We start from the raw sequence: 56608 nt of genomic DNA, 5'->3' as shown, positions 1-56608 counted from the left end.
TTCGAAGAGTTCTGCGTACTCCTCAAGCATCTCGCGAGTGATCGGGACCGTCCCCCGCTCACCACTCCCGTTGCGGGCATCGAGGCGGCGGCACAACTCGTCGATCGGCGCCGCAAGGTGGTGCAGTTCGACAGGAACGCCGAGTGCGCGCGCCCCGAGCCGCTTCTCGTCCCGCTCGGAACGTGCCCAGAAGCCGAACTCCAGGATGACGCTCTGTCCGAGCGTCAACAGCTCCCGCGCATGCTGGGAGAACCGCTTCTCAAGACGGTCGCGTGCCTGGGCGTCGAACAAGTCGATGCCGAGGTCCGCCATCCATTCGTCCGGGCACAGACGTACAGCCGGAATCTCATCCGCCAGGCGCTTGGCCAGCGTTGTCTTCCCGGAACCCGGGAGTCCGCACAGCAGAATCAGGCTCGGCTCGTGTCCCGCGTCCACCAGGTTCCTCCACAGAGCCTCAGGATCATCAACGCCGCACATGCTGACGCAGCCGAGCCGAACCATGGAACTGGATTTCAGTGACGCGGGCCCGGAAGCGGAGCCGAACCGGCCGACGACGGGTCGACAGACCGACCGGCGGACCTACTGACCGCCCACCCGTCATCCCTCACCTCCGCCCTCAGCCCTCAGCCCACACCAGGTGCAACACAGCTCAGACCAGTTCAGGTTGCCGCTCCGGCTGTCGCGCCGCGGCAGCCCTCGGCTCCCACAGTGCGACGGTCCTCGCGTACCCGTAGATCACGGACGTCATCGCCAGCACGAGAAGGGGGCCGTACAGCCACGGATGCCTGGCCATCTCCAGCGGCAGGTAGCGGTACGACACCAGGAGAGCGGTGAAGACGGTCGTGCCGTAGGCGACGAGCTGGAGCCCTGGTCGGTCCCAGCCGCGGTCGAGCGAGCGCAGAGCCGCCTCGATCGTGAGCGTGAACACCACGCCTGCGATGAGATCCACGCCGTAGTGGTAGCCGAATCCCAGCGTTGCGCCGAGCGTGGCCACCAGCCAGAACGTGCCCGCGAATCGCAGAATCCGCGGAGCCCTCCGCGAGTGGATGAAGATCGCGGTGGCCCACGCCGTGTGCAGGCTGGGCATGCAGTTCCGTGGGGTGACCTCGTCGAACGGCATGGGGTACGGGGTGCTGATCCGCGGCAGCGTCTGCGGCCACAGGTTGGCCACCGCCCACTGCCCGCTGGGCGGCGCTTCCGGCCACAGGCCGACGGACGACCAGTGCTCGACACCGGTGCCGTAGGCGAAGACCGGTCCGACCACCGGGAAGATCAGGTAGGTGGCGGGCCCGAGAAGGCCGATCACCAGAAACGTACGCACCAGATGATGGCGCGGGAAGCGGCGCTCGACCGCCACGTGGCGCAGTTGGTACAGCGCGACGACGACCGCGGCCACCGCGAGCTGGCCGTAGACGATGTTGAGAAGATTCGAGCCGATCGGGCCGGTGGCCGCGACGATCCGGCCCACCAGCCACGACGGGTTGCCCAGCGCGTGATCGGCGGTTGCCACGTACTGGTCGAGCACCCCCGGGCGGGTCCTGGAGGTGATGAGCAGCCAGGTGTCGCCGGTCTTGCGGCCGGCCACCAGGAGCAGGGCCAGCCCGACGCCCTTCAGCAGCAGGACCCGTTCCGGGCCGGTACGGCGAGTCATCGCGATGACCGCGCAGCCCAGGATCACCCACAGCGCGCCGTTGCCGAAGGGGTGGCCGTCGGTCACCCTGGCGTCCGCCGCCCACCGGACCGCCGAGAATGCGATGTCGATACCGATCGCGGCGCCGGCGGCGATGAACCGTTGCCGCCAGGTGAGAACCACCATCATCAATGCCATACCGGCGTACAACAGGAAGCCGGACTTCGGAGCGAACATCACCTCTCGCGCCTGGTTGGTGATCGGCCCCGGCTGGCCGTAGTGACGTGCGGCCATCTCCAGCGCCACGAGGAATCCGAGGCCCACGACACCCGCCGCGCCCCAGAGTCCCGCCCGCGGCCCACGCCGCCCGGAGAGCGTGATTCTGCTTCTTGTCCGCGCAGAATCACGCCAGGTTATGTATCTCAATTTTCAGCCGATTTAATAGATTCCGGTCAACGGACAGAGTGGGTTCCGTCCACCGCCTTCCCGCCGTGGCCGCGTTCTCCCCCATGAAGAACAACCCGCCCGACGAGGGAAGACGGAAAGATCACGGTCCGGGTTCCGCGGAACCGCGCTGAAGATCGAGCCTCAGCGGCTCACCACGTCGTGCCCAGCCACGCGGCCACCCCGGCGAGCGCGACGAGGGTGACGTTGAGGCCGGTCTCCTTCACCTCTCCGCGGGACAGGTGCAGGGCGGTCGCCAGGATCTGGAGTACGAGGAAGCCGAGTGCCGCGAGTATCGCGAGGACGGGGGCCGTCCCGGTGAGCGGCGGCAGTACGAGGCCGGCGGCGCCGAGGAGCTCGATGGTCCCGATGGCCCGGACGGCCCCCATCGGAACCGTGTCCACCCAGCCCATCATGGGCGCCAGTTGCTCCTTGCTCTGCACGACCTTCTTGCCACCCGCGTACAGGTAGAAGGCGGCGAGGAGCCCGGCGACGATCCAGTAGGCGATCTCCATGTTCTTCGTCCTCCGTCATGGTCACCACTTGTCAGTGGGCACATGGTCGGTGACTATCGAGACCCTTACAAAAGGCACACCGGTGTGCGTTGCGAACAGGGGACGCCGATGTCGAAGTACCGCAGGACCTGCCTCATCCGCGGCGACGGCGGCCGTGCGGTCCGGGGCATCCTGGACCGCATCGGCGACAAGTGGACGCTGCTGGTGGTGGCCACCCTCGACGGCGAGCGCATGCGCTTCACCGAGCTGCAGCAGCGCGTCCCCGGTATCTCGCAGCGCATGCTCACCCGCACGGTCCGGCAGCTGGAGCGCGACGGCCTCGTGACCCGCACGGCGTACGCCGAGGTCCCGCCCCGCGTCGAGTACGAACTCACCGCGATGGGGCGGACCTTGATCGAGCCCGCCGTGGCCCTGGCCGAATGGGCCGTCGACAACAACCCCGACATCGAGCGGAACCAGACGGCGTACGACACGGAGCGGCCCTGAGGCCCCGGTCGCGGTGGGTCGGACTCACTCGGGCGACTGAAAGGCGTTCACCGGGCGGTCACTGGCCCAACGGCGCCGGTGGTGTCGCGTCCGGGACGGCGGCGGTCGGAGCCGGCGGGTGGGCGGTCCTCGTCCGTTCACTCGTGAGGGCGTCGGTGAGGGTGCGGGCCTGGAGGGGATCGGCCGGCAGGACGTGGGAGGCGAACCAGCGGGCGGACGACGGGTCGGGGGACGGTTCGACGAACTCCGCGCCCGCGTAGTCGTCGAGCGGGGGATCGTAGATGTAGCCCGCGACCACTCCGTGTTTCACCAGGCGCTCCACGAGGGCGTCGCGGTCGTGGACCAGGAGCGGGACCCGGAAGAGGGGCAGCGGGCCGCCCCGTGCCGCGCGGTCGCGGAGTGCCGGTGAGGCCCAGGCCGTGCCGGAGAGGACGCTGACACCTGCGCGGCGGCGGGTGAGGTTCTCGTCGAGCAGCGCCATGCGGAGCTTCAACTGGCCGCGCACCAGGGTTCCGTGGCGGGTCCGGAAGTCGTGGAGGTCGACGCGTATCCATGGCTCGTACGCGGTCAGGCTCGGCGCCCGGAGCGCGCTGGCGGAGAGCCGGGGCGCGTGCAGGGGCATGCGGAAGTCGTCGCGTTCGAGGAGGCCGAGGCGTTGCATCGTCCGCCAGGCCGGGCGCACCAGGTGCAGGGTGCGGACGGCCGAACGCGCCAGTGGGCGCAGGGCGGTTGCCACGTCGCCGGCCAGGCGGCCCGGGACCAGGAGGTCGTCCCGCAGCAGCTCCAGCTCCCGGCGGGTGCGCGCGTCCTCCACGGCAAGGAAGCCGCCCGCCATCGCCGCCACGTGCTTGGAGAGGCTGAAGGCCGCCGCCGTTCCGAACGTCCCGATCGGCTGCCCGTCCAGGTGCGTGCCGATCGCATGCGCGGCGTCCTCGATCAGGGGGATCCCCAACTCCTCGCAGCGCAGGCGCAGTTCCACGACCCGGTCCGGCATGCCGTACAGGTTCGTGGTGAGGACGGCGTCCACGCCGCGCCAGGTGGACTCCGGTACGGCGGCCGGGTCGATGTTGCCGTCCCAGACCGACACGGGGGCCAGCACCGGGCGCAGTCCGGCCGCGAGGACGACGAAGAGGATCACGTCGTCGTTCACCGGTGACATCAGCACCCGCCCGCCCGGCCGGCACCAGCGCCGCAGTGCCAGGTACAGGGCGAGGCGTGCCGAGGGCGTGTAGACGCACTCCCGTCCGAGCCGGCGTGCCATCGTCGCGGCGAGCCGCGATCCGTACGGCATCGTCACCTCTCCCGCCGCGGGGCCGCGGGGCCCTGCGCGTTCGCGTTCCGCTGTGGGTCGGCGTTGCCCCGCGCGTTCGCGTTCCCCACCGGCTTCGCGGGGCCCTGCGCGTTCGTGGTGCCCCGCCGGTCCACGTTCCGTCGCGGCGCGGTGCCGGAGCCCGTGCCCATGCGGCCCGTCGTACGCAGCGTGCCGACCGTCTTCAGCAGCCGGTCGGCCGGTTCCCGCAGCCGCGGATGGGCCAGGACCGTGTTCCGCAGCCCGCGCACCGGCCTGCGCCACAGCCGGTGTGCCGTGGCCACCGGGTGGGGGCGGACCGCGAAGCCTTCACCGACGCGCAGCTCGCGGGTCTTGAGCCAGTCCTTCCACTCCTTGTCGCCGCGCCCCAGGTCCATGAGCCGCACGCCGTCCCGGCCGGCGGCCTCGGCCATGCGGAGGTGCATGATCAGGCCGGGCGAGTAGTACTGGAGGTCGGGGTCGTACGCGGTGAACCACGGCGCGAACACCGTGCGCGATCTGGGCCCGAAGTGCGCGGCCACCGGCCGTTCCCCCGCGTACACCACGGACAGCACACCGGTGAAGTGCTCCTCGCGGACCTGGAACAGCTGGTCCACGAGCTCCACGATCCACGGCCGTGCGAACCGGTCCATCCGTCCCGTCCGGCGGTACTGGGCGGACTTCCACCGCATGAGCGTGCGCAGCGCCCCAGGATCGCGCTCGTCGAAGACGAACCGCATCTCGCCCAGGTCGCGCGCCAGCCGGCGTTCCTTCTTCAGCGTCGTCTTGGCCAGCCCCGGGTACGCGCCGCGCAGCCACTCCGCGTAGCCCGCGTCGTCGCCGTCCTTCAGATCGACGGCCGGTGAGGCGAACGTCCCCGTGACGTAGGGCCCGAAGGGCTTCTGCTCCTCGACGAGGTGGTCGAACTCGAAGACCGAGAGACCGCAGGCCCGCAGCAGTTCCCGGGTGTCCCAGGTGACGCCGGGCCGGTGCACGAGGGCCTGGGCGTCGGAGAGACCGAGTCCGATGGCCCGGCCCACCCCCAGGGCGTTGCGCTCGTACGGGAGGAAGCCGACGGCCTCGCCGCCCTCGTGCAGGACCGCCACCCGCGCCCCACCGCGGTGCCGGCCGATCCCCGCCGCGAACTCCGGTGCCAGGAAGGGGTTCGCGTAGTCCGGTGACTCGTCCATCGCGCGGTGCCAGGCCCGGCGCAGTGGGATGCTCAGTTCCTCGGGTCTGTGGATCGTGATGGTGCTCATGGACCGCACGGGCGCCCCCATTCCCCCATGACGCGCTCTCCGCGTCCTGCCCCCGCCTCGAACTGTTCGGCGGGGCTCAAACGTCGCGAAACAGTACGCACGCTGTCAAGGGTGGTGTGGGTAATGGAAGAGTACAGATCGGGCGGCCCGGTACTCCCGGGCCGCCCGGTCTCGACTCCCGGCAACTCCCCGCCGCCCGCGCGGGGTTGCGGTCGCCGTCCGGCTCCTGTCGCCGCCGGCCGTCCGGCTCCTGTCGCCGCTCGCCGTCCGTACGGGGATGAGCGCCACGGAATGAGCGCCACCGGGTGGGCTCTACGGCGCTGCGACGCCCTGGACCCCGCTCCAGTCGGCCTCCCAGGTCAGGGTCAGACCGGCGTAGAGGTAGCGGCTCGCCTCGATGGCCAGCAGCAGCACGGTGTCCCCGGGCTTCACGCGGCCCGTGCGCCAGCCCTCGTCCAGCGCGAGCGGTACGGCGGCCGAGCCGGTCGCGCCCACGGCGTCGAGGTTCTCGACGATGTTCTTCTGGAGGCTCGCGTACTCGTCCGCGCCGAGCCCCGCCTCCTCGAACTCCTTGCTGAAGTACTCCGCGTTGCCCTCGGGAAGGACACACGCGTCGATCTCGCTCATGGCGAACCCGGAGCGGTCCAGCATGTCCCGCAGCCCGGCCACGAAGACCTTCGGCCCGAAGGACGCCGTGCCCGGGATGTCCAGCCGGATGTCCATCAGCCGCTTGCGCCGCTGCTGTTCGGCCAGCGGGGCGTCCGTGCCGCCGCCGACGACCAGCATGCCGGGCTTGCGCTTCCCGCCGAGGCACTGCGTCGCGAAGACGGGCCGCGGTGCCCCGCGTTCGACGGCCGAGCCCTCCTCCCCCGCGCGGAGCACGGCCGCGCCCGCCCCGTCGCCGAAGGTGTGGACGGTCAGCCGGTCGCGCATCCGCACCTTCTCGGGGTCCGCGCCCAGGTAGAAGGGCACGAGGAGGGGCGAGATCGACTCGGCGCCGATGACCAGCGCGGTGCGGTACGTGCCGTCGGCCAGCAGCCGGCGCGCGGTGTCCAGGGCCTGTACGGCGCCGACGCATCCCGCGCGGAACTCCATCACCGCGCAGCGCTCCAGGCCCAGCCGTTCCTGGACGAGTGTTCCGGCGGCGGGCAGCGGGTTGTCCGGGCTGGCCGTGGACATCACCAGCAGGTCCACCTCGTCGGCGGTCAGACCTGCCCGGTCCAGGGCCTGCCGGGCCGCCTTGGTCGCCATCTCGGCCGTACCGCTGTGGTGCCGGCCGGTGAACGGGTCCGCCACCCAGTGACGGTGCTGGACCTCGATGCCCTGGAGCACGTCCTCGGGGAGCGGGCCGCACACCTGCTCCAGGGTGGCGTTGTCGATCGGGTCGCCGGGCAGGTCGGCACCGGTGCTCAGCACCGAGACATGGCGCGCGGTCGGGTCCGTGTGCGGTGCGGGACGTGCCGTCGTGGGAGTCGCAAGGGATGCCATGAGGTTCAGTGCTGCCTTCCGGGAGTCAGGACCAGGCTGATGTGGGTGCCGCCGAGCGAGGAGCTGTTGATCAGGGCGGGCCCCTGGGGCAGTCCCTGCTGCCAGCCGCTGATGGCCAGCGCGGAGCTCATCTGGGCGCCCGCGCCGACGGGTTCGCCGAGGGTCCGCTTGGGCGTGTACGTCGGGGCCGTGGCGCCGAGCCTGCGCAGCGCGCGGATCTCGGGGCGGTCGACGGCGGCGATTCCGGTCGCGTTGGCCCAGACGGCCGTCAGCCCGTCCGGGTCGAGGCCGGCGTCGGCCAGCGCCAGCCGCATGGCGCGGTGCATGCCGTGGCCCTGGGTGTCCCAGCGTCCGGCGCCCGCCGCGTCGTGGGTGATGCCCTGCCCGGTGAACTCCGCGAGGACCCGCGCGCCGCGTGCCCGGGCCGCCGACTCGCGTTCCAGCAGCAGGGTGATGCCGCCCTCGGACAGGGCGTAGCGGTGTCCGGCCGGGCCGCCGGTCAGCGGCAGCGCGCGGTAGCCGCTGATCACCGTCTCGGTGAGGTCGTCGACGGCGGGGCAGAGCACGGCGTCGGCCGTACGGGTGCGCAGCATGTCGCGGGCGATGCAGAGCGCGGAGGCTCCGGCGGCATGGGAGGCCGTCGCCGTGGAGGTGGGCCCCTTGGCGCCCAGCAGCATGGCGACCTGTCCCGCCGCCGCGTTGAAGACGGTGCTGGGGAACAGGGCGGGGTTGGCCGCGGCCGCGCCCTCCTCCATCACGGGGCGGAAGAAGTCCTCGGTGCTGCGCATCGGGCCGAGGCCGCTGCCGAGCACCACTCCGACGCGTTCGTCGGCCGTGAGCCCCGCGTGCTCCAGCGCCAGCCGGCAGGAGGCGACGGCCAGTTGGCCCATGCGGTCGACGCGGCGGCGCTCCCGGGCGGTGAGGTGCCGCTCGGGCGCGAAGGCGTAGCGGGCCAGCCGGAGGCCGTCCTCGTCGGCACCGACGGCCGTCCTGCCGCGGTACGTCTCCCACAGTTCCTCGGGCGAGTCGCCGCCGGAGCTGAGCACGCCGACCCCGGTGATGACGACCCGCTCGTCCCAGGGCGCGGGCTGCCGGGACGCGTGGGCGCCGGGGCGGCCCAGCGCGACGGTGGCGTTGGCCCCGGCGAAGGCGAAGTTGTTGGACAGGGCCACGTCCATGGCCATCGGGCGGGAGGTCCGCGGCACGGCGTCGAGGCCGCACTTGGGGTCGGGCTCCGTGAAGTTGGCGGTCGGCGGGGCGGTCTGTTCGGTCAGCGCCGAGACGGTGACGATCGCCTCGACCGCGCCGGCCCCGCCCAACAGGTGGCCGATCATGGACTTGGTGCTGCTGAGGGCCGCCTTCTCGGCGGCGGCACCGAGTGCGGCGCGTACGGCGTTGCTCTCGGCGGAGTCGTTCTTCGGGGTGCCGGTGCCGTGGCCGTTGATGTAGGGCACGTCCTCCGCGCGAAGACCGGAGGAGTCCAGTGCGGCGCGTATCGCGCGGGCGGCTCCCTCGCCCTGCGGGTGCGGGGCCGTGGCGTGGTGCCCGTCGGCGGACAGCCCGTAGCCGAGCACCTCGGCCAGGACGGTCGCTCCGGCCGCCCGGGCCAGGGACTCCTCGACCAGGACGAGCATGCCGCTGCCCTCGCCGAGGGAGAGTCCGTCGCGGTCCCTGGAGTAGGGCGCGGCGGGCTTCTCGGACAGGGACTCCAGGCTGGTGAAGCCCGCGAAGGCGGTGTCGGTGAAGGCGTCGGTGCCGCCCACGAGCATGGCGTCGGCGCGGCCGGCCCTGATGGTCTCCAGGGCGTGGGCCAGCGCGTGGGCACCGGAGGCGCACGCGGTGTTGACGGAGAGGACCGGGCCCTTGAGTCCGAAGGCGCTGGCGAGGATCTCCGCGATGGTGTGCGGGGAGATCAGCATGAGCTGCTGTGCGTCCGAGGGGACGCTCTCGCCCCGGTGTTCGCGGCGCAGGACGCGCTCGCCGCTGGCGGTGCCGCCGTTGCAGCTGCCGATCACCACGCCCCAGCGCTCGGCGGGGATGCCAGTGAGGCCGTGGGGGGCCATGGCCTCGTACGCGGCCGTCAGGGCCAGGTCGACGGCGGGCTCCCGCTCCGTGGCACCGAGGTCCCGGAGGTAGTCGTAGCCGGGGGCCGGGAGGGGCTGCACCTGACCGCCGATGCGGGTTCCGTGGCCCTCCATCGGCCGGCACCGCACCTCGCCGATGGCCACGTGGCCGGCGCTGACTCCCTTCCACAGGGCGTCCGTTCCCACTCCCTGGGCGGTGATCGCCCCCGTTGCCGTGATCACCACGCGCCGGGCCCCGGGCGCGTGATCCCCGCTCGCTGTGTCCCCGGTGGTCCGGGCGTTCCGCGCGTTCTGCATGTTCCATCCCCCGTTTGTCTTCGAGTGCCGGTGCTCGACCGGCCGCGTTCAGTGGACCGCCCGCATGGAGAGGGCGGCGGCTTGCCCCTCCAGCCCCCGCGCCAGCGCGAGCGCGGTGCCGGGACGGGACTCGCGAGGGCTGCCCGGCACCCAGTCCAGATCGCACTCGGCGGCCGGTTCGTCGAGGTTGCTGGTCGCCGGGACCGTGCCGTGGTGCAGGGCCAGGGCGGCGACAGCGGCGTTCAACGCGCCCGCCCCGCCGACGAGATGACCCGTCTGCGGCTTGACGCTGCTGATCTGCGCCGCCTTCGCGGCGTGGCCGAGCGCGTCGTGCAGGGCGTGGGTCTCGCTCACGTCCCCCTGCGGTGTGGCGCAGCCGTGCGCCGCGATGTAGTCGGTGGTGGTGTCCCGTCGTGCGTCGTGCAGCGCGCGTGTGATGGCGCGGGTGAGCCCGCGGGCGCGGGGGTCGGTGGCGGGCGGGCGTACGCAGTCGGTGCCGCTGCCGAACCCGTCGATCTCCGCGTAGACGCGGGCGCCCCGCGCCAGTGCGCGGCCCCGCTCCTCCAGGACGAGCAGCGCCGCGCCCTCGCCGAAGACAGAGCCGCTGTGCTCCTTGTCGAACGGCCGGCAGGCGTCGGCGCCCAGGTCGTTGCGGGTGGTCAGCACGCCGAGGCCGTCCATCTTGGACATGGTCCACCAGGAGGTCGGCTCGTCGTAGCCGCCCGCGAGGGCCAGGTCGCACTCGCCGCGCCGTACGGCGCGGAAGGCACGCCCCAGGGCCATCGTCGAGGCGTCGGCGGTGCCCGCGAAGAAGTCGTTGGCACCCCGGATGCCGAACTTCTCGGAGATGTGGAACAGGGCGGCGGGCTGGAGCCCTTCGACGTAGAAGAGCGGTGCCAGGATCGACGAGGCCTCGCGGCCGAGCACCCCCAGGTCGGGGCTGCCGTCCTCGCGGCGGATGCGTCCGACGCCGCCGATGAGGCCGTCCATGCCCGGCATGTCCTTGTTGCCGCCGAGGAACAGGCCGGTGTCGTAGCCGAGTTCGGCGCCACCCGTCAGGCCCGCGTCGTCGAGGGCGAGCGCCGCTCCGGCGACTCCCAGCTGGTCGCCGCGGCACACCATCCGCAGGGAGCGGCGGCTGAGGTGGCGGGAGGCGTCGAAGCCGTGGATCTGCGCGCCGATGCGGGTACGCAGCGGGGCCGGATCGTAGCCGCTCAGCGGGCCGACGCCGGAGCGTCCGGCGAGCAGCCCCTCCCAGGTGGCCTCGGTGCCCTCGCCGAGCGCGGTGACCAGCCCGATGCCGGTGACCACCACCCGACGGGGTGTGCCGGTGCCTGTCTGCGGGCGCGGTTGCGTGTGTGTCTGCGTACCGGTGTCGTTCACGTCGCTTCCCCAAGGGTCATGGTGAGGGTGCGGGCGGTGGCGACGGTGCGGTCGCCCACACGGGCGGAGGCGCTGAGGTCCACGGACCGCTCGTGGCGGCCGGTGACGCGGACGTGGATCTCCACCTGGTCGCCGGGGCCGACGAAGTGGCGGAAGCGCACGCCGCGCACCCCGCTGAGCCGCCATCCCGTGGAGGCGGGGCCCTCGCAGACGGTCGCGGCGAGCGCGCCCATGCTCTCCAGCAGGAGGACGCCGGGCAGGACCGGCTTGCGCGGGAAGTGCGTGGCGAAGACGGCGAGGGTGTTCGGGATGTTGCGTACGGCCGTCGCCTCCTCGCCCGGCCGCACGCGCACGGCCCCGTCGAATTCCGGGTGGTGCCGGATCTCGTGCCGGTCGTGGTGCTGTTCCGTCGTCGTCGGCACGGCGGCGGGGGCGATCATGTGTCCTCCCGGTGTGCTCCGACGACGAGGCTGGTGTTGCTCCCGCCGAACGCGAAGGCGTTCACCAGCGCCGCGGAGACGGGCATCTCCCGGGCCACGTGGGGCACGTAGTCGAGGTCGAGCCTGCGGTCGGGGGTGTCGAGGTTGAGCGTCGGCGGCACGACCGACTCGCGCATCGCCCCGATGGCGGCCAGTACGTTGAGGCCCGCGCCGGCCGCGGTCAGGTGTCCGGCCATGGACTTGGGGGAGCTGATCACCAGCCGCTTCGCGTCCTCGCCGAACACCTTCTTCAGCGCGACGGTCTCGGAGAGGTCGTTGCCCGGTGTGCCCGTGCCGTGGGCCACCACGTAGTCGATGCCGTCCGTGCCGAGGCCGGACTCCGCGACGGCTCCTTCCATGGCCCGGTCGGCGCCGGACCCGTCGGGCGGCGAGTCGGTGATCCGCCAGGCGTTGAGTGTGCTGGCGTAACCGAGCAGTTCGGCCAGCACGGTCGCCCCGCGGGCGAGCGCGGCCTCGCGCTCCTCCAGTACGAAGACGACACCGCCCTCGCCCACGACGAAGCCCGAGCGGTCGTCGTCGAAGGGCCTCGACGCGTGCTCCGGATCGTCGTTGTACCGGTCCGTCATGGCGCCCAGCAGGCTGAAGCCGAGCATGTCGCACCAGCTGGTGAGCGAGTCCTGGCCGCCTGCCAGCATCAGGGTGGCGTCGCCCTCCTGGATGCACCGGAACGCCTCTCCCAGCGCGTGCGCGCTGCCGGCACAGGCCGTGCTGACGCCGATCGCGGGCCCGCGTGCGTCGAGCGCGCGGGCGAGGGCGCTCAGCGGAAGGTTCTGGTTGTCCATGAGGACCTGGAGCGGGCTCTGTGTGAGGAACGCGTCCGGCCTGCCGGTCTCCTGGCGCAACCGGTCGATGTCCACGAGGAGTTGCAGGTCGGGCCGGCCCACGCTGGCGCCCAGCGAGACACCGCACGCGTCGGGTTCGTAGGTGCCGGGGCCCACCCCGGCGTGCCGCATCGCCTCCAGACCGGCCGCGACGCCGAACCGGCCGGCGCGGGTGAACCGCCCGGGCCTGTGGTCGGCCGGGATCGCCGTGTCCGCGTCGAAGTCCCGCACCTGGCCTGCGATGCGCACCGGGAACTCGGACGCGTCGAACAGCGTCAGCGGTCCGATGCCGGAGCGGCCCTCGCGCAGGCCCCGCCAGGTGGAGTCCGCGTCGTTGCCGAGCGGGGTGATCGCGCCCATGCCCGTGATGACGACCCTGCGCCCTGTCATGCCGCCGCCTTCGTGCTGCCGAGGAGCTGGGCCGCCATCCGGGCCGTGTCGGCGGGGTCGTCCAGCTGTTCGGCGTCGATCAGCGCGCACATGATGCCGCTCGCCTCCAGCACGGTCCTGCCCTCGCAGGTGACCCTGCCGTCGATCACCGCGGCCTCCTCGCTGTGGGAGACCACCTCGGCCTCCATCCGCAGGATGTCGCCGGGCCGCACGGGCACGCCGGAGACCGCCTCGCGCACGGTGAGGAGCGCCGCACGTTTGCGGTGGTCGGTGCTCAGCATGATCAGCCAGGTGCCTGCCTGGCACAGCGCCTCCAGCATCAGCCCGAGGGGCAGTTGCGGGCCCTCGGGAGTCTGCCGCCAGTGGCCCTCGTGGACCGAGGTCACCTTGCGTGCGGTGACGCGCCGGTGGGGCTGCCAGGAATCGATGCGGTCGATCAGATGGAACCGCATGCAGTTCGCTCCTTTCTCGTCCGGGACGGCACTCGTCCGGACAGCTCTCGTCCGGGGACAGTTCTCGTCCGGGGACAGTTCTCGTCTAGGGATGGCCGATGCCGAGTTGTGCGGTGATCCCGCCGTCGACCTGCACGAGTTCACCGGTGACGTACGAGGCGTCGGGGCCCGCGAGGAACGTGACGACCGACGCGACCTGCCGCGGGTCCGCGAAGGAGCGCATGGGGACCTGTTTCCTCATGCCCCGGCCGCCGTCCTTGGCCAGCACGTCCCCGACCAGGTCGGTGGGCACGATGCCCGCCAGGACGCCGTTGACCCGTACGCCGAAGCGGGCGAGTTCGATCGCCGTGCTGCGGGTGAAGGCGTTGAGCGCGCCCTTGGAGGCCGAGTAGTTGGACTGCCCGGCCCAACCGCGCTCCCCCATCACGGAGGAGATGTTCACGATCGCGCCCTGCCGCTGGCTCATCAGCCCCTCGGCCGCCGCGTTCGTGCAGTGGTAGGCGCCGCCGAAGTTGACCCGCATCACCTCCCACCAGCCGTCGGGCTCCATGTCCCAGATCAGGCCGTTGTCCGTGATGCCGGCGTTGTTGACGAGGATGTGCAGGCCGCCGAGCGCCTCCTTGGCGCCCTCGACGAGTTCCCGCGCGGCCGCCGGGTCGGCGACGTCGGCCTGCAGGGCGACGGCCCGTCCGCCGGACTCCTCGATCTCCTTGACCACACCCAGCGCGTCCTCGCGGCTGGAGCGGTAGTTCACGGCGATCGCGGCGCCCTCGGCGGCGAGCGCCAGGGCGATGGCTCTGCCGATGCCCCGGGATGCGCCGGTCACCAGGGCGGCCTGGTCGTGGAGCTTCATGTCGTTGCCCGTCCGGTTGTGTCCTGTTGGTCCTGCGCGGCGCACACCAGGACGGCGTACGCGGTGGCGAGTCCCGCCCCGTGCGAGAGGGAGATGTCGGTCTGCCGCACCCGCCTGCGGTGCGCCAGTGCGGCCGCCCGGCCGTGCAACCGCAGTACCGGGCGTCCGCTGACCTGGTTCACGACCTCGACCTCGGTCCAGTCGGCGCCCGCCGCCCCGGTGCCGAGCGCCTTGAGCACGGCCTCCTTGGCGGCGAAGCGGGCGGCCAGGTGCTCCCCGCTCCGGTTCGGGCGGCCGGCGCAGTACGCCCGCTCCCGTCCCGTGAACACCTGGTCCGCCAGCTCGGGGTTGTCCGCGAGCAGCCGCTCGACGCGCGCGACCTCGACGAGGTCGGTGCCGACCCGTATCTCAGGCAGCACTGGCGGCGGTACGCGAAGCCAGCAGGTCGAGGAGGTTCTGGACGGTGAAGAGGCCCAGCACCCCGTCGGCCGTGAGCGGCTCGGTGAGCTGCGAGCGGTCGAACTGCGGGAGCACCCGCTCCAGGTGGCTCAGGCCGGTGTCGTTGACGACCTCGTTCTCGTCGCCGAACTCCTCGTCCGGGATGCCGCCCTGGAGCAGGTCGCCGATGTCGGCGACGGTGACCTTGACGCCGCTGACCCGCTCGATGCGGAACAGGATGTCGAGGAGGTCGATGGACTCGGCGCCCAGTTCGCCGAGCAGGGTGGCGCCCGGAAGCACCTCCGCCTCGTCGATACCGAGCGCGTCGGCGATGGCCTCCTGCACGGCGGGCAGCAGAGTGGTGGTGGTCATGGAGATTCCTTTCGGCTTTTCCGGCACACAATGTGCCTGTGTGATGGCGCCCCATGGGGCGCGGTGAACTGCGCGCTCGGCCACGGACGGCCCGTTGCGTTCCGAACCGGCCCTTGCCGCGGAGCGTCCGACGGGGCTCAGCCCGTCAGGACGCTCAGCAGGGCGCTGACGTACCGAGGGTCGTTGGTGCTGCGTACGGTCGCCCCGGGAACGGTGCGCCGGGCGAACCCGCTGAGCACCCGCCCGGGACCGGTCTCGACGTACGGGCCGAGCCCGGCGTCGCGTGCGGCGTGCAGCACGTCCAGCCAGCGCACGGGACCGGCGAGTTGGCGGCGCAGCAGCCGGCGGGCCTCATCGCCGCTGCGCACCCAGGTGCCGGTCACGGAGCTGAGCACCGGAAGGCGCGGGTCGCGGAAGGAGACGCGGTCGAGCTCGGCGGCGAACTCCGGCTCGATCTCCCGCATCAGCGAGCAGTGGAAGGGCGCGCTGACGGACAGCGGCACCACGCGCTCGGCCCCGGCCTCCGTGGCCCTGCGGCCGACCTCGGTCACCGCGGCGAGCTCGCCGGAGACCACGGTCTGCCGCTCCTCGTTGTAGTTGGCGACCTCCGCGACGCCGGGGGTGTCGCGGAGGTCGCACAGCGCCGCGACCTCGGCGGAACTCAGCCCGACCACGGCGGTCATGCCACCGGAGACCCGCCTGCCGACCGCGGCCATCAGCGTGCTGCGGCGCAGTACCAGGCGCACGGCGTCCTCGGGGGTGAGCACTCCCGCGGCGACCAGCGCCGTGTACTCACCGAGGCTGTGGCCCGCGACGGCGGCGGGCGTGAACCCGTGTTCCCGGCGCAGGGCTTCGTAGGTGGCCAGGCTGACCGCCAGGACGGCGGGCTGGGTGATCTCGGTGCGCGCCAGTTCCTCGGCGGTGCCGGAGACACAGATCTCGGCGAGCGGTGCGCCGAGGGTGCGGCCCGCGTCCTGAAGGACCCGGCCTGCGCTGTCCGGGTACCGGGCCAGAAGATGCTGTGCCATACCGGGCCGCTGTGAGCCCTGGCCCGGGAACATGGCGAACGCGGTGCCGGCACCCGCAGGTTGTGCGACCCGGGTGTGCCGGGCCGTCTCCTCCTCCCGTACGTCGGGCGGCGGAATCGTGAATGACATCTGTCCTGCCCTTCTGGATTTCCAAGACCGGGGGCCGTACACCTGCTCTCGACCCGCTCCCCCACTCTCTGCCGCGCAGCTGGGAGGAATCTTGATTGCACCTTGAAGGGATCCGGATGATCTGGAATGCGGCACGAAGTGCGGCAGGCGGTCCGGGCAGGAAGAAACCCCGGTCCGCGGGCCGTCCGCGGACCGGGGTTCAGGAGCCGGGAATTCCGTTTTCCGGGAAGAAATAGTTCCGTTTATTCCGCGGGTTTCAGCGCCCCGCCGAGGCGCAGACCTCTTCCAGCTCGGCCATTTTCCTGGCGAATATCCGGCGGAGACCGCGGATGCGGTAGTGAACGGTGCCGTGCGAATCCACTTCCGTGACATCCAGGAGATGGGCGTCCACGAGTTGTTCCAGTACCTCCTCGGCCTCTTCCACGGAGAGTCCGGACATGACCTGCTCGGCGGACACGGAGTCCGAGGCCGGCCTGCAGCCGAGCCGGCGCAGGAACTGCGACGCCAAGGGCGTCAACTGCCGGTAGACGCTGGTGAGGCGCTCCCCGTAGTCCAGCGATCCGTAGGAGAGCGTGTCCAGCCTGCGCTCCTCGTCCAGCGCGCGCTCCACCGTGATCCGCAGCGACCAGTGCGGGCGCGCCAGCAGGCGGTTGGAGATCGCGCGCAGCGGCAGCGGCAGCCCCTCGCACAGCGCCACGAGTTCCCGGGCCGCCGCGGGCTCGGCCCTTACCCGCTGCTCGCCCAGCAGGTCACGGAGCAGCTGAAGGCCGTCGTCGGGAGAGAGCGGCGTCACCGGAAGGACATGGGCACCGACGGGACGCAGCGAGGGGTGACGGCTGGTCACCAGCACTCCGCAGCCCGGTTCGTTGGACAGCAGCGGCAGGATCTGGCCCTCGTCCGCGGCGTCGTCCAGGACCAGCAGCACCCGCTTGCCGCGCAGCCGGCTCTGGTACAGCGAGGCCAGTTCGTCCAGGTCCCGGCCGTCGTCCGCGTCGGCCCCCAGGGCCCTCAGCAGCCGTACGACCGCCGCGGCGGCGTGCAGCGGCCGGTCGCTGCCGCCGCGCAGGTCCAGGAAGAGCGTCCCGTCCGGATAGTGCGTTCCCAGGCCGCGGGCCACGTTCATGGCCAGTGCGGACTTGCCGACCCCCGCTCCTCCGACGAGGACGAGAGCCGCCGGCCGCGACCGCTTCCCGGTGAGCACCCGGTGGATCAGGTCGACGTAGTTCGCGCGACCCGAGATGTCGGCGACGTTCCCCGGCAGCAGGTTCGGCCGGTCCGCCGCCGCCTCCCGCGGACGCGGCAGGCGCTGCTCGGCCGGCGCGGTGTGCCGGCCGGCGGCCACGGCAGCCACCCGCTTGCGGACCGAGTCCGGGGCGGGCGCGGCCCCGGCGAGCACCTGCCGGTGCAGCTCCCGTAGTCCGGGGCCGGGGTCGGAGCCCAGCTCGTCCGCGATGACGCGGCGCGCCCGCTCGTACTGGCTGAGGGCCTCGGCCTGCTGCCCGGAGTGCAGGAGGGCGCGGATCAGCTGCTCGTGCAGGAGCTCGGCGAGCGGCTCCTGCAGCAGGGCGTACCGCAGTTCGGAGATGACGGTCGCGCTGCGCCCTGCGTGCAGCTCCGCCTCCGCCCATTCGGCCAGGGCGTCGTTCTTGAGCTGCTGGAGGCTGTGCCTGAGCCGGGCCGCCCACTCGTTCTCCAGGCCGGCCAGCGCCTCGCCCTTCCACAGTTCGAGCGCCTGCCCGAGGACCCGGCAACGCTGGGGATCGCCGGGATCCATGGCGCGGGCGCGGGCCAGCTGGTCGCGGAACCGGTGCAGGTCTATGTGACCGGGCGTGACGTCCAGCCGGTAGCCGGAGGAGTCGCGCACCAGCCGAATGGGATTTCCCCCGTCCGGGTTCGCCGACTCCAGGACGCGGCGCAGTCGTGCAATGTAGGTGTACACGACATTGCGTACGCCTTCGGGCGGTGATCCCGCCCACACGCGATCTATGAGTGTGTTGATGGAAACGGGCTGCTGGGGCTCTATGAGGAGAGCCGCGAGAAAACTACGCTGACGTGCTGGGCCCAGGTCGATCTGCCGACTATTTATTCGAAGCTCGACAGGACCGAGCACTTGGAATGCGATATTCATCCGTGATCCCCCGTGTGGTGAATTATTCGCAATTTCGCAAGCAGGAACTCTACCTTCTGCATTGACGTGTTGCGTCGATTATCTCACAGGGGCGCTTGTGGCATAGATCAAGCAAGCCCTTGCTGTGTAAATCACCCATAAAATGTGAGTGCCTTGGGCAAGTAAGGACGGCCCCCCGGGGAGTCCGGGGGGCCGCCTGTCACCACATGCCTCACCGACTCAGCCGGGACTCTTCGTTCCTACGGCCGTCGTTTCCCCCTCCGCTCCGTCTCTCGGCGCGGGCGTGCCGGACGTCATACCGCCCGAGGAGGCGACGCCCGGTTCCTCTCTGTGGCCGTACCGCTGCCAGAAGCGGGCGAGCGGGTCCGGCGCCCACCAGTTGGCCGCGCCCAGCAGCCGCATCGCCGCCGGTACCAGCAGCGACCGGACCACGAGGGCGTCCACGGCGATGGCGATGGTCAGCCCCACCCCGATCATCTTGATGAAGGTGATGCCCGAGGTGGCGAACGCCCCCACGACCACGATGAGCAGCAGCGCGGCGCTGGTGATGATGGCGCCGGTACGCTGCAGCCCGACGGCCACCGCCTCGGTGTTGTCGCCCGTCCTGTCCCACTCCTCGCGGACGCGGCTGAGCAGGAACACCTCGTAGTCCATGGACAGGCCGAAGGCGATGGCGAACATCAGCACCGGCTGGTTCGCGTCGATGGTGCCGGTGGGGGTGAAGCCGAGCCATTCGGACAGATGGCCGTACTGGAAGATCCACACGATCGCGCCGAACGAGGCCGTGAGCGACAGAGCGTTGACCAGGACCGCCTTCAGCGGCAGCAGGACCGAGCCGAACGCCAGGAAGAGCACCACGAGGGTGACCAGCGCGATGAATCCCAGCATCCACGGCAACGTGCCGGACACGTCGTCGAGTTGGTCCGTCAGCTGCGCGGAAGGACCGCCGACCAGTACCTCGGCGCCGTCGGGGGGTTCGACCTCGCGGACCTCCCGCACCAGAGCGCGCCCCTCCGCGGAGAACTGGTCGAGATCGTGGCGGACGAGGAACAGGGTGGTGTCGCCCTTCCGCGCCCCCACGCCGACGTCGGCCACGTCCGGCAGGCCGGCGACCCGGTTCCGGTAGCCGGCCTGCTCGCCCTGCCCGCCGCCGACCACGACCGTGATGGCCTCCGCCTCGCCGGCGGTGAAGTCCCGCTCCAGGTCCTCGCTCACCTGGCGGCTCACGGCACTGGAGGGCAGGGCCCGCTCGTCCACCGAGCCGAACATGACGTTGCGGAACGGCAGTCCGAGCGCGATCAGGCCCACGACCGTCGCCACCAGATAGACGACGGGCCGCCGCATCACACTGCGCGCGAGCCGGTACCACGGTCCCGTGGCGGCCTCGCGGGCGTCCGGGGTGCGTCGGCGCCAAGGCAGCCTGACCCGGCCGGAGTCGACCCGGTGCCCGAGCAGACTCAGCGCGGCGGGCAGCACGGTGAGGGAGCCCAGCATGGCGACGAGCACGGCCGCGAGGCCTCCCATGCCCATGGACCTCAGGAACACCTGGTCGAACCACATCAGGCCGGTCAGTGAGATGCCCACCACCAGGCTGGAGAAGGCGACGGTACGGCCCGCGGTCGCCACCGTGCGTTCGATCGCGTCGGGGACCTCGCGCCCCTGCCGCAACTCCTCGCGGAAGCGGTTCACGATGAACAGCGAGTAGTCGATGGCCAGACCGAGGCCCAGCATGGTGACGATGTTGACGGAGAAGACCGAGACGTCGGTGGCCATGCTGAAGCCGCGGAGCACGGTGAACGAGCCCAGCACCGCCAGCACCCCGATGAGCAGGGGCATGCTCGCGGCCACCGCGCTGCCGAACACCATGAGGAGCAGCAACATCAGCAGCGGCAGCGAGATCGCCTCCGCGCGGCCGATGTCGCTGCCGACCTGTTCGCCCAGCTCGTGGCTGACGGGCACCTGGCCGCCGAAGCGCGCGGTCAGGCCCGCGGACTCGGCACGGGGCTCGATCCTGTCCCGGATCTCGGGGAACAGCTCGCTCCTGGCGTCCTCGTCCTTCTCGGAGAGGGTGATCACCGCGTAGGTAGAACTCCGGTCGCCGGAGACCAGCGAGGGCGACTTCGTGTCCCAGTACGTGACCTTCCTGGCCACGTCCCCGGGGGCGACGGAGTCGATGGACTCCGTCACGGCCCGGCGGTAGGCGGGGTCGTCCACCTTCATGGTCGTGCTGGAGTAGAGCACGATGATGTCGGCGCTCTGCCTGCCGAAGGTGTCCTCGACCCGCTCGGCCGCGCGGGCCGACTCACTGCCGGAGTTCTGGAAACCGCCCGCCGTGAGGGACCCGAACACTCCGGTGCCCCAGACGACGCCGAGGGCGGCGAACAGCCCGGCGCTCAGCAGGACGGTCTTCGCCCGTCGATGGACAAACTTCCCGAGGGCTGCGAACAAGAGACGTACCTTTCCAGTGGTGGGCACGCGTCCGGTGCCGGGCGCGTGCGGCTGTCAGGTCCGGCCGGCGGAGGACGCCCAGCGGGTGCCGTAGCGGGCGTCGGCCTCGATGCTCTTGAACGCGCCCCGCTCCCACCCGGCCCGCATGATCAGGTGGCGGGCGCCGACCGCGACCGGATTGGACCAGGAACCGAGCTTTCCGAGGATGTTGGCGGCCTTCTGCATGGAGGCGGTACGCGGCTTGCGCTCCGCCTCGTACGCGGCGAGCGCGGTCGGCACGCTGTCGTCCGAGCGCAGTCGTTCGGCCAGGATCACGGCGTCCTCGATGGCCTGGCAGGCGCCCTGTCCGACGTTGAAGGACATGGGGTGCGCGGCGTCGCCGAGGAGCGTCACGCGCCCCTGCCCCCACTGGGTGTCGGGGGCCCGGTCGACGATGTCGGTGCGGATCACCGTGGACTCGTCCGTCGCGGCGATGATCCGCTGGACCGGGTCGGCCCAGCCCTGGTGCCGCCGGGCGGTGGTCTCCAGTACGCCGGGGCCGTCGGTCCCGCCGGCCGGGCCGTTCTCCACGCTCATCCAGTGCACCCGGCCCGGCGCGATGTCGTAGTAGACGAACCTGGTGCCGCGCCCGAAGATCGAGCGGAAGCTCCCGGCCGGGATCACGTCCGGGCCGAGGGAGGCGATGCCGCGCCAGGCGACGCACCCCGCGTACCGCGGCGGCGTGCTGCCCATCAGCTGCGTACGGACGGCCGATCCGATGCCGTCGGCGCCGATCAGCAGGTCCGCGCGGTCGGTGCTGCCGTCGGAGAGGCGGGCGGTGACCCCGTCGCCGTCCTGCTCGAAGCCGGTGAGCGCGGTGCCCGTGCGGATCTGTGTGTCGGTCAGACCGGTCTGCAGTACCTCGTGGAGCGCGGAACGGGCGATGGCCACGGTCGGCTGGCCGAACCGGTCCTCGAACTCGCCCACCGGCCAGGAGCCGAGCAGGTCGCCGCGCCAGGTGCGGAACTCGCAGAACTGCTGCACCGGGGCCGTCTTACGGACCGCGTCGGTGAGGCCGAGGCTCTCCAGGGCCAGCATGGCGTTGGTCCACAGGTGGAGTCCCGCTCCGCCGACGCGCAGTTCCTCGCCGCGTTCGTAGACGGTGGTCCGGATACCGGCCTGGTTCAAGGCGACAGCGGCGGCGAGGCCGCCGATGCCTCCTCCGGCGATGATCGCGTGCTGGGCAGTGGTCATGGTCGTCATTCCTTTCCGTGGGAGACGGGCTGCGGTGATGCGTCGAGTGGGGCGTCCTCGCAGTTCAGCGGGTCGGGACACGGCACGGGCCGCTCGGCCCGGCGCTCGACGATCAGCCCGTCGGTGAGGCGGAAGGTGAGGTTCTGGACGGTGTGTACGGCGCCCTTGGTGCCGCGCTGGCCGAGCAGCCGCCGGGTCGGCCGGCCCTGGAAGTGGACCCGGACGCGGACGCTGTCGCCCTCGCCGTGGATGTCCTCGACGCGGTACGCGGTGTCGGTGTAGGCGTTCAGCACCTCGGTGATGCTGTGGTGGACCCCCGCGACACCGGCGGGCGCTCCGGGGTAGGGGGCGTGGTCGACGACGTCGGGGTGGTAGATCTCGTCGATCACCGGCAGGTCCCGGCCGGACAGCGCCTCGTCGAACAGCCGCCGTACGACACGGAGGTTGGCGTCGGCCACCGCGGGCATCGGGGCTGCCGGGGCTGCCACGGGGGCGGGCCCGCGCGGGATGGCGAGTGTGAGTACGCAGGCCACGGCCAGCACGGCGGCGCCGATCCAGAGCGCGGGCACCAGACCGTCGGTGAAGTCCCGCGGCGAGCCGTAGCCGCCTCTCGCGGCGAAGACCGCGCCCATCAGGGCCACGCCCAGCACACCGCCGAGCTGGCGCAGTGCGTTGTTCACGCCCGAGGCGATGCCCACCTCGGCCGGGGCGGCCCGGCTCATGACCAGGTTGGCCACGGGCGAGAAGAACAGGGCCATGCCGACGCCGATGAAGACCAGCGGTGTGATCAGGCCCGGGTATCCGCTGTCCGGCCCGACGACCGCCGCCAGCCAGGCGAGGCCCGCCGTCTGGAAGGCCATGCCGAGGGCGACGACGGGGCGGCTGCCGATCCGGTCGGAGAGCGCGCCCGCGACCGGTGCCACGACGATGGGCATCGCCGACAGCGGCAGGGTGCGCAGCCCGGCCTCCAGCGCGGAGTAGCCCATCACCAGCTGCAGGAGCTGGGTCAGCAGGAACAGTGAGCCGTACAGGCCGACGAACATCAGCAGGCTGGCCGAGTTGACCAGGCTGAAGGCCCGGTCACGGAAGATCCGCAGCGGCAGCATGGGTTCCGGGGTACGCGCCTCCCAGGCCAGGAAGAGCACCAACAGCACAGCTCCCAGGCCGAATTCGGTGAGCGTCGCCACCGAGCCCCAGCCCTGCGAGTTGCCCTCGATCATCGCCAGGACCAGGGCGAACAGTCCCAGGCTGACCAGCAGGGTGCCGACCGTGTCGAGCCGGCCGGCCGGGCCGTGGCTCTCGCGCAGCCGCCGGTGGGCGAGCGGGACGAGGAGCAGCCCGAGCGGGACGTTCACCCAGAAGATCCACTTCCAGGACATGCCCTCGACCACGACACCGCCCACCAGCGGGCCGAGGGCCAGAGCCAGTCCGTTGGCCGCGCCCCAGACGCCGAAGGCGAGTCCGCGCCGCTCCTTGGGCACGGCGGTGGTGAGCAGGGTGAGGGTGAGCGGGGCCATCATCGCGGCGCCCGCGCCCTGCACCGCGCGGGCCGCGATCAGCGCCCCGGCCGAGGTGCTCAGCGCCGCGGCGACGGAGGCCGCGGTGAACAGGGCGACGGAGAGGACGAAGATCTTCCGCCGCCCGTAGCGGTCGCCCAGGGCCGAGCCGAGGAGCAGCAGCACGGCGAAGGCGAGTGTGTAGGAGTTGACCGTCCACTCCAGCTCCTCGATGCCGCCGCCGAGATCCTCCCGGATCGCCGGCAGGGCCGTGACCACGATGAGGATGTCGAGGGAGGCCATGAAGCCGGCCAGAGACGTGATGATCATGGCCCAGACAGTGCGGCTGCGGTCCACCGCAGCCACGGCGGTCGAACGCTCGGACACCATTCCTCCAGAAGCGGGATCGTCCGTGTCGGACGGCGGCGTTCAGAGGCATGGCTCGGCCCGCAGACCAACACCACCCCCGTGGATTCCTAGCGACACTAGCAATCCTGTCAATGGCATCGCAATGGTGATTTTCGTGGCCCCCGGGTGGCTAATGTGTGGGCATGTCGATCCATGCACGGCGTGAGCGCGAGTACCGACGCCGCAACCAGCTCATCGTGGACACCGCGCGTCGGCTCGCCGAGGCGGAGGGCTGGCATGCCGTCACCACCCGGCGGCTGGCCGAGGAGATCGAGTACAGCCAGCCCGTGCTCTACAGCCATTTCCAGGGCAAGGAGGCCATCGTCGGGGCGGTCGCCCTGGAGGGATTCGAGGAGCTGGCGGGCACCCTGCGGGCGGCCCGGGAGTCCGCGGACGGCGCCACGGCCGGGCTGCGCGCCGTCATAGCGACCTATCTGGACTTCGCCCGGGACAACCCGGCGCTCTACAGCGCGATGTTCGAGCTCTCCTCACCGCTGGCCTTCGCGACGGCCGAGACTCCCCTGCCGCTCATCGAGACCTTCGGCGAGCTGATCTCGGCGGTCGCCGCGGTGACGCCGGAGCACGACGCCGAACTGGCCGCCGAGGTCATCTGGGGTGCCCTGCACGGCATGATCGTCCTGTCCCGCAGCGGCCGGCTGCGCCCCGGGCTCGAAGGGAACCGGGTGGACCTGCTGCTCGCCCGGTTCACGCCGACGGGCTGAGCCGCGCCCCCCTGCCTTCAGGGCCTTGTCCAAGCCCTTCGCGCGGCCGCTCCAGTTCCCGTCAAGATTCGCGACCACCTCCTGCGTGCAGGCTGCTGCCGCGGACACCTACGGTCCGCCGGCGACGAGCGGTACGGACGAGCGGTAGACGGGGGCACCCATGAAGGCGGTTCATTTCCGGCGCTTCGGCGGCACCGAGGTCCTGGAGTACGACGACCTCCCCGAACCCGTGCTCGGCCCCGACCACGTCCTCGTCCGGATGCGGGCCGCCGCGCTGAACCCCATCGACTGGAAGGCCCGCGAAGGACTGCTCGCGCCCATGATGGAGACGGTGTTCCCCGTCGTCACGGGCTTCGACCTGGCCGGAGTGGTGGAGCGGACCGGCCTCGCGGTCACCGAGTACGCGCCCGGCGACGAGGTGATGGGGTTCGTCTGGCCCGACCTCCTCGGCCGCGGCACCTTCGCCGAAGTGGTCTCGGCCCCGGTCCGCACCGTCGTGCCCAAACCGCCGGGGCTGAGCTGGGCCGAGGCCGCCGCGCTTCCGCTGTCCGGTCTCGCCGCGTACCAGAGCCTGGTGCACCGGCTGCGCGTCGGCCGCGGCGACACCGTGCTCGTGCATGCCGCCGCGGGCGGGGTCGGCGTCTTCGCCGTACAGATCGCCGTGGCGCTGGGCGCCCGTGTCATCGGCACCGCGAGCGAGGGCAACCACGACTTCCTGCGCTCACTGGGCGCCGAACCGGTCGCCTACCGCGGAGCGTCGGCCGAACGGATCCGGGCGCTCGCGCCCGAGGGGGTGGACGCCGTCCTCGACGCGGCGGGCAAACGCGCCCTGCGGGCGTCGCCGGACCTGCTCGCGCCCGGCGGACGTCTCGTGTCGGTGGCCGACCCCCAGGTCACCGCGCTCGGCGGGCAGTACGTATTCGCCCGCCCCTGCGCCGACGACCTCACGGAGCTGGGGCGGATGACCGGCGACGGCCGGGTCCGGGTGGAGATCGCGCGCACCTTCCCGCTGGAGAAGGCGGCCGACGCCCACGAGCTCATCCGCATGGGCCACACCCGGGGCAAGCTGGTGGTGACCGCCGACCACCTCACCTGAAACGGTGCCCCGATTGCCCTACAGTGTGAGGATCTTGTGACATCACGATCCGGTCCGCATCCGGTTCCACACATCCAACGGGGGCACATCATGGCGCTGTTCGGGAACGCGCACACCATCGATCCGGCGAAGGCCCAGCACGACTACGCGCGACTGCTCGGGCAGGACGAGCAGGTGTACGCGGCGTACCTGCTGATACGCGACACCATCCTCTTCACCGACCGCCGTCTCATCCTGGTCGACAAGCAGGGCATCACCGGCAAGAAGACGGAGTACCACTCCGTCCCCTACCGCAGCATCACCCACTTCTCCGTCGAGACCGCGGGCCACTTCGACCTCGACGCCGAGCTGAAGATCTGGATCTCCGGCACCCCGGCCCCGATCGAGAAGACCTTCACCAAGGGCGTGGACATCTACGAGGTCCAGGCGATCCTCACGCAGTTCGTGGCGCGCTAGTCACGCGACGACGCTCCCTGCCGGCCGTACCCGGAACACCCTGTCCCGCGCAGCCCGAACGACTGCGCGGGACTACATCGTTCCCTGTCAGTGACGGTCGCCGCGGAGGATCCTCGCGGCCCGGGCGTCCAGCTCGGTGCGCAGGCGCAGGGAGCGCTCGGCCTGCGTAAGACGGTGGTCGTGTTCAAGGCTCTGCATCCGGTCGGTCGTCTCCTGCTGGATGCGGTGGCGCTGCACCTCGTGCTCCATCTCGGCACAGGCGTACTGCACTTGGAGGTCGTCGGCATGAATCCGGCGGCTCGTCTCGAAGCGCGCAGCGAGCAGTCGGTCGTACGTCGTGGAGCCACTCATCAGCTTGGCCAGGACAGGCATGGCGTCGACGGTCAGCAGCAACAAGTGCAGCACGATGAACAAGAAGGCCGCGAACCAGTCGTTCCAGGCGACGGATTCGAGCGCATGGGCGCGGGTGAGGAGGCCGTCATCGGCGAGTTCGGACTGCCGCTTCTGCACCGCGGTCTCGATACTCCGCTGCAGGGCCGGCGCGTAGGAGTCGGCGACCTTGTCCCGCTGAGCGGTCAGAGTGAGGCCCTCCTCCGTCAGGTCCGCCAGCCGCGTCTCGTACTCCTTGATCCGTCCGGCCTTGCGGTACGAGGAGGAGTCCGCACGGGCGCGCTCGCAGGTCTCCGTGACGTCGGCGAGGCCGGGGCCGTACCAGATCCACTTGTCCCGGCCGCACTCGCGCCGTTCAGTGGCCATCTTGCCGTTCAGCGTCTTGTTGATCCGGTCGACCTTGGTCTGCATGCCCGCGGTCCGAGCGGCGTTGTCCTTGATCCGCCTGCTGAGCTCGGCCGGCGAGTCCGCCACACCGAGCTGGAAGTCACGGCATCCGGCGCTCCTGTCCTCATCGCCGTTCTTCGGGTTGCAGTGCGTCAGCATGCCCTCGTAGTGGTCCATCTCCTTGTCGTTGCTCACGGCGATCTCCGCCCGGATCTCCTTGTCGAAGATCTGGAACAGCAGCGGCTCGGCGATGGAGATGCTGAGGAGCAGGGAGATGACCAGGCGGGGCAGCAGCGTCCGCAGCAGGCGCCCGGCCGGTACGCCATGGGTGGTGGACACCAGCCAGCTGTCCAGGGCGAGGATCACCCAGAACCAGACCACGGCGACCGCGATCACGACCGGAAGCGGGAGGCCCCCGCGGTAGATGGAGAACGCCACGGCCATGGAGACACCGGCGAGCAGCGCGGTGTTGAGGACGACGACGCCGTACCGCGTGAAGCGGGGGCGTTCCTCCGGCACATGGTCCAGAACATCCTCGCGGATGCCGATCATCCGGCGTAGCAGGACCGCCGCCCGGTTCCGGTCGGGGTACGCCGGGCGGAAGGGCACGGGTGGCTCGGAGACCGCGTCGGCCGGCCGGACCGGTGCGTCAGTCGCCAAGGTTCTCCTCCAGTCCGGCCGAACCGATGTCGCCGTCGGCAGCGCCGTCGTCCTTGCCGGCGTCGTTGACCGCGGCGGCTTCGTCGTCGGTGCCGCCGGCCATGGGCTGATCGAGGCGCTCCGCCTGCGCCGTCTGCACACCCTGTTCCAGTGCCTGGGGCCCGTACTGTGCGCTGTTGACCTTGATCAGGGAGTCCATCTCGACATGCGAGGAATCGCCGTGGCCCCGGTTGATGGCCCGCGTCTTGAGGTCGTGCTCCACCTTGAGCACGTCCTCACGCCACGCGCGCTGTTCCTCGCGCAGATGCTTCTCGTCCTCCCGCGCCTCCATTCGCGCCCGGAGGCCGTCCTCACGCGTGCTCTGCTGGTGCGACTCGCGGATCCGGTCGCCCCGTTCGAGCCGGTATCGGGTGTCCTCCCGCTCGACGGCCTCCCGACGCTCCAGGTACTCCCGTTCGAGCCGAGCCAGCTCGTCCTCCTTCTCGTGGCGTCGCGCCTCGTCCTGGCGCCGCTGCTCCGAGAGCTCCTTGGCCGAGATGCCCCCCTTGTGGAAAGCGTAGAAGTCGGTGGCGGTCGGGTCGTTGCCGATTACGTGGAGGTCGTCCGCCACCTGGTCCCGGTCGAACCGGTTCCGTTGCGCCTTCATCGTGAGGTCGTGCTGCTGCCCCTCGGCGCTGGAGCCCCGCTCGTACTGCAGGCGGAACTTCTCCAGCTCCTGACGGTGCCGCTCCTCCAAGAGGGCCTTCTCGGCCTCGGCGCGCGCCCGCTCCAGCGCGAGCTCCTCCTCGAAGCGTTCCCGGTCCCTCCTGCGCCGGGCCTCCTCGACCCCGCGCACATGGGCGGCGAGCTCCTCGGGCGTGAGGACGTCCACCGCGCCGGACTGGGCCCGCAGGCCCGAGACGGCGGGCGGCTGCATCTCCTGGTACGCGGCCAGCCGGGCGTCGACCCGGCGGCGTACGGTGGCCGAATCGACGATCGGCAGGTCACCGCCCTCCTCGGCCAGGCCGGGGATGCCGCGCAGATAGCCGAGGAGCAGCGCCTCCACATCCGTGACACCGTCCCGTACGACGGCCCGCGCGTCGGTGACGGTGCAGTGGAAGGTCGTCCGCACCGTGAAGTCTCCCGCCTCGGCGGACGGGATCCGCATCTCCACCACGACGGGCACGCCGACGCTGCGGTCGACGACGGTGACGGAGGTAGCCGCGACCAACACGCGGTCGTCGGACTGTAGTTGGCCACTGTCCTCGACGTAGTCCTCACCGACCCGGAACACCCGCACCTCGTGTGCGGCGAGCTTCGGCAGCTCATCGTCCCCCCTGACTGCACGCTTGCGCAGCAGGCCGACGCGCTTCTCCGCCCGCCCGAACTCCCGCTGCTCGACCAGGGGATACTTCTCAGCCATGTCTGTCAGTCCTCCGTGATCAGTACAGCGGTAAGGAAGATGTTGACGAGCCGTGCGGCAACGGCGTCGTCGGAGCGGGCAGCGACCGGACGCAACTGCGCTTCCAGGAAGCCGCGTTCGGGATGCTGCAGTTCGGCACCCACGGCCCTGCCCACGCGCCGCGCGACGGACTCGGGATCCTCGCTCGCGGCCGACAGTGCGCGCAGCATGTCGTACAGGGCACGCAGCGCCGCGGCCCGCCGGGGCCGGTTGCACACTGCTCCGGCCCACAACTCTCCGAGTCTGGCTGTCAGTTGTGGCTGCTGGTCGGCCAGCTCGGCGCACACGGGACGTCCTGTCCGCAGGTCACGCACCGTCAGGACAGCCATGACGGTGTCGAAGGTGGCCTCCTTCAGATGAGTGGCAACCGCGGTGCCGCGCTGCAGGCTCAGCCGGTGCGCGAGGGCCCGGAAGACCACGCTCGCGTCCTGCCGTCCCTCGGCCAGGACAGCGACGAGGTCGGCGAGGGCGTACATCGCCGCCCTGGACCCGGGTCCGCTCCGGCTGATCAGACGCCACAGCCACTGCACGGCGTCCGTGGGGAAACGGACGCCCAGTTCCCCGCTGAACGCCCACGCGGCGGTCGACCGCAGCCGCGGGTGCGACGACTGGGCCCAGCCGCGGGCGATGGTGAGCGCGGTGGCGCCGAGAGTCTCGTCCAAGCACATCCACCACAGCACCATCGTCGCCGTGGACTGTCCGTTGGCCCCTGCCTCGCCCCGCGCCCAGGGGTTCAGGTAGGAGTCGGCGACCTCGTCGAAGGCGGGCCGGGCAAGCAGCGCCAGGCCGGAGGCGACGGACAGGTGCAGGCCACCGTCCGGCTCGATGCGGACGAGGTGTGTCAACCAGTCCCGTACACCGTTCCAGTACGACGTCGAGTGGTTCTTCCACAGCTCCTGAAGTACCCACAGGCGGTACTGCGGGCTGGGGAACACCACGACGGTCCGGCTGAGGGAGCCGTGCTTCTGCTCCTCTGCGGCGGCGAGCGCGTTCCGGCTCAGGGAGCGCCGCCGGTCGACGTACGGCCGGGGCGCGGCCGCCTCCTGGTCGCCGTCCGCGGCGGCCTTCTGCCCGGCGGGGTGTACGTCCGGGAAAGCCGGGGCCAGATACGGCTCCAGCAGGGTCTGGGCCGACTCGAAGTCACGGCGCCCGGCGCCGGTGACGAAGGCCAGCGTCGTCACCTCGGCTATCTCCTGCAGCGAGCGGTCCGCGACGAACCACTCGCGGACGGGCTGCGCCGCGCTGCTGCCGTACTCCGGCCAGACCCGTTCGGGGTCGCCGCCCCGCGCGATCCGCTCGGCCGCCGCCGCGGCCTCCGCGATCCGGCACCCTGCGGGCAGCTGATCGACGGCCTCCTTGACCACCTTGTCGTCGCAGCCTGCCTGCCGCAGCCGAACGCGGACCACGTCGGCCAGGTCGGGGACCTCCCAGTCCACATGGCGCACCGACTCGGGCGGTTGCCCCTCGACCGGATGCACGGTGGTCACGACCAGGTGCGCCCCCTGTTCACGCACCTTGTCCCGCACCCGCCGCCAGTCGAAGTCGACCGTCCCGGACGCTCCCTCATCCATGCGGTCGAGCAGCACGTAGCCGATGCCCGGCGCGAAGGTGAGACGGCCCGCCAGCTCTTCCAGGCTCCGGTCGGGCGACAGCACGACGTACTCCACTCCCCCGGTGACTTCCTTCAGGAGCTTGACCGCACCCGATCGCTTGCCCCAGCCGGGCGGACCGGCCAGCACCACCACACCGTCCCGCTGCAGGGCACGGAATGCCGTCTCGAAGCAGGGCGGCTCGACGTACGGCGCGAGCAGTGCGTGCGCCTCACCGGCGTCGATGCGGCCGATGGCTCGCCGACGGGCGTTCCCGGGCTCCGCGCCCCCGATACCGAAGCGGGCCTGCCGGGCGTCCAGGGAGCCGTTGAAGAACTGGTACACGTTGTTGTGGTGGACCTGAGCGGGCTCGGGATCGGGGGCGGCCGTGTCCTTCGCGGAAGCCTCTGTCTCTGCCTCGGGGGGATCCACGGGGTCAGCGGTGTCGTCGCCCTCCCCCGCGTCGCCCTCCGTCGAGCCCTTCACGGAGTCCGCGCCACCGTCGTCCGCAGGTCCGGGTCCTGATTCGGGTTCGGGTTCGGGTTCGGGTTCGGGCGTCGTCTGTTCCTGATCCTGCCCGGCAGGGCGCCGGGAGTGTTCACCCTGCTGTTCGCGCTGTTCCTCGTTCATCCTCGGCCGTCACTCGGTGTCACTTGGAGATTCCGAAGACGGCGTCCTCGGCATTGACGGTTCCGTGGAAATGCTGAACCACCATGTTTTCAGGGGCAGTTGGTGCACCCTGGGGGCGCGCGGCAACCGCTTCACCACCCCCGCCTCGCGGGCCTGCCGGGGCACTCGGACCCACGCCGTCCAGATCCAGCCCCCGGGCGTCGTATCCGGGCACCCAGATCCACGCCGCCCCGGTGTACTCCTTCTCCTCGATTCCCACCTCGCGGAACTCCTGTGCCCGGATGGTCGTGTACGCCTCACGGACGACGTCGTTGAAGACGGTGGACGAGACCGCGACAGCCAGACAGGCGTCCGGTGCCGCAGCCAGGACGGATCGCAACACCGCGCTGTCGAGGATCCGGCCGATCTCGACCGGGGCCCTGCCGGCGAACCCGTTGGCCGCCGGCGACACCGTGCCGAAGTGCACGGCCGCCCTGAGCCTCAGCCACACCTCCGGCAGGCGCCCATGGTTGAAGGCCCGAAGGCCCGCGTCCAGGCTGCGCATGAACGTATCGACGAGGTGAGGTTCGGAGGCTCCCTCGGGCAGGACCGCGAACACAGAGTCCCCGGCCACCTGCGTCACCCACCGCTCCCGCTCCAGCCCGGCCGCGGCGGCCGCCTGCCCGAGCAGTCGCTGAATGGCCTCCTGCAACTGCGTCTGCGTCAGTACGTCGACGCCGCCGTACCCCTTCGCGTCGACCGCCAGCAGCAGTCTGCGCCCGAACGCCCCCATGCCGCCCGGTCCACCTACGCCGTTCACCGTCATGACACCCCTCGTGTCCGTGCCGTCGGGAGGGAAAGGATGCCGCACGCCCCAACTCCCCGCCTGATCAATGGAGTTACTACCTGGCAGTAGAAAAATCCGAGGCCATCCTCGTGGACATCTCGGACAGACCGGCGTCCGCTCCCCCCACATGCGGACGCCGGTACCGCCAGTCGTACAGGGACCGCAGGACTCGGATCCCGTGGAAATACGGGATCAGCCACATCGGCCACGATGCGGAAATCCATAGAAGTGACTGGTTCCTACAACGGAGTCGGCGCCTACTGGGCTGGAGCGTGGCCTGCCGGACGGGTCGGCGCCCACCGACCCGAGGAGAACAGCCATGCCGCACACGGGTGCCGGTTCCGACGGCCGTCCCGCGCAGTACATGTTCAGCGCCCTGCAGACCACGCATCAGCACGCGGACACCAAGGCCGGGATCCTTGCCGCCGCCCAGGTGGCACTGGTCGGCACGGCGGACTCATGGAGCCGACAGGCCGCACACGCCGTGGAACGGGGCGGAGCGGCGGGGGTGCTCGCCGGGACGCTGCTCGCCCTGTTCCTCTGCGGGCTGTTCGGCGGCGCGGGCTGCCTGGCGGCGACCTTGCGGCCTCGGATACTCCGCCCCACCGGCACCAACCGATACAGCTTCGTCCATCTCTCGTCCGGCCCGGACATCCTTCCCGCCGAGGGCTCGGACGCCGGCGAGGGCGGAGACCGGAAGGAGCTGTCGCACACGGTCCGGTTCCTCGCCCGTGTCGCTCTGCGCAAGTACCGGTACCTCACCGCAGCGGTGGTCTGCACAGCCGTGATGGGCACCAGCGCCGGGCTGTTCGTGGTGCTGCGCCCGATACTGACCTGACGCGACCTCACCTGTGCCTGCCCCGCCCCGCCTCCGTGCCCGGCGGCGCCGGGCCTCAGTCCTCGTGCGCCAACTGCGCCAGCTCCCTGAGCCGGGGCAGGTCACAGATGGTGGTCGAGCCGTATCCGCTCTCCAGCAAACCGTCCTCGCGCAGTTCGCGGAGTCCCTTGTGGATGGTGGTCTCGGCGGCGCCGGTCAGCGCAGCCATCTCCGGCTGGGTCAGCCGGCAGCCGAGGACCATGCCACCCTCCTCCGGGCGCCCGTAGGCGGTGGCGAGCTCCACCAGGAGCCGGGCCAGCCGCACTTTGGCCGAATAGCCGCGGAAGTCCAGACGCCGCCGGTTCGCCCAGCGCAACCGGTCCGCGACGATCCCGGTCAGGGCCACGCCCACCTCAGGGCGCCGCATCAGCAGGCCGTGCAGAACACCGGGTTGCAGCACTCGTGCCACCATCGGCCCGCAGGCTGTCACCGTGGCAGAGCGCGGCGCTCCGTCGATGGCCGCCATCTCCCCGACCGTGTCGCCTCCGACCCGAACCGCGAGAAGGGACGTCTCGCCGTTCTCCACGGTTGCGGTCACCTTGGCGAAACCGGAGAGCAGCAACAGGACGTGTCTGTCGCGCGCGCCCTCACTCAGCAGCACCGTCCCCGCCTCGAACCTCACCTCGACGCCCAGACCGAGCAGTTCCTGACGCACAGGCGGCGAAAGCACCCCCAGCAGACTGCGCGACGGCCACTCCTCGGAGCTGTACGGCGTGACCACGGTTCCCCCCGACGTGTCGAATACCGCTCAATCCTGCCGCTGATCAGACTCCCGGGCGATGGATTCGCATCACACGATCCCGCCGGGATCACGTTCCACCACAGCCGGTCGACAAGTGTCTCGCGCGTGCACTCCCTTGCTGCCAGGACCGATTGCGGTTCCCCCTACGAACGCCCGCCCGCCCATGACCGTCAACACCAGGGTCACGGTGACGGACGCGAGCGCCACCACCGTCATCGCCGTGCCCGGTGACGTCAGTTGGGCCGTCGCGCCCGCCAGGGCCGCTCCCACCCCCTGCATGGTCAGCATTCCGGACGAGTGCAACCCCAGTGCGTGGCCGGACAGTTCGGGCGGGGTCGCGGCCATGAGGCGTTCCTGTTGCAGGAGGCTCGCTGCGAAGCCGGCCGAGGCCAGGGTGGCGAGGGCGGCCGCCAGAGCGGGACCCGGGTGCAGGACGAAAAACACGTAGGGGGCCGCCAGCAGCAGGAGCAGCGGCACGCCCAGTCGCGGGCGCAGGCGGGGCGGCACGAAGCGGGCCACCGTGACATCCCCCGCCAGCATGCCCAGGGCCGCGCAGGCGAAGAGCAGGCCCGCGTGGTCGGGGGCGTACGAGACGTAGAGGGACTCGCAGCCGACGATCAGGCCGTTGGGGATCCAGAGGGCCAGGAACAGGTGGCGGCGGGGGCCGGCGGCGAGCAGGGTCGCGTTCGTGCGCCGGGTCTCGCGCACCGACGGGCGGCCCTTGGATCTCTGCGGGCGGGCGGTCAGGGCGAAGCGGGACACCGCGGCGGCCGTCGCGTACAGGGCCGCCGCCGTGAGCAGCGTGCCGCGCGGGGACAGGAACGCGATGAGGACGCCTCCCGTCGCGAACCCCGCGACCTGGGTGATCCCGTTCGCCATGTTGAAGACCGAGCGGCCGAGGATGTAGCCGTCCTCGCGCAGGATCTCGTTCAGCAGGCCCCAGCGGACCCCGCCGCCCAGGGACGCCACCAGGCCCAGTACAAGGATCAGGGCGAAGATCCCCCACAGGGGCAGCGGGGCCGCCAGTGCCGCCGTACCCGCCGCGAACGCCAGCGCGGTGCCCGTCAGCGTGGCCCGGGGCGGCAGTCGGTCGGCCGCCGACAGGAGCGTGGTCGCGCCCAGCACCTGGGCCAGGGACGGGCCGAACATACTCAGGGCCGACAGCAGGGGCGAGTCCGTGGCCCGGTAGACCAGCGTGCCGAGCGCGAGACCGCTCATCGTCTGGGCGGCCACCTGCGCCGAGGAGGCCAGGAAGAGCGGGGTGAACCCGGGGGTGCGAAAGAGGGACCGGTACGACGTCATGGGCATGCCCGGAGTCTCGGACCGGGGCCGAAGCGGCCGGTAGAGTTTCGCGCCGGCGCGAAACAGACAGCCGGGGCCAGAGGGAAAAAGCAACGGCGAACCGACACAGAGGAGGCCGTTGACGTGGGCTGGTGGCAGGTCAACGCCGACACCCTCGCGGGCAGCCGGTTCGTGCTCTCGCCGCTCGCCGAGACCTTCGCCTGTCTGAAGGCGCTGCGGGCGGGGACGGCCGCGCACCCGGGCGAGCGGGCCTGGCTGGGGGCCCATCTGCCGGACCACGAACGACGGCTGGCCGCCGATCCAGTCACCGCCGCCCTCGTCCGGGCCGGGCTCGGGCCCGAGTGGATCGCCGACTTCCTCACGCCCACCCCGCGCGGCGAGGAGGACTTCGACACCGAGGTCGCCCGGGTGCGGGAGACCTCCCCGGAGGCGGCCCGCGCCCACCTCGCCGTCGCCCTGCGCGGCCCGCTCCCCCGCATCCTCCAGGACCGCGACGACCTCCCCGACCGCGCCGCCGACCTGCTCACCCACGTCTGGACCGAGGCCGTACGCCCCTACTGGCCCCGTCGCCGTCGCGTGCTCGAAGCCGATGTCGTCGCCCGCACCGCCCAGTTGAGCCAGGGCGGCTGGGCGGCGGCCCTCGACGCGATGCGGCCGGGCATGCGCTGGCTCGGCGAGAACCGGCTGCAGATCAACCTCCACGAGTACCCGCCCCGCGAGATCTCCGGCGCCGAGCTCATCTTCGTACCCGTGACACCGCAGCGGCAGGGCTGGGTGTCGTGGGAGGAGCCCGACCGGTACGCGGTCGTGTACCCGTGCTCGGGTGCGCTCGCGGACACCGGGCCGACGGCCGCGGGCGCCCCCGAGAGCCTCAGCCGGCTGCTCGGGGCGGCACGGGCGGGTGTCCTCGTCCTGCTCGACTCCCCCATGAGCACGAGCCAGGTGGTGGCCGTCACCGGCCAGGGGCTCGGCTCGGTCGGCCGTCACCTCAAGGTCCTGCTCGACGCCCGGCTCGTCGAGCGGCGGCGCTCCGGGCGGTCGGTCCTCTACTACCGCACCCCCGCGGGCGAGGTTCTCGTCGGGGCCCAGGGTGACCGGGGCGCCGCCCGTGCCTCTTCGGAGCGGAGTTAGCATCCGTTTATGACTACTGACTCAGTTCTCGACGTCGACATCGATGCCCTGCAGGGCGGTTCCGCGGACCTCGGGCAGTACAAGGGCAAGGCCGTGCTCATCGTCAACGTGGCCTCCAAGTGCGGCCTCACCCCTCAGTACGGGGGCCTGGAGCGGCTGCAGGAGCGGTACGCCGCGCAGGGTTTCACCGTGCTCGGGGTGCCCTGCAACCAGTTCATGGGCCAGGAGCCCGGCACGTCCGAGGAGATCGCGGAGTTCTGCTCGGCGACGTACGGCGTGACCTTCCCGATGACCGAGAAGGTCGACGTGAACGGGGACGCGCGGCACGCGCTGTACGAGCGGCTCACCGGTTTCGCGGACGGCGAGGGGCACAGCGGTGACATCCGCTGGAACTTCGAGAAGTTCCTGATCGGCCGGGACGGCACGGTGGTCGCCCGCTTCTCGCCGCAGACCGAGCCGGAGTCGGCCGAGGTCGTGGCGGCCGTGGAGGCACTGGTCGCCTGACGCGGCAACTCCCGTCGGTCGACCTCGCCTGACGCGGCGGCTCCCGTCGGTTGCCGGCGCCCGACACAGCGGCTCCCGTCGGTTGACCTTGCCCCTGGGGCAAGGAGCACCGTCCTCCCCGCCGGGCGGCAGTCGCCCGGTGACGGAGGATGGGCCCGTGGAACCCGTGACCAACACGACCAACGCGTTGCCCCCGGCCGAGGGCCTGCTCACGATCGGCGCGTTCGCCGCCCGTGCGCGGCTCTCGCCGAAGGCGCTGCGGCTGTACGACCGGCTGGGCCTGCTGCGCCCCGCGCACGTCGACGACACGACCGGCTACCGCTACTACCGCGCCGCCCAGGTCGAACGGGCCCGCCTGGTCTTCCTGCTGCGCGGACTCGACATGCCGCTCGCCCGGATCGCCGAGGTCGTGGAACGGCAGGAGACCGACGGGCAGGCGGCCGCGGACCTCGTGACCGCCTACTGGGCGGACGTCGAGGAACGCCTCGCCGGGCAGCGGACACTCGCGCACTACCTCCGTGGACGGCTTTCCGGAAGGAGTTCCGAGTTGTACGCGACATTCGAGGTCCACACCGTGGACGTACCGGAGCAGTGGGTCATCACCGAGAAGAGGCACACCCTCGTGGAGGAGCTGCCCGTCTGGATCCCGGCGTCACTGGCACGGCTGGAGGCCGCCGCCGAGGAGTGCGGCGGCACGACGGGCTCCCCGTTCGTCGTCTATTACTCCGAGGTCTCGCAGGAGAGCGACGGCCCCGTCGAGTCCTGCGTCCCCGTCGCCGACCCGGCCGCCGCCCGCACCTGGGCCGCGGAGCACGCCCGCGCCTGGAACACAACGGCCCGCCTCGAACCCGCCCACCGCATCGCCTACACCCGCATCACCAAGGCCCAGGTCGCCAACCCGCAGATCCACGCCGCCTACGAGGCGGTGGAGTCCTGGCTGACCGAAGAAGGCCACACCTCCGCGGGCCCCTGCCGAGAGATCTACTTCACGGACTGGGACGACGCGGGCCCGGAGGACGAGGTGTGCGACATCGCCTTCCCCATAGCCTCGTAGGGGTTTTACCCACTACTCCCGCGGACGGCGTCCCTCATCTCCTCAGGACATCCCGTACCCCGAGGCAGTTGATAAGGCGCAGCCAACCGATACGTGCCGGCCCGCGGAGCGAGCAGCTCCGTCCACTTGTCCCCGTTGACGTCCTCCTCCGTCTCCATCAGACACCCGTTGACGTTCTCGTACGCCTTCGGCCTCTCGTCGTCGTCCTTCCGCAGCCGCTTCGACTCCTCGGTCTCCTGCGGTGGCTTGACGCTCTTGCCCTCCGCGTCGACGAGCCCGAGCCACGGCGAGTACGGGATGCGGATGAGCACCTGCCCCGCCCGCTTCACCTCGATCGTCAGCTCACCCTGCTCGGCCCGGTCGACGACGGCGGGCGGGTCGGCCATCGGGGTGGGGTCGGTGACCTGGAAGAGCTGCCAGTTGGCATCGCCCCAGACCTGCTTGAGATACGGCATCCCGCGCTGCACGAGCTCCCGCTCGCGCTCACCGCCGTCGCCGTCGGGCTCGCCCTTGGGGACGACGACGAAGTGGACGGCCCAGCGCCGCAGCCACTCGTGATAGTTCGCGGAGTTGAGGGTGTCGTCGTAGAAGAGGGGGTTGCGCTCCATGTCCGCCTGGCGGTTCCAGCCGCGGGCGAGGTTGACGTACGGGGCGAGGGCGGACGCCTCCCGGTGCGAGCGGGCCGGTACGACCTCGACGCGGCCCTTCTCGGCGCCGGCCACCTGGAGCTGGTTGACCAGCGGGGCCAGTTCGCGGGCCCAGGAGGCCGCGGGCGTCGTGTGCACTATGTCGTCCACGGCCTTGAAGCCGATCCAGGCGTTCATGCCCACGAAGGTCACGGCGATCGCGTACCACTTGCGCGAGCGCGGCACCGTGAAGGGCAGCGCGGCGATCAGTACGACCCCCGCCAGGAGCATGGGCAGGCGGCTGATGTTGGAGCCGATCTGCGAGCTGATCAGCCAGACCAGGAGGACGGAGAGGCCGTACACCGCCGCCGTTATCCGGACCGTCTTCCACTCCTTGGGGACGAGGAGGAAGACGAACACCGAGTACGAGAAGGGCAGCAGGACCGAGGCGAACAGCATCGGCTGCGTACCGGAGAAGGGGAACAGCCACGCGGAGACGCCCACGACGGCGGCGGGCGCGAGGCCCAGCGCGTACGCGCCCGGGCGGCGCTTCTGCAGGAAGAGCGCCACCGCGACGAAGCCCACGAAGAGCCCGGCCACCGGTGACGCGGCGGTCGCGAGCGCGGCGAGCGGGGCGGCGCACAGGGCCTTGGCCCAGCGTTTGTAGCGCCAGCGGTACGGCCAGCAGAAGACGACGGCGGTCGCGCCGAGCGCGAAGACCATGCCGAGGCCGAAGGTCACCCGTCCCGAGGCCGCGTTGCACAGCAGCGCGAACACTCCGGCGAGCGACGGCCACACCGGGTTCCGTACGGCCCTGGTGCGCATCAGGATCAGCGTGAGCAGCCCGGCGGAGATCGTCCCCGCGATCATCAGCGTCGTACGCACGCCGAGCACGGCCATCAGATACGGCGACACCACGCTGTACGACACCGGGTGCATCCCGCCGTACCAGGCCAGGTTGTACGCCGAACCCGGGTTCCGGCCGACGAACTCGGCCCACGCGTCCTGCGCCGCGAGGTCGCCCCCGCTGTTCGCGAACGTGAAGAACCAGATGACGTGGAGGATGCCCGAGAGTGCGGTGGCGAGGGTCGCGGGGTGCCGGAGGAAGCGGTGGAGACGAGTGGCCTCGTGAACGCCGTCGCCGTCGGCGTCCGCGCGGTGCTCACCGCCCTCGGAGCCGGACGAGTCCGAGGGCCCGGTGGATCCGGACGAGTCCGAGGAACCGCTGGAGCCGGACAAGTCCGAGGAGCCGGACGAACCCGGGGAGTCGGCGGAACCGGAGGAACCCGAGGAGTCGGTCGATCCCGGGCGTTCAACGTGCCGCGTACGCAGCCGTATTCGCTGGCCGGCTTCTTGGCCCGGCTCGGCGTCGTCGGCGTGCGTCGGCTCCGCTGTCGCCACGTGAAGGCACTCCCGTGTCCCGTTGTTTCGCTGCTCGGCCGGGCCCCGCGGCGGGCGACCTTGCCCTTCTCGCGACGCTAGCACGCACCCCGGCCCAGAGCGCCGGGGCGGTACTCCGTCGGTGGCGTACGACCGATTCGGCACGGCTTGGGAGCGTTACGCCCCCAAGCCACCGCGGCCCTGTACGTCCGTCAGCTCACCCGGGTGAGCTTGGACCCGTAGCCCGGTTCGACGAGGTCCGACTTGAGCGCCACCGGCACCTCGACCGCGTTGCCGCTCGTGCCGTCACCGACGCTCAGGGAGCCGACCTTGGTTCCCGCCTTCGCCGCGTGCGGGATGGCCGTGCCGTCCTCGCCCAGCTTCAGCTTGACGGTCTGTCCGGCCCAGCCCACCGCGGAGACGTCCTTCGTGGCGACGACCGGCGTCCGACCGCCGAGCCCGTCGTCCACGTACCCCACGACGTCACCCTTCTTCAGGATCTTCCGCGAGGTCAGCGCCTCCTGGGCGGCGATCATCGCCTCCTTGCTGACCGCGTTGACCGTGTCGATGATCGGCGGCTTGTGCTGGCCGAGGACCGCGCCGACGACGATGACGTTCTCGCCTCCGACCTCCTGGGTGGCGGCGAAGAGCAGGTTGCCGCCGGCCTTGGTGGTGGAGCCGGTCTTGATGCCGATGGCGTTGTTGTACGGCACGAGGCGGTTGTAGTTGTCCCACTTCTTGCCCGACGGGTCCACCCAGGTCGGCAGCTTGGTGATGTCCACCAGCGCCTGGATCCGCACCAGCTGGTTGCCGAGCTTCACCTGGTCCTCGGCGGTGGAGACGGTGGTCTCCTTCAGCCCCGAGGGGTCGGTGTACGTCGTGTTGGTCATCCCGAGGTCCTTGGCGGCGGCGTTCATCTTGTCGACGAACTCCTCCTCGGAACCGCCCGTGTCCCAACGGGCAAGCAGCCGCGCGATGTTGTTGGCGGAGGGGATCATGATGGCCGCGAGGGCGTCCTTCTCGGTGAGGACGTCGCCCTCCTTGACGGTGTTGAGCGTCGACTCGTTCTGCGCGTCGTAGCCGCCCTCCGTCTCCGCCTTCGCGTCGACGGGGATCTTCGCGCCGTCCTCGCCGGGCTTCAGCGGGTGCTCCTTGAGGATCACGTACGCCGTCATGGCCTTGGCGACCGAGCCGATGGCGACCGGCTTCTGCTCACCGAACCTGTCGACCGTGCCGATGCCGTTCACGTCCATCCAGCCCTGACCCTCGCCGGGCCACGGGAGGGAGACCTTGTTCCCCTCGAAGGCGTACGACTCGTCGGCCGTCAGCGCGAGCGTGGGGGTGGGCAGCGGGCGTACGGCCTGTACGACTGCAAACACCACGGCCAGCAGCAGCACCAGCGGGGTCCAGATCTTGACCCGCCGCACGACGGTCCGCACCGGGGTCTGCCGGGGCGGCGGCGTGTTCGTCAGCTCCGCCAGCAGGTCCAACGGGGGCTTCGGCGGCAGGGGTTGCTGGGTCGTCCGCTCGGGGCCGACCTGCGGGATGGCAGCCGTCTCGGCGGCCGGCGGAACCGGCGGCGGCGCGAGGGGCCGCGCCTTCGGCGGCGCGGGCTCGTCGAGCGGCTTGAGGGCTACGAATTTGCTGGTGCGCTCTGCCTCCGGCTCGGCGGGGGGAGCGGAGGGCGCGGAGGACTTGGCGGCCCAGGCCGGAGCCGGCTTGCCCTCGGCGGCACGGTCGGCACCCTTGCCGGGCTCGGCACCCTTGTTGGGCTCGGCACCCTTCCCGGGGTCGGCACCCTTCCCGGGGTCGGCTGCCGTGCCCTTGTCCGCTCCGGCATCCGGCTCGGTCTTGGGCTTCTCACCGGTCTCGGCGCCCGGCTTGGCGCCGTCCCACTTGAGCATGGTGGTGGGCTGATCCACGGCACGCGCCGGCATCTTGAAGATGGCGGTGGGCTGGTCGACGGGGGGCTCGGGGTCGTCGCCGGAGTCCGCGTCCACGTCGGCGCCCGCCCCGGCGCCACCGTCACGGTCGGCTACCGCGTCGGACTCGACATCGGCGTTGCCCTCACCGTGGGCTTCACCCGCGGCCTCGTCCGCATCGGCGACAGCGTCGGCCTTCACGGCGTCAGCCATGGCCCCACCGGGGACTTCGTCCGCGGATTCACCCGTGGCGTCGGCCTTCACGGCGTCAGCCTTGGCCTCGGCGGAGACCTCGTCAGCCGGTTCGCCCGCGCTGGGCGCAGCACCGGTCCCAGGTACGGCTTCGGCCTTCACGGCGTCAGCCTTGGCCTCGGCGGAGACCTCGTCAGCGGGCTCGTCCGCATCGGGGGCGGCATCGGTCGCGGACTCGGTGGCGACCTTCGCGTCCGCGTCACGGTCACCGTCGCCCTCGCCCTCGCCGGAACCTTCGCCGTCGGACTCGTCGGACGCATCAGACGCGAGCGCCTCAGGCGCTGCGTCGGCCTTCGCGTCGGCACCGGTCTTCGGCTGATCCTTCGCCTCGTCGGTCGCCTCGCTCTGCGACTCGCCCTCGGGCTCCCGCTCGGCATCGGCGCCACCAGCGGGCTCCGCGCCGTCAACGTCGGTCTCGGCGGCCGAGTCGGCGTCGGCGTCGGCGTCGGCGTCGGCGTCGGCGGGAGCGTCATCCCCGGCCGGGGCCTCCGCGGCAGCGGCACCCTCCGGCTCGGCGTCCTCGTCGGCGGGGGCGTCGTCGGCCTCGGCCTCAGCCGCCCCGCTCTCCGCCCCGGACTCACCCTCACCATCCGAGTCACCGCCACCAGCGGCACCCTCCGCGTCGCCCCCGGCCGAACCGGCCGAATCCGATATGGCCGATTCCGGACCGTCGGACCCCTCGGCGGCACCGGGAACTTCCGCGTCACCGGAACCATCGGAGCCATCGGCGTCAGAGGCGCCCTCAGGCGCCTCGTCGTCCGCGGTCGCGACCCACGCGGCCACCACGTCCCGCAGACGCGCGTCACCGCCCTCGGTGCCCTTGGCGGGGCCCTTCCCGGCGGACTCCCGGTCCGCAGAACCGTCACTCCCCTGGGAACTCCCGGCGACGGACCCCTCCGGCCCCGCCGAACCCGCGGAGCGCTTCGTCGAGAACACCGCCGTGGCCGTGTCCACCCGGGCAGCCGCCGTCACGGCCTCCCTGGCGACCGCCAGCCGCGGATCCGGAACCGGAGCCTTGCTCCCCGACGTCGGTTCCGCCGACGACTCGTGCTGCTTCGACCTGTCGGGGGACTCGCCCGCCACCGATGCCTCCTCCATGCGCCACAACTCCGTGCGGCCAACCGAACCATGAACCCGCCAAGCCATGCACACACGCCCGGACATCCCGTGTCCGAACCATGTACCAGTGTCCTGTGTGCGGGCTTAACCCCCGTGGTAGACGAGAACGACATACCTATCGGTTCCACTACATTCCGGTCACGCACTCTCGACAGACCAATGTGAGAGGGGTCACCCTGTCATTCATCCACGCGGGGAGGCATGGATGGGCAGGAGCCGCAGAACACTTCCGGAGGAGCTTCTGCTGCTGGCGCTGGACCCGACCACGGGTACCACCGCACAGCCGCAGTCGCTCGACCTAGGTCTGGCCGGAGCGCAGCTAGTGGAGCTGGCGCTGGCCGGACGGATAGCCCCAGACGGGGATCGTATCGCCGTGGTGGCACCACGGCCGACCGGAGATCCGACCTTGGACTGTGCGCTGGAACTACTCCGCAGGCGGGGTGCTCCAGTACGCGCTGTGAACTGGATCGGCGGACCCCGACTGGGGCTGCGCCAGACATATCTCTCGCATCTGGAGCGGTGCGGCATGGTGCATGCCGTGGCGGGACAGATGTGCGGGGTGCTTCCGACGACTCGCTATCAGGCGACGGACACGGAGATCAGCCGGGAGATCAGGGCCCGGCTGGACAGCGCGATCCGCACCGGCGTACCGCCGGACCCGCGGACCGCCGCGCTGGCCGCGCTGGCGCACGCCGTCGGCCTGGGCAAGCACCTCTACCCGGGGAACGAAGGGCGTTCGTCTCGCTCCCGCCTCCGGGACCTGATCAGGCACGACCCCATGGGCGGCCTCGTGGCGCACGCCGTGATGGACGTCCAGAACGGTGTGGCCGCTCAGCCACGCCGCAGCCCGGCACCGGCCGGCCGTCAGGCCGCCCCCGGAGCCAGGCCCGCACCGGAGCCCGCCAGGGGCGTCCCGATGCAACCGCGCCGCGGTTCGATGGCGCGTGCCGTGGCTCACTGAGCCGCAGTCCCACGGCACCCGCCGGCACGACCGCAGCACAGCAGGACCCGTAGGACCAGCAGGACCCGACAACCGCAGCACCGTGCAGTGCGCATCGCGCGTCACGCACGTCAGCGCCGCACCGACGTCCCCAAGACCCGGTTCGGGAGCCGCTGGGCCGCGCGGGGCGGTGGGCCGTACGTCCGGACGACGACACGGCCCGCCGCCCCGCGCGTCCGCATGTCGTCCCTATGTCATCCCTTGTGCCACCAAGTCGCACGTATCGCAACGTCCCGTATCTCCACGTACAACCGCGCGTCTCATCACACTTCTCACCACTCTTCCACGCAAGGTGGCGCGAGGTGGCGACAAGTGGCGGGTACGCACGGCATATCCGCTGTTTCCCAGCGGTAGCAAGCACCTTGGTGGCAATCTGCTCAACAGCAGATACGCAAAGTACAGACAGTACGCAGCCGGAGGTGCACGTCCCGTGGCGTCCAATGTCAATCCCACCGTCAGGCGACGCCGGTTGGGCCAGGAGCTGCGCCGGCTCCGCGAGCTCAAGGGCATGACGGCAGAAGAAGTGGCCGAGCGGCTGCTTGTCTCGCAGTCGAAGATCAGCCGCCTGGAGAACGGGCGGCGCAGCATCAGCCAGCGCGACGTCCGTGATCTGTGCGGGGTGTACGAGGTCGAGGACGTCCGGATCGTCGATTCGCTGATGCAGATGGCCAAGGACTCGCGCCAGCAGGGCTGGTGGCACTCCTTCGGCGACATCCCGTACAGCGTCTACATCGGTCTGGAGACGGACGCGGCGAGCCTGCGCGTGTACGACCCGCTGGTCGTCCCGGGTCTGCTGCAGACCCGTCCGTACGCCGAGTCCCTGATCCAGGGCGCGCTCCCGGAGGCGGCCCCGGGCGACATCGAGAAGCGCGTACAGGTACGGCTGAGGCGACAGGAACGTATCTCCGACCTGGAGAACCCGCTGCGGCTGTGGGCCGTGCTCGACGAGGCCGCGCTGCGCCGGACCGTCGGCAACAAGCAGGTGATGATCGAGCAGTTGGAGCATCTCGTCGAGATGTCCCACGTGCCGCATGTGACGGTCCAGGTCATTCCGTTCACCATGGGCGCCCATCCCGGGGTCAGCGGGCAGTACGCGATCCTCGAGTTCCCTGACGCGGCCGACTCCAGCGTGGTCTACATCGAGGGCGTCACCAGCGACCTGTACCTGGAGAAGGCGAACGACGTCCAGAAGTACAGCGTCATGTACGAGCACCTGCGGGCGCAGGCCCTGAACGCGGACCAGTCCCGGGAGTTCATCGCGGACGTCGCCAAGGACTACGCCACCGAAGCGATGTCCTGAGACAGGACGTCACCGGTGGGACAGGGCGTCACCGAGCGGCGCGCGAGGCGGTGTTGGGTCGATTTCCACCGCCCCCAGCGAGAGGGTGCCGGACCATACACCCTCGCGGTATCTCGACGGAAGACTCCACTGGTATATGCCACCCGGTCGAGTGAATAGTCGCTTCGTAAGCCGATGTTGGCGAGTAGCGTCGATCACGCCAAGAAGCAACAACCTTGGCGCAATCCGAACCGTGGGTTCCGGAACGAACCCGCAGTGCGGTGACAGCAACTCAGCAACTGGCTACCGGAGCGAACATGGCAATCAAGCAAGGCGCCACGGATACGTGGACGAAGTCCTCGTACTCCCAAGGCAACGGCGCATGCGTCGAGGTCAAGTCCCCCGTCCTGACGGCGCTGGCCGTCCGCGACTCCAAGGTCCACGAGGGCCCGACGCTGGCCTTCGCGGCCGGCTCGTGGAACGCCTTCGTGGCAGAGGTGAGCCGGGGCACCGTCTGACCCCACCACCGGACGCCTCGCGCAGCACGAGCACCAACGCGGCAAGAGCGCCGACAACGGGATCAACAACTGCTCCGCACAACCGCATCAACAACTGCACAAGCACCACGAAAGAGCCCTCTCGACCGGCCCGCCGTCCTGGCCGAGGGGGCTCGGCCTTTTTCCGGATTTCACATCCTTCAAGACCTCCAAAGATGATCAGTTCCCCTAACTGTTCGCAAACCGCTCCGACCTTCAACCGACCGTTCCCGTTCGATTACAGTGCTGAACTGTCGGCCGTACCGACGGAATCGGCACGGGATCGGATCGGGATCTGTAGGAGGCCTCGGTGGGTGCGACAGCCGGTGCCGTCTGGGGCCGTGCCGAACAGCAGGACTTCCGCAGCCGGGTGCGTGGCACGCTCCTCGGCGCGGCCGTCGGGGACACGCTGGGCTCGCCCGTCGCGGGTCTGCCGATGGACGGGATCCGCGAGGCGCACGGGGCTCAGGGGCTCACCGATCTGGCCTTCGGGCACGGCAGACGCGGAGCCGTCTCCCATCTCACGCAGCTGACGCTGTTCTCCATGGACGGGCTGATACGGGCCCAGGTGCGCCGGGACACAGGAGCCTGGCACCCGCCGACGGACCTGCACCGGGCATATCTGCGGTGGGCCGCCACACAGCGCGACTGGGGTCCCGACGAGCGGCGCAAGGAGGACGGCTGGCTGGCCCGCGAGGAGTGGCTGTACGCCCGGCGTGAGCCCGCGCGCGCCTGTCTGCTGGGACTGGGCGACGAGATGATGGGGACGCTGGACGCCCCCAAGAACCCCCAGGAGCAGGGCCCCGAGGCAGCGGTCCGCTCCGCGCCCTTCGGGCTGCTCGTCGGATGGGAGCCGCAGCTGGTGATGCAGCTCGCGGTGGAGTGCGCGGCACAGACCCACGGACATCCGACGGCCTACCTGTCGGCGGGGGCGTACGCCGTCGTGGTGCACGGTCTGGCGCGCGGTGAGAGCCTCGACGCGGCCGTCCAGCGGGCGCTGCAGCTGCTGGCCGGGCGTCCGGGGCACCAGCCCGTCGCGGACGCGCTGCAGCAGGCCCTGGGGGCCGTACGGCAGGGCATGCCCACTCCGGCCCGGGTCGAGGACCTGGCCGGAGCCGGTACGGCGGAAGGGCTGCTCTCGGTCGCCGTCTACTGCGCCCTGGTGGGCGAGGACACCCGCCATGGTCTCTGCCTGTCGGTGAACCACGGCGGCGACTCGGCGGCCACCGGCGCGCTCACGGGCGCCCTGCTCGGCTCGCTCCACGGTGAGACGGCCCTGCCGCCGTCCTGGCTGGCCGAGCTGGAGGGCCGCCCTACCATGCTCGTCCTCGCGGACGACTTCGCGATGGAGATGACCCAGGGCCCGGCCCTGCACGGCCCGGCGGGCTCCTCACCGGGCTGGCTGGCCCGCTACCCGCGCGGCTACGCGGCCCTGGCGGGCGCCACCCCGGTCCCGGCGGGCTGACCGCCGACCCGCCGAACCGCCGGACCCACCGGACCACCGAACCGCCGGCCGCCGGACCCGGACCCGGACGAGCGGAGCGCCGGACGAGCGGACCCTGGCCCCGACCGGCGCGGCTCGCCCCCTCCCGACACCCATGTGACCGGCGCCACAGAGACGATGGGCGCCGATCGGACAGGCCTGGTCGTGGAACTTTCCTTGCGCGCCCGCATACGGGCCGGTGACCCGGAGGCGTTCACCGAGCTGTTCACCGCACACGCCCGGGCCGTCCACAGCCACGCCGCCCGCCTGACCGCGGACCGGACCACCGCGGAGGACGTGGTCTCGCTGACCTTCCTGGAGGCGTGGCGCCTGCGGGAGAGGCTCAGACCCGACGCGGGGCCCCAGGAGGAGGACGCCCCGGCCGATCCCGATCCGCCCGGGGGCGACGGGCTGCGGCCCTGGCTCTACGGCATCGCCACCAACGTGCTGCGCAACACGCGACGGACCGCCCGGCGGCACGGCGCGGCGCTCGGCCGCCTCCATGGGCTTACGGCGGACCGCGAGAGCGTGCCGGACTTCGCGGACGAACTCGTCGTTCGCATGGAGGACGCCGAACGGGTCGCGGCCGCGCGGGCCGCGCTGAAGCGGCTGCGCAGGTCCGAGCGCGAGGTGTTCGCGCTGTGCGTCTGGTCGGAGCTGAGCTACGCGGCCGCCGGTGAGGCCCTCGGGGTGCCGGCGAGCACCGTACGGTCGCGGCTCGCCCGTGCCCGGCAGCGGCTGCGGCACCTGGCGGAGGCGGAGCTGGCCCGTGGTCCGGTGCCGAGGACGGACCGGTCGGTGTCGAAGGGGGACCCGCCGGGGCCGGTCGGCGACGGATACCTGCCGGAGCCGGCCGGAGGCCCGGAAAGAAATCCGGGACGCCCTCCCCGTACCGGACAGGTCCCCAGCAGCCGCCCCGAAGCGGCCCGGTCGACACAGGAGAAGTACCGATGAGGCCCGAAGAACGCGAGGAACTGGCCAGGCTGCTGCCGAGCCCGGGCGACCCGGTCCTGCCGAGCGACCGCCATGACCTGCTGAAGGACCATCTGATGCGAGAGCTCACCCGGGATGCCGTCACGGCCACCGCGGCCACCGCGCGGCCGAGGACCGCCGTCCGCCGCCGGTTCGCCGTACCACTCGCCGCCGCGACCGCCGTCGCCGCCGTCGCCGCGGCCGTGGTCACCGACACCGCAGGACCTGACGCCCCCACCACCGACCAGGAGGCCGTCGACCTCCTGAACCGCATCGCCACGGTCGCCGCCGCGAAGAAGTCCGTGGCCGTCCGCGACGACCAGTACGTCTGCATCAGCGTCCAGGGCTCCATGGACATGGAGGAGATGGGCACCCAGGTCTTCCGCCGGACGGACTGGACCGCCGTCGACGGCAAGCGCTCCGGACGGGCCCGGACCACGGTGCTGTCGGGCCCGAGCCTCCCGGGGCACCGGACCCCCAAGGGCGTCCCGGAGGACATGACGCTGTCCCCCGACCCGAACGTCACCACGTACCGCGAGCTGGAGGCACTGCCCACCGACCCCGACCGGCTGCTGGAGAAGATCTACGCGGACACCGAGGGCGAGGGGCAGAGCCGGGAGGAGTCCGCGCTGGAGGCGATCGGCGACATGCTCGACGACGCCACCCTCCTCCCCGAGGTGGACGCGGCCCTCTACCGCGCGGCCGCGAAGATCCCGGGCGTCAGGGTGGTCGAGAACGCCAAGGACCTCGCGGGACGCCCCGGTATCGGCCTGAGTTTCAAGGAACGCGACGACCGCGACGTGTGGGTCTTCGACAGGAAGTCCCTCAACTACCTCGGCTCCGACGAGGTGGCCCTGCTCGGTGCCGGAGTCGTCGACAAGGTCGGTGACACACCGAGGAGTTGACGCTTCGTCAGAGTGAACGTCCGACGGGAAGGGCGACCGCTCCCAAGGGAACGGCCGCCCTGCCTCATGCGCCCGACTGCCCTACCACCGTACGGAATTCACTCCACGCCCGACGCCCCCGCGGGAGCCGGTACCGCGGTGGACGTCGAGCCGGGGTCATCGTTGTTGATCTTCTCGATGAGCGCGTCCCGTTCAGGCGTGTCCTCCGGTTTCACGTACCCGATGAGGATGTAGAGGACGAGCGAGACCGCGAGCGGGATCGAGACCTGGTACTGCAGGGGTACGCCGCCGTCGACGTTCCAGCTGATCGGGTAGTTGACCAGCCAGAAGGTGAACAGGCCGAGCCCCCAGCTGATCAGCGCGGCCGTCGGACCGCTCTTGCGGAACCAGGGCAGCAGACCCAGCATCAGCGGGATCGCGATCGGGCCCATGAGCCCCGCGACCCACTTGATGACGACGGTGATGATGTCGTCGAAGAAGCCGGAGTTGACCTGCGTCGCGATGGCCATCGAAAGGCCGAGGAAGAGCAGCGTGGCCCAGCGCGCGGCCAGCAGCCCCATCCGGGTGTCCCACTCGCGCACCTTGCGCGAGACGGCGGGCATGATGTCACGGGTCACGACGGCCGCGATCGCGTTGGCGTCGGACGAGCACATCGCCATCGTGTGGGAGAAGAACCCGACGATGACGAGTCCCAACAGCCCGTGCGGCAGCAACTGTTCGGCCATCAGCGCGTACGAGTCGGCCGGCACGTCCGTCTTGATGATCAGCGGTGCGACCCACATGGGGAAGAACAGCACGAGCGGCCAGACCAGCCACAGCACGGCGGACAGGGTGGCCGACCGCGTGGCGGACCTCGCGGAGTCCGTGGCCATGTAGCGCTGGGCCTGGTTCCACATGCCGCCGTTGTACTCGAAGGTCTTGATGAAGAGATAGGCGATCAGGAAGACCATCATGTACGGGCCGGCCAGCGGCTTGGTGTGGCCGTCGAGCGCGGGCTCGTCCCAGACGCTCCACAGCGTGCTGAAGCCGTTGAGCTCGGCCATGACCGCGACGAGCATCGCGATACCGGCGATGAACTGGATGATGAACTGGCCCAGTTCGGTGAGCGCGTCGGCCCAGAGCCCGCCGACCGTGCAGTAGACGGCCGTCACGGCACCGGTGATCAGGATGCCCATGTTCAGCGAGACACCGGTGAAGACGGACAACAGGGTCGCGATGGCGGCCCACTTGGCGCCCACGTCCACGATCTTCAGCAGTACGCCGGACCAGGCGAGCGCCTGCTGGGTGGGCAGGTTGTAGCGGTTCTTCAGGTACTCCAGCGGCGAGGCCACGTGCAGCCGTGAGCGCACCCGGTTGAGCCGGGGCGCGAACAGCTTCGCGCCGATCGCGATGCCGATGGCGATGGGGAAGGACCAGGTGACATAGGAAGTGACGCCGTACGTGTAGGCGATGGCGGCGTAGCCGGTGAACATCACCGCGCTGTAGCCGGACATGTGATGGGAGATGCCCGACAGCCACCACGGCATCTTGCCGCCGGCCGTGAAGAAGTCGCTGACGTTGTCGACCCGTTTGTGGGACCAGACACCGATCGCGACCATCACACCGAAGTAGCCGATGAGCACGGCCCAGTCGAGACCGTTCATATGCCCCCTCCCAGGGTCGTGTGACGCCCGCTCATCGTGGGTTCGATGGCATGACTGCGACAACAGCCCGTACCGCCAAGAGGAGGTAAAATAGTTCTGCTCACTGACCTCAGTTCATGTCCATGAACAAGGTCGGATCGGGCTACCGCATCAGCTCCCCCGCGTTGACCAGCAACGACTGCCCGGTGATCGCACGCGCCCGGTCCGACGCCAGGAATGCCGCCGCGTCCGCCACGTCCGAGTCCGTGGCCAGCTCCGGCAGCGCCATCCGGGAGGTGAGCCGCTCCAGCACCTCGGCCTCCGGCACGCCCTCGGTGTGCGCGGTGAACTGCACGTACGCCTCCACCGGTGGCCCCCACATCCAGCCCGGCAGCACGGTGTTCACCCGGATCCGGTGCGGGCCCAGCTCCCGGGCCATGGAGTACATCGCGCTGGTCAGCGCGCCCTTCGAAGCCGCGTACGCCGCCTGTCGCACCTGGGAGGGGGCGGCGACGGACGACTGCGTGCCGATCACGACCACCGACCCGCCGCGCTCCTTCAGAGCGGGCAGACAGGCGCGGGTCATCCGCAGTGTGCCGAGCAGGTTCACGTCGAGGACGGACTGCCAGGTGGCGAAGTCGGCGTCCTCCAGACCGCCGAAGTAGCTGTCCCAGGCAGCCACATGGACGACGGCGTCGAGCCGCCCGAACCGCTCCCTCGCCAGCGCGGCGAGTGCCTCGCACTGCCCCTCGTCGGTGATGTCGGTGGCCCGGTACGCCGTGTGCGCGCCGTCCGGGTCGAGCTCGGCGGCGGACTTGGCGAGATTGGCCTCGGTGCGGGCGCCGAGCACGGCGTTCCCGCCGTCCCGCACGACGGCCGCCGCGACCTGGTGACCGAGCCCGGCTCCGACCCCCGAGACGACGACGGTCTTGCCCTGGAGCAGTGACATTGCAGGCCTCCCGGCTCTGGCGGTTGATCTGACGGTCCGTCAGAGTAGGTCCGTCCGGAGGAGGAAGGAAGGCCGGACGAGGAAGGAAGGGGAGTGCCATGCTCGATGACACGCCGGACGACACCCGGAGCGAGGTGTACGCGGAACTGGCCGCCGTCGGCCCGTACGACGTCCACCCCGGCCATGCCCTGATCACGATGGTGGAGCCGCATCCGGGCCACGAGTACGCGTACAACCGCTGGTACGAGGACGACCACTACTACGCGGGCGCGATGGCGATGCCGTGGATGTACGCGGGCCGACGCTGGGTCGCGACGCGGGACCTCCAACTCCTGCGCTACCCCGAGAAGTCGGCGGTCGCCCAGCCGGTCACCGCCGGCTGCTACATCTCGACGTACTGGGTCACCGACGGCCGCTACGACGACCACATGAAGTGGACCGTCGGCATCAACAAACGGCTGAACCGGGACGGCCGGGTCTACCAGGACCGCACGCACGTCTTCACCGCGTTCCAGGACCACGAGGCGACGGTCTACCGGGACGGGGCGGCCGGGCCGCGCGACTTCCACGCGCTCGACCATCCGTACGCGGGCCTGGTGGTGGAGGTCGTCGACGCCGAATCCCCCGACCGGCGGGCCGAGTTGCTGGAGTGGCTCCGCTCCCGCCACCTCCCCAAACGCCTCGCGGGCTCCCCCGCCGCCATGGTCACGATCTTCCGCCCGACCCCGCTCCCCGGCGACCGCATGACGTACGTGAAGCAGGTCGAGGGCGTCGATACGCGGCTGACACTGCTGTGGTTCCTGGAGGCGGATCCGCGGGAATGCTGGGATCCGTACTTCACGGGGCTGGATGCTCCGGTGGCCGAAACAGGTCTGGGCCGGGTCGAGTTGGTGGCACCTTTCATCCCGACGGTGCCGGGTACGGATCGGTACGTCGACCGCTTGCGGTGACCCGCCGCGGCATATACGCAGGTCCCTCGCGGTTGACCAACACACCTACGCGAAAGGGGACTTGAGGAATGGCCGCAGCACGCGCGCTTCCGATCACCGCGACCCTGCTCACCGGCACGGTCGCGCTCTACATCACGCTCGTGGCGTTCGGGAACATCACCGACTTCGGCACCAACCAGCAGTTCGTACAGCACGTCCTGGCCATGGACACCACCTTCAAGGACGACGACCTGATGTGGCGGGCCGTCGAGTCCAAGGGGCTCCAGGACGCCGCGTACATAGCGATCATCGTGTGGGAGACGATCGCCGCGCTCGTCCTGATCCTGGGCACGTTCCAGTGGCTTCGCCACGATCATCTCCGGGCGCGGCGGACGTCCACGCTCGGGCTGCTGATGCTGATGCTGCTCTTCGGAGCCGGATTCCTCGCCATTGGTGGCGAGTGGTTCGCGATGTGGCAGTCGGAGGACTGGAACGGGCTCGACGCGGCGATGCGGGTCTTCTTGTTGAGCGGGGTTGTGCTGGTGGTGATTCACCTTCCGGTGGAGCGGGCCGGGGGGTCGTCCGGCTCGGGTGCCGAGGGCTAGTTCCGCTCCGCGGAGGGGGTGGGGGGCGAGGTTTGTTCTGTGAGTGCGGGCCGACTGTGGCTGGTTGCGCCCCGCGGCGGAGCCGAAAATGTCACCGCCCCGCGCCCCTGAAAATGCGGGGCCGCGCCCTAAAGCGGGGCGCGGCCCCGGTGTTCGTCATGAGGCGTAACGTGCCCGGAGCGTGTCTCGGGCCGTTGTGATCTCTCTCAGGCGGGCGGTGAGGCGGTCGCGGTCTGAGCCGGGGCTCTCCAGTACGTCGGTGAGGAGGGCGACCAGGTTCGCCAGGTCGTCCCAGTCGGGAGTCATGGCCAGGAACTCGGCCAGGCCCCGGTCCGCGGCGGGCCAGTCGGCGAGGGCGCAGCTGACGAAGCAGCGTCCCTGCGCCCGCTCGGTGTCGTCCAGTCCGCCGCCCTCCTCGATCATCCGGGCCAGCTCTCGCCAGAGGGGTTCCGCGGTCGGCAGTCCCTCGGATCTGCTGACGGTCACGGCCAGTTGGAAGATGCCGGCAATCGGCTCCGCCTCCCGCATCCGCTCGGCCAGTCGTCGGGCCTCGGCCCACCGCCCCGCGTGCCGGTGCGCCTCGACGCGCAGGTCGTCCAGGTCGTCGTCGGGCGTCGGCGCCCGGTCGGCGTCGGCCAGCCGCGCCGACGCCTCGTCCCAGCGGTCGCACACCATCAGCAGCTCGATGGTCGTACGGCGTGCCCAGTCCACCTCCGTCGCCAACTCCACACACCGGTCCAGATCGGCCAGTGCCCCCTCGATCCGGCCGGTCGCCAGGCCGACCCGGGCGCGTGAGGCGTACGCCCATCCGTAGTCCGGGTTCAGCTCCAGGGCACGGTCCAGGTGGCGGAGGGCCTCCTCGTACTCCTTCATGGCGCGGTAGGTCCCGCCGAGACCGGCCCGTGTGACGTGGTCGTCCGGGCTGCGTTCCAGTACGCGGCCGAAGACCGTGATCGCCTCCTCGTACAGGCCCGCGTTGCGGTACTCCACGCCCAGTTCGTGGCTGGTCCAGTCGACGTGGGGATCCGTGTCCACGGCTCGCCGCAGGTCCTCGAACTTGCCTTCCCGGTCGCCCAGTTCGTGCTTCGTGTGGGCCCGCATCACCAGCGCCCAGGAGTAGTCGGGCTCCAGCTCGACCGCACGGTTCAGGTCGGCCAACGCCTCCTCGTACCTGCCCAGTTCATGGAGGGCCTGACCGCGGCCGGCCAGGGCCGAGGCGTAGTCCGGTTCGAGGGAGACGGCCCGGCCGAGCTCGGTGACGGCCTCCTCGTAACGGCGGGCGCGCCGGTAGGCGTCACCCCGCTCGGACGCGACCCAGGCCTCGTCGGGCGCGAGCGCGACCGCACGGTCGAAATCGGCGAACGCCTCGTCCTGCTCCCCTCTGACGCGGCGCAGTCGGGCCCTGCGCACCAGCGCCCACACATACTCCCCGTCGATGCTCAGCGCACGGTTGAAGTCGGCGAGCGCCTCGTCGTACCGCCCGAGGGCCTGTCGGCACACGGCTCGCCCGGTCAGGGCCTCGTCATCGGTCGGGTCGAGGGCGACGGCGCGGTCGAAATCGGCGACGGCCTCCTCGAAACGGGCCGCGAGCCGATAGGTCTCCGCGCGCTCGGAGATGATCCACCCGGTGTCGGGGGCCAGTTCGTCCGCCCGGTCGAAGGCGGCCAGCGCGGCCGGGAGATCGTTCATCAGCCGGTGGGTGAAGCCGCGGCCGTAGTGGGCCAGGGCCAGCTCCGGATCGAGTTCGAGCGCCCGGGCGTACTCCTCGAGTGCCCGCCCGTACTCCCCGCCGTGGCGCAGTTCCCTGCCCCGCAGTGTGTGCGCCGCCGCCCGGCCGCCGGTGTCAAGGCCCGGCCGGGCCACGAGCAGGGCCATCGCCCGGGCCACCCCGGCCTCGTCGTCCGCGAGCGCCTCGCTCAGCTCCCGGCCCCATTCCCTGAGGGCCGCGTTGTCCGTCACGTCGCCCGCTTCCGCCAGCATCCGCGCCCAGCGACGGCCGGCGACCGCGTCCTCACGGCAGGTCTCGACCAGCGACCGCAGTGCCCCGCCGAGCGCCGCGGGCGGCCGGGCGCAGAGCAGGTGGTACGTCTCCTCCAGGCGCAGCCCGCGCCACTCCTCGTCCTCCCACAGGTCCTCGGGCTCCCGGCCGGCCCCGACGTCGTCGCCCCACCGGGCGAACGCCTCCGCCAGCCGCCGGTGCCGCCCGGCCCACTCGCGCGGGGACCTGCGTCGCTCCATGCGCAGCATCGGCGCCCGTACGACGTCGTGGTACTGCACCCGCTCCCCGCGTTCGCCGACGAACGGCAGCCCGGTCAACCACTCGTACAGCGCGTCCAGTTCGTCGTCCGGGCGGTCGACGACCAGGACCCGGAAGACGTCGGCGTCGAGCCACCGGGGCAGGGCGCAGATCCCGGCGACCTTGCGGCGGACGGCCGGCTCCGACCTCAGGAACCGTTCCACGGCGGTGGCGCTCGGGTCGCTCACAGCGTCCGGGTCGCCGGGGCGCTTGTTCGCGAGCGTCGACACGAGGACGGGCAGACCGCCCGTGAGGCGCAGCACCTCCTCGACGACCGGCTCGGCCACGACACCCTTCCCGGCGAGCAGCCGGCGCGACTCGGTCTCGGTGAACGGCGCGAGCGGCACGTCCGCCACCGAGTCCAGGCCGCTCCAGCGGGCGGGGTCCAGCGGGCGCTGTCCGGCGGTGACCACGACGACGGTGGCGGGCAGCCTGCTGTCGGCCGTGCCGCGCGTGATCATCTCGTGCAGCCACGGGTCGAGATACGTCCCTGTCCGCTCGTACGTGTCGAAGAACAGGACGATCCACTCCGAGGTGGCGGAGGAGAAGGCCGATGCGGAGGCGGCGGCGCGCAGTTCGCGGAGCAGGATCGGCGTGAGCACCTTCTCGGGCGACGTCACGAGTTCGATGTCGTCGGGGTTGCGGAAGCGGGCGCCGAGGCCGGCCCGCAGGCGGTCGGCGCCCTGGGCGAGCCGGTCCGCCGGGAGGGCGCTCGTGAGGAGGCCCCCGCCCGGCAGGGTGGCCTCCACGGCTGCGAGGCCCAACCCCACCGCGGCCCTGCTGCCGGCCGAAGCCGCCTCCGGCTCCGGTGCGGGGCCACCGGCGAGCGCGGCAAGTGCGGCCGCCTCCGCCTCGTGCCGCCGCTCCTGGTACGCGGTCAGCCGCCGCTCCAGGTCCTTCAACCGCCGTCCCTGGTCCGCGAACTGCTCGCAGATCTCCGACAGCGCCTCCGGGACGCTTCCGGCGCCCTCGTCGACGTACGCCGTGAGGGCCCCGCGTTCGCGTGCCAGGTGCTGCAACTCCTGTACCAGGAAGGTCTTTCCGACGCCCGCGGTGCCGTGCACGTGGAAGCGGAAGCGCTGTCCCGGGTCGCCGGGCCGGATGTCGAAGTTCCGCAGGAACACGGCCCGTTCGGTGTCCCGGCCGACGAATCCGGCGCGGTTGCCCTGCTGGATCAGCTCCTGCCTCGACGGCCCTGCCTGCGCCACCCGTCCGCCTCCTTGCCGCTCCTGGTCGAGTCCGGGCCCCGGTCCCGGTCCCGCTTCCAGTCTGGCTCAGGCTGCCGGAGATGACCTAGGAGTTGGCTGGTCGGGTGGTGATCCTTGCCCCTTGCCGCGTGCTCCTTCTTTCGTTCGT

The 56608-nt window shown here is 71.1% G+C and carries 46 protein-coding genes (1 of these 46 running past the window's edge); 16 read left to right on the top strand and 30 right to left on the bottom strand.

Annotated elements, in window-relative coordinates; all coding sequences use genetic code 11:
- The 3 genes from ACZ5VQ_RS20510 to ACZ5VQ_RS20500 form a co-directional block, all read right to left on the bottom strand.
- Positions 1-435, bottom strand: the 5' portion of a protein-coding gene (locus ACZ5VQ_RS20510) for a P-loop nucleotide/nucleoside kinase family protein (RefSeq protein ID WP_469106121.1). Its footprint begins 60 nt before the window's first position; 435 of the gene's 495 nt are visible here — the first part of the coding sequence; it begins with the start codon at positions 433-435; its stop codon lies beyond the left edge, outside the window.
- Between the two features lie 214 nt (positions 436-649).
- Positions 650-1924 (bottom strand): phosphatase PAP2 family protein, encoded by a 1275-nt coding sequence (locus ACZ5VQ_RS20505; RefSeq protein WP_469106149.1) that lies wholly within the window; start codon positions 1922-1924, stop codon positions 650-652.
- Positions 1925-2226: 302 nt separating this feature from the next.
- Positions 2227-2589, bottom strand: coding sequence for a DoxX family protein (locus ACZ5VQ_RS20500; RefSeq protein ID WP_469106120.1), 363 nt, complete (start codon positions 2587-2589; stop codon positions 2227-2229).
- Positions 2590-2697: 108 nt separating this feature from the next.
- Between ACZ5VQ_RS20500 and ACZ5VQ_RS20495 the strand changes: the two genes are divergently transcribed.
- On the top strand, positions 2698-3075 hold the full coding sequence (locus ACZ5VQ_RS20495) for a winged helix-turn-helix transcriptional regulator (protein ID WP_469106119.1): 378 nt from the start codon (positions 2698-2700) through the stop codon (positions 3073-3075).
- A gap of 58 nt (positions 3076-3133) precedes the next feature.
- On the opposite strand, the gene ACZ5VQ_RS20490 is transcribed toward ACZ5VQ_RS20495, so the two are convergent.
- The 16 genes from ACZ5VQ_RS20490 to ACZ5VQ_RS20415 all read right to left on the bottom strand — a co-directional run bounded on the left by ACZ5VQ_RS20490 (position 3134) and on the right by ACZ5VQ_RS20415 (position 23492).
- On the bottom strand, positions 3134-4366 hold the full coding sequence (locus ACZ5VQ_RS20490; protein WP_469106118.1) for a DegT/DnrJ/EryC1/StrS family aminotransferase: 1233 nt from the start codon (positions 4364-4366) through the stop codon (positions 3134-3136).
- A gap of 2 nt (positions 4367-4368) precedes the next feature.
- Entirely contained in the window at positions 4369-5622 is a 1254-nt protein-coding gene (locus tag ACZ5VQ_RS20485; RefSeq protein ID WP_469106117.1) for a GNAT family N-acetyltransferase, read from the bottom strand.
- Between the two features lie 312 nt (positions 5623-5934).
- On the bottom strand, positions 5935-7110 hold the full coding sequence (locus tag ACZ5VQ_RS20480; RefSeq protein ID WP_469106116.1) for a 3-oxoacyl-ACP synthase III family protein: 1176 nt from the start codon (positions 7108-7110) through the stop codon (positions 5935-5937).
- Between the two features lie 5 nt (positions 7111-7115).
- Positions 7116-9491 (bottom strand): beta-ketoacyl synthase N-terminal-like domain-containing protein, encoded by a 2376-nt coding sequence (locus ACZ5VQ_RS20475; RefSeq protein ID WP_469106115.1) that lies wholly within the window; start codon positions 9489-9491, stop codon positions 7116-7118.
- Positions 9492-9539: 48 nt separating this feature from the next.
- Complete coding sequence (locus ACZ5VQ_RS20470) at positions 9540-10874, bottom strand: beta-ketoacyl-[acyl-carrier-protein] synthase family protein (RefSeq protein ID WP_469106114.1); 1335 nt, start codon at positions 10872-10874, stop codon at positions 9540-9542.
- A complete protein-coding gene (locus ACZ5VQ_RS20465; protein WP_469106113.1) occupies positions 10871-11314 on the bottom strand; it encodes a 3-hydroxyacyl-ACP dehydratase FabZ family protein in 444 nt (147 codons plus the stop codon). The genes ACZ5VQ_RS20470 and ACZ5VQ_RS20465 overlap by 4 nt, the downstream gene beginning before the upstream one ends.
- Positions 11311-12585, bottom strand: a complete 1275-nt coding sequence (locus ACZ5VQ_RS20460) for a beta-ketoacyl-[acyl-carrier-protein] synthase family protein (protein WP_362080885.1) — start codon at positions 12583-12585, stop codon at positions 11311-11313. Before ACZ5VQ_RS20460 ends, ACZ5VQ_RS20465 begins: the two co-directional genes overlap by 4 nt.
- The gene (locus tag ACZ5VQ_RS20455) at positions 12582-13037 is read right to left on the bottom strand and encodes a hotdog family protein (protein ID WP_469106112.1); all 456 of its coding nucleotides are present in this window, start codon (positions 13035-13037) and stop codon (positions 12582-12584) included. The genes ACZ5VQ_RS20460 and ACZ5VQ_RS20455 overlap by 4 nt, the downstream gene beginning before the upstream one ends.
- A gap of 85 nt (positions 13038-13122) precedes the next feature.
- A complete protein-coding gene (locus tag ACZ5VQ_RS20450; RefSeq protein WP_469106111.1) occupies positions 13123-13890 on the bottom strand; it encodes an SDR family NAD(P)-dependent oxidoreductase in 768 nt (255 codons plus the stop codon).
- Positions 13887-14309, bottom strand: coding sequence for a holo-ACP synthase (locus tag ACZ5VQ_RS20445; RefSeq protein ID WP_469106110.1), 423 nt, complete (start codon positions 14307-14309; stop codon positions 13887-13889). The genes ACZ5VQ_RS20450 and ACZ5VQ_RS20445 overlap by 4 nt, the downstream gene beginning before the upstream one ends.
- On the bottom strand, positions 14299-14700 hold the full coding sequence (locus tag ACZ5VQ_RS20440) for an acyl carrier protein (RefSeq protein ID WP_362080873.1): 402 nt from the start codon (positions 14698-14700) through the stop codon (positions 14299-14301). The genes ACZ5VQ_RS20445 and ACZ5VQ_RS20440 overlap by 11 nt, the downstream gene beginning before the upstream one ends.
- 137 nt (positions 14701-14837) lie before the next feature.
- A complete protein-coding gene (gene fabD, locus ACZ5VQ_RS20435) occupies positions 14838-15857 on the bottom strand; it encodes an ACP S-malonyltransferase (protein ID WP_469106109.1) in 1020 nt (339 codons plus the stop codon).
- A gap of 256 nt (positions 15858-16113) precedes the next feature.
- Entirely contained in the window at positions 16114-17985 is a 1872-nt protein-coding gene (locus ACZ5VQ_RS20430) for an AfsR/SARP family transcriptional regulator (RefSeq protein WP_469106108.1), read from the bottom strand.
- 219 nt (positions 17986-18204) lie between these two features.
- Entirely contained in the window at positions 18205-20433 is a 2229-nt protein-coding gene (locus tag ACZ5VQ_RS20425; protein WP_469106107.1) for an MMPL family transporter, read from the bottom strand.
- 54 nt (positions 20434-20487) lie between these two features.
- The gene (locus tag ACZ5VQ_RS20420) at positions 20488-21666 is read right to left on the bottom strand and encodes an FAD-dependent oxidoreductase (RefSeq protein WP_469106106.1); all 1179 of its coding nucleotides are present in this window, start codon (positions 21664-21666) and stop codon (positions 20488-20490) included.
- Between the two features lie 5 nt (positions 21667-21671).
- Positions 21672-23492 carry a DHA2 family efflux MFS transporter permease subunit gene (locus ACZ5VQ_RS20415; RefSeq protein WP_469106105.1) on the bottom strand — a complete coding sequence of 607 codons (1821 nt, stop codon included), beginning with the start codon at positions 23490-23492 and terminating at the stop codon, positions 21672-21674.
- Positions 23493-23713: 221 nt separating this feature from the next.
- Between ACZ5VQ_RS20415 and ACZ5VQ_RS20410 the strand changes: the two genes are divergently transcribed.
- The 3 genes from ACZ5VQ_RS20410 (at position 23714) to ACZ5VQ_RS20400 (ending at position 25844) form a co-directional block, all read left to right on the top strand.
- A complete protein-coding gene (locus ACZ5VQ_RS20410; RefSeq protein ID WP_469106104.1) occupies positions 23714-24292 on the top strand; it encodes a TetR/AcrR family transcriptional regulator in 579 nt (192 codons plus the stop codon).
- Between the two features lie 160 nt (positions 24293-24452).
- Entirely contained in the window at positions 24453-25388 is a 936-nt protein-coding gene (locus tag ACZ5VQ_RS20405; RefSeq protein WP_469106103.1) for an NADP-dependent oxidoreductase, read from the top strand.
- Between the two features lie 90 nt (positions 25389-25478).
- Positions 25479-25844, top strand: coding sequence for a PH domain-containing protein (locus ACZ5VQ_RS20400; RefSeq protein WP_055615870.1), 366 nt, complete (start codon positions 25479-25481; stop codon positions 25842-25844).
- Positions 25845-25931: 87 nt separating this feature from the next.
- On the opposite strand, the gene ACZ5VQ_RS20395 is transcribed toward ACZ5VQ_RS20400, so the two are convergent.
- Genes ACZ5VQ_RS20395 through ACZ5VQ_RS20380 form a run of 4 tightly spaced genes read right to left on the bottom strand, consistent with a single transcriptional unit; the run spans position 25932 to position 31791 of the window.
- A complete protein-coding gene (locus ACZ5VQ_RS20395; protein WP_469106102.1) occupies positions 25932-27281 on the bottom strand; it encodes a DUF4407 domain-containing protein in 1350 nt (449 codons plus the stop codon).
- The gene (locus ACZ5VQ_RS20390) at positions 27271-28683 is read right to left on the bottom strand and encodes a hypothetical protein (protein WP_469106101.1); all 1413 of its coding nucleotides are present in this window, start codon (positions 28681-28683) and stop codon (positions 27271-27273) included. The genes ACZ5VQ_RS20395 and ACZ5VQ_RS20390 overlap by 11 nt, the downstream gene beginning before the upstream one ends.
- A 5-nt stretch (positions 28684-28688) precedes the next feature.
- Positions 28689-30941, bottom strand: a complete 2253-nt coding sequence (locus ACZ5VQ_RS20385; protein ID WP_469106100.1) for a hypothetical protein — start codon at positions 30939-30941, stop codon at positions 28689-28691.
- Positions 30942-30960: 19 nt separating this feature from the next.
- Complete coding sequence (locus ACZ5VQ_RS20380; protein WP_469106099.1) at positions 30961-31791, bottom strand: hypothetical protein; 831 nt, start codon at positions 31789-31791, stop codon at positions 30961-30963.
- A 295-nt stretch (positions 31792-32086) separates the two neighbouring features.
- Here ACZ5VQ_RS20380 and ACZ5VQ_RS20375 point away from each other — a divergent pair, with 295 nt between their 5' ends.
- Positions 32087-32605, top strand: a complete 519-nt coding sequence (locus ACZ5VQ_RS20375) for a Pycsar system effector family protein (protein ID WP_469106098.1) — start codon at positions 32087-32089, stop codon at positions 32603-32605.
- Between the two features lie 55 nt (positions 32606-32660).
- On the opposite strand, the gene ACZ5VQ_RS20370 is transcribed toward ACZ5VQ_RS20375, so the two are convergent.
- Positions 32661-33314, bottom strand: a complete 654-nt coding sequence (locus ACZ5VQ_RS20370; protein ID WP_469106097.1) for a Crp/Fnr family transcriptional regulator — start codon at positions 33312-33314, stop codon at positions 32661-32663.
- Between the two features lie 120 nt (positions 33315-33434).
- The gene (locus ACZ5VQ_RS20365) at positions 33435-34688 is read right to left on the bottom strand and encodes an MFS transporter (protein ID WP_469106148.1); all 1254 of its coding nucleotides are present in this window, start codon (positions 34686-34688) and stop codon (positions 33435-33437) included.
- A 123-nt stretch (positions 34689-34811) separates the two neighbouring features.
- Between ACZ5VQ_RS20365 and ACZ5VQ_RS20360 the strand changes: the two genes are divergently transcribed.
- From ACZ5VQ_RS20360 to ACZ5VQ_RS20350, 3 genes are all read left to right on the top strand, one after another.
- Positions 34812-35819 carry a helix-turn-helix domain-containing protein gene (locus ACZ5VQ_RS20360; RefSeq protein WP_469106096.1) on the top strand — a complete coding sequence of 336 codons (1008 nt, stop codon included), beginning with the start codon at positions 34812-34814 and terminating at the stop codon, positions 35817-35819.
- A 9-nt stretch (positions 35820-35828) separates the two neighbouring features.
- Positions 35829-36323, top strand: a complete 495-nt coding sequence (locus ACZ5VQ_RS20355) for a glutathione peroxidase (protein ID WP_362080846.1) — start codon at positions 35829-35831, stop codon at positions 36321-36323.
- A gap of 157 nt (positions 36324-36480) precedes the next feature.
- Positions 36481-37377, top strand: coding sequence for a MerR family transcriptional regulator (locus ACZ5VQ_RS20350; RefSeq protein WP_469106095.1), 897 nt, complete (start codon positions 36481-36483; stop codon positions 37375-37377).
- A 5-nt stretch (positions 37378-37382) separates the two neighbouring features.
- Here the strand turns inward: ACZ5VQ_RS20350 and ACZ5VQ_RS20345 are convergent, their stop codons facing one another.
- Both ACZ5VQ_RS20345 and ACZ5VQ_RS20340 read right to left on the bottom strand, forming a co-directional pair.
- Positions 37383-39404 carry an MFS transporter gene (locus tag ACZ5VQ_RS20345; RefSeq protein WP_469106094.1) on the bottom strand — a complete coding sequence of 674 codons (2022 nt, stop codon included), beginning with the start codon at positions 39402-39404 and terminating at the stop codon, positions 37383-37385.
- A gap of 191 nt (positions 39405-39595) precedes the next feature.
- The gene (locus ACZ5VQ_RS20340) at positions 39596-42655 is read right to left on the bottom strand and encodes a D-alanyl-D-alanine carboxypeptidase (protein ID WP_469106093.1); all 3060 of its coding nucleotides are present in this window, start codon (positions 42653-42655) and stop codon (positions 39596-39598) included.
- 226 nt (positions 42656-42881) lie between these two features.
- Here ACZ5VQ_RS20340 and ACZ5VQ_RS20335 point away from each other — a divergent pair, with 226 nt between their 5' ends.
- From ACZ5VQ_RS20335 to ACZ5VQ_RS20310, 6 genes are all read left to right on the top strand, one after another.
- Positions 42882-43637, top strand: coding sequence for a GOLPH3/VPS74 family protein (locus ACZ5VQ_RS20335; RefSeq protein ID WP_055615874.1), 756 nt, complete (start codon positions 42882-42884; stop codon positions 43635-43637).
- A 469-nt stretch (positions 43638-44106) separates the two neighbouring features.
- Positions 44107-44976: a helix-turn-helix domain-containing protein gene (locus tag ACZ5VQ_RS20330; RefSeq protein ID WP_200396532.1), complete on the top strand. Its 870-nt coding sequence runs from the start codon at positions 44107-44109 to the stop codon at positions 44974-44976.
- A 296-nt stretch (positions 44977-45272) separates the two neighbouring features.
- The gene (locus tag ACZ5VQ_RS20325; RefSeq protein ID WP_055615876.1) at positions 45273-45473 is read left to right on the top strand and encodes a DUF397 domain-containing protein; all 201 of its coding nucleotides are present in this window, start codon (positions 45273-45275) and stop codon (positions 45471-45473) included.
- Positions 45474-45801: 328 nt separating this feature from the next.
- A complete protein-coding gene (locus tag ACZ5VQ_RS20320; protein WP_469106092.1) occupies positions 45802-46956 on the top strand; it encodes an ADP-ribosylglycohydrolase family protein in 1155 nt (384 codons plus the stop codon).
- A gap of 183 nt (positions 46957-47139) precedes the next feature.
- Positions 47140-47928, top strand: a complete 789-nt coding sequence (locus tag ACZ5VQ_RS20315; RefSeq protein ID WP_469106091.1) for an RNA polymerase sigma factor — start codon at positions 47140-47142, stop codon at positions 47926-47928.
- A complete protein-coding gene (locus tag ACZ5VQ_RS20310) occupies positions 47925-48851 on the top strand; it encodes a CU044_5270 family protein (RefSeq protein WP_469106090.1) in 927 nt (308 codons plus the stop codon). The genes ACZ5VQ_RS20315 and ACZ5VQ_RS20310 overlap by 4 nt, the downstream gene beginning before the upstream one ends.
- A 98-nt stretch (positions 48852-48949) precedes the next feature.
- On the opposite strand, the gene ACZ5VQ_RS20305 is transcribed toward ACZ5VQ_RS20310, so the two are convergent.
- Positions 48950-50494, bottom strand: coding sequence for a sodium:solute symporter family protein (locus tag ACZ5VQ_RS20305; protein WP_469106089.1), 1545 nt, complete (start codon positions 50492-50494; stop codon positions 48950-48952).
- Positions 50495-50636: 142 nt separating this feature from the next.
- The gene (locus ACZ5VQ_RS20300) at positions 50637-51422 is read right to left on the bottom strand and encodes an SDR family oxidoreductase (protein WP_469106088.1); all 786 of its coding nucleotides are present in this window, start codon (positions 51420-51422) and stop codon (positions 50637-50639) included.
- Between the two features lie 98 nt (positions 51423-51520).
- Between ACZ5VQ_RS20300 and ACZ5VQ_RS20295 the strand changes: the two genes are divergently transcribed.
- Together ACZ5VQ_RS20295 and ACZ5VQ_RS20290 are read left to right on the top strand one after the other, a co-directional pair.
- Positions 51521-52372 carry a hypothetical protein gene (locus ACZ5VQ_RS20295; protein WP_469106087.1) on the top strand — a complete coding sequence of 284 codons (852 nt, stop codon included), beginning with the start codon at positions 51521-51523 and terminating at the stop codon, positions 52370-52372.
- Positions 52373-52440: 68 nt separating this feature from the next.
- Complete coding sequence (locus ACZ5VQ_RS20290) at positions 52441-52956, top strand: DUF2165 domain-containing protein (RefSeq protein WP_469106086.1); 516 nt, start codon at positions 52441-52443, stop codon at positions 52954-52956.
- Positions 52957-53112: 156 nt separating this feature from the next.
- Here ACZ5VQ_RS20290 and ACZ5VQ_RS20285 read toward each other — a convergent pair whose 3' ends face one another.
- Positions 53113-56460 (bottom strand): tetratricopeptide repeat protein, encoded by a 3348-nt coding sequence (locus ACZ5VQ_RS20285; protein ID WP_469106085.1) that lies wholly within the window; start codon positions 56458-56460, stop codon positions 53113-53115.
- Between the last annotated feature and the right edge of the window lie 148 nt (positions 56461-56608).

The organism is Streptomyces sp. NPDC033178, assembly GCF_055577685.1.
The sequence above is the reverse complement of the archived record's forward strand: the minus strand, read 5'-3'. Positions and strand labels throughout refer to the sequence as shown.

What these genes read in the sequence shown, in the direction of transcription:
- ACZ5VQ_RS20400 (WP_055615870.1), top strand. Translation starts at nt 25,479, where the DNA reads ATGGCGCTGTTCGGGAACGCGCACACCATCGATCCGGCGAAGGCCCAG.
- ACZ5VQ_RS20305 (WP_469106089.1), bottom strand. Translation starts at nt 50,494, where the DNA reads ATGAACGGTCTCGACTGGGCCGTGCTCATCGGCTACTTCGGTGTGATG.
- ACZ5VQ_RS20485 (WP_469106117.1), bottom strand. Translation starts at nt 5,622, where the DNA reads ATGAGCACCATCACGATCCACAGACCCGAGGAACTGAGCATCCCACTG.
- ACZ5VQ_RS20335 (WP_055615874.1), top strand. Translation starts at nt 42,882, where the DNA reads ATGGGCAGGAGCCGCAGAACACTTCCGGAGGAGCTTCTGCTGCTGGCG.
- ACZ5VQ_RS20375 (WP_469106098.1), top strand. Translation starts at nt 32,087, where the DNA reads ATGCCGCACACGGGTGCCGGTTCCGACGGCCGTCCCGCGCAGTACATG.
- fabD (WP_469106109.1), bottom strand. Translation starts at nt 15,857, where the DNA reads ATGTCATTCACGATTCCGCCGCCCGACGTACGGGAGGAGGAGACGGCC.
- ACZ5VQ_RS20495 (WP_469106119.1), top strand. Translation starts at nt 2,698, where the DNA reads ATGTCGAAGTACCGCAGGACCTGCCTCATCCGCGGCGACGGCGGCCGT.
- ACZ5VQ_RS20465 (WP_469106113.1), bottom strand. Translation starts at nt 11,314, where the DNA reads ATGATCGCCCCCGCCGCCGTGCCGACGACGACGGAACAGCACCACGAC.
- ACZ5VQ_RS20430 (WP_469106108.1), bottom strand. Translation starts at nt 17,985, where the DNA reads ATGAATATCGCATTCCAAGTGCTCGGTCCTGTCGAGCTTCGAATAAAT.
- ACZ5VQ_RS20290 (WP_469106086.1), top strand. Translation starts at nt 52,441, where the DNA reads ATGGCCGCAGCACGCGCGCTTCCGATCACCGCGACCCTGCTCACCGGC.
- ACZ5VQ_RS20390 (WP_469106101.1), bottom strand. Translation starts at nt 28,683, where the DNA reads ATGGCTGAGAAGTATCCCCTGGTCGAGCAGCGGGAGTTCGGGCGGGCG.
- ACZ5VQ_RS20500 (WP_469106120.1), bottom strand. Translation starts at nt 2,589, where the DNA reads ATGGAGATCGCCTACTGGATCGTCGCCGGGCTCCTCGCCGCCTTCTAC.
- ACZ5VQ_RS20455 (WP_469106112.1), bottom strand. Translation starts at nt 13,037, where the DNA reads ATGCGGTTCCATCTGATCGACCGCATCGATTCCTGGCAGCCCCACCGG.
- ACZ5VQ_RS20450 (WP_469106111.1), bottom strand. Translation starts at nt 13,890, where the DNA reads ATGAAGCTCCACGACCAGGCCGCCCTGGTGACCGGCGCATCCCGGGGC.
- ACZ5VQ_RS20325 (WP_055615876.1), top strand. Translation starts at nt 45,273, where the DNA reads ATGGCAATCAAGCAAGGCGCCACGGATACGTGGACGAAGTCCTCGTAC.
- ACZ5VQ_RS20480 (WP_469106116.1), bottom strand. Translation starts at nt 7,110, where the DNA reads ATGGCATCCCTTGCGACTCCCACGACGGCACGTCCCGCACCGCACACG.
- ACZ5VQ_RS20410 (WP_469106104.1), top strand. Translation starts at nt 23,714, where the DNA reads ATGTCGATCCATGCACGGCGTGAGCGCGAGTACCGACGCCGCAACCAG.
- ACZ5VQ_RS20405 (WP_469106103.1), top strand. Translation starts at nt 24,453, where the DNA reads ATGAAGGCGGTTCATTTCCGGCGCTTCGGCGGCACCGAGGTCCTGGAG.
- ACZ5VQ_RS20490 (WP_469106118.1), bottom strand. Translation starts at nt 4,366, where the DNA reads ATGCCGTACGGATCGCGGCTCGCCGCGACGATGGCACGCCGGCTCGGA.
- ACZ5VQ_RS20415 (WP_469106105.1), bottom strand. Translation starts at nt 23,492, where the DNA reads ATGATCATCACGTCTCTGGCCGGCTTCATGGCCTCCCTCGACATCCTC.
- ACZ5VQ_RS20300 (WP_469106088.1), bottom strand. Translation starts at nt 51,422, where the DNA reads ATGTCACTGCTCCAGGGCAAGACCGTCGTCGTCTCGGGGGTCGGAGCC.
- ACZ5VQ_RS20340 (WP_469106093.1), bottom strand. Translation starts at nt 42,655, where the DNA reads ATGGAGGAGGCATCGGTGGCGGGCGAGTCCCCCGACAGGTCGAAGCAG.
- ACZ5VQ_RS20475 (WP_469106115.1), bottom strand. Translation starts at nt 9,491, where the DNA reads ATGCAGAACGCGCGGAACGCCCGGACCACCGGGGACACAGCGAGCGGG.
- ACZ5VQ_RS20460 (WP_362080885.1), bottom strand. Translation starts at nt 12,585, where the DNA reads ATGACAGGGCGCAGGGTCGTCATCACGGGCATGGGCGCGATCACCCCG.
- ACZ5VQ_RS20295 (WP_469106087.1), top strand. Translation starts at nt 51,521, where the DNA reads ATGCTCGATGACACGCCGGACGACACCCGGAGCGAGGTGTACGCGGAA.
- ACZ5VQ_RS20385 (WP_469106100.1), bottom strand. Translation starts at nt 30,941, where the DNA reads ATGAACGAGGAACAGCGCGAACAGCAGGGTGAACACTCCCGGCGCCCT.
- ACZ5VQ_RS20355 (WP_362080846.1), top strand. Translation starts at nt 35,829, where the DNA reads ATGACTACTGACTCAGTTCTCGACGTCGACATCGATGCCCTGCAGGGC.
- ACZ5VQ_RS20310 (WP_469106090.1), top strand. Translation starts at nt 47,925, where the DNA reads ATGAGGCCCGAAGAACGCGAGGAACTGGCCAGGCTGCTGCCGAGCCCG.
- ACZ5VQ_RS20365 (WP_469106148.1), bottom strand. Translation starts at nt 34,688, where the DNA reads ATGACGTCGTACCGGTCCCTCTTTCGCACCCCCGGGTTCACCCCGCTC.
- ACZ5VQ_RS20505 (WP_469106149.1), bottom strand. Translation starts at nt 1,924, where the DNA reads ATGGCCGCACGTCACTACGGCCAGCCGGGGCCGATCACCAACCAGGCG.
- ACZ5VQ_RS20440 (WP_362080873.1), bottom strand. Translation starts at nt 14,700, where the DNA reads ATGACCACCACCACTCTGCTGCCCGCCGTGCAGGAGGCCATCGCCGAC.
- ACZ5VQ_RS20420 (WP_469106106.1), bottom strand. Translation starts at nt 21,666, where the DNA reads ATGACCACTGCCCAGCACGCGATCATCGCCGGAGGAGGCATCGGCGGC.